Genomic DNA, 57,671 nt, shown 5'->3' on the forward strand with positions numbered 1-57,671 from the left:
GTTCATGACCGCAAAGCAGCCGGTGCCGTAGGTTGATTTCAGCATGCCCGGCTGGAAACAGGCCTGTCCGAGCGTTGCCGCATGCTGGTCGCCGGCCATGCCGAGGATCGGGACGCCGACCCCGAGCAGCGAGGGCTCGGTGACGCCAAAATCGGCGGCGCAGTCCTTCACTTCCGGCAGTAGCGAGCGGGGAATGCCGAGCAGCGCCAGCAGCTCCTCGCTCCACTCGTTGCGGGCGATGTCGAACAGCAGCGTGCGGCTGGCATTGGTCGCGTCGGTCGCGTGCACCCGCCCGCCGGTCAGGCGCCAGAGGAGAAAACTGTCGACGGTGCCGAAAGCGAGCTTGCCCGCCTCCGCATCGGCCCGCGCGCCCTCGACGTTGTCGAGTAGCCAGCGCAGCTTGGTGCCGGAAAAATAGGGATCGGCGATGAGGCCGGTCTTCTCGGTCAGCATCGGTTCGGCGCCGTCGGCGACCAGCTGGCGGCAGAACTCGGCGGTTCGGCGATCCTGCCAGACGATGGCGTTGTAGATCGGCTTGCCGGTCGCGCGGTCCCAGACGATCGTCGTCTCACGCTGGTTGGTGATGCCGATGCCGGCAATGTCGGAGGCCGACAGCGAGGCGTCGCCGAGCGCCGCCCGGACGGTGGCGAGGACGGACGACCAGATCGCCTCCGGATCGTGCTCGACCCAGCCGGAGCGCGGAAAGATCTGCGGAAATTCCTGCTGGCCGATGCCGACGATGCGGTAGGCATCGTCGAACACGATGGCGCGGGTCGAGGTCGTGCCCTGATCGATGGCGAGAACGTAACCGGACATGGCAAGCTCCTGGATGATAGCGGACGCGGCGATAGCGAGGTGCTGATCCCCCCTTGAGGGGGAGATGCCAGCAGGCAGAGGGGGGTGCGCGGTACGGCGCCTGTTTCTTGGGGTAGTCTTTGGCGAAGTCAGCGCTTCACGGCGCCCCCCTCTGGCCTGCCGGCCATCTCCCCCTCGGGTGGGGAGATCGGCGCGTCGCCGTTGCATCGCAGGTAGGCCGCATCGCAACTAAAAAGGCCGGGAATGCCCCGGCCTCTCTTTCTTCAGGACGATAGCCTTACTGCTTGGCGTCGGCCCAGCTCTTGACCAGTTCGTCGTAGTTGACGGTCTGGGGCTTTTCCTTCTCGTTCTCGATCTTCGGCTGCGGCGCGAGCGTGCCGTTCTTCTTGGCCTCGGCGACCCAGTAATCGAGGTCGTGCTCCTCGTTCATCTTCGGGCCCTTCTCGCCCTGGATGCCGGCGCGCTCGAGGCGCTCCATGACCTTCTCCTGCTCGGCGCAGAGCGAGTCCATGGCTTCCTGCGGGGTCTTGTCGCCCGAGGACGCATCACCGATCGCCTGCCACCAGAGCTGGGCGAGCTTCGGATAATCCGGGACGTTGGTGCCGGTCGGCGACCACTGAACGCGGGCCGGCGAGCGGTAGAACTCGATGAGACCGCCAAGGTCCTTGGCGCGCTCGGTAAAGCTCTTGTCGCGGATCGTCGATTCACGCACGAAGGTCAGGCCGACATGGGCCTTCTTCACGTCGACGGTCTTGGAGGTGATGAACTGGGCATAGAGCCAGGCAGCCTGGGCGCGGTCGACCGGGGTCGACTGCATCAGGGTCCAGGCGCCGACGTCCTGGTAGCCGAGCTTCATGCCTTCCTTCCAGTAGACGCCGTGCGGCGAGGGGGCCATGCGCCATTTCGGCGTGCCGTCCTCGTTGACGACCGGCAGGCCCTTCTTCACGGCGTCCGCGGTGAAGGCGGTGTACCAGAAGATCTGCTGGGCAATTTCGCCCTGGGCCGGCACCGGGCCGGATTCCGAGAAGTTCATGCCCTGGGCGGTCGGCGGCGCATAGGCCTTCATCCAGTCGAGATACTTCTGGATGGAGTAAACGGCCGCGGGACCATTGGTGTCGCCGCCACGCGCGACGCAGGAGCCGACCGGCTGGCTCTGTTCGTTGACGCGGATGCCCCATTCGTCGACCGGAACGCCGTTCGGCAGGCCCTTGTCGCCATTGCCGGCCATCGACAGCCAGGCATCGGTGAAGCGCCAGCCGAGCGAGGGGTCCTTCTTGCCGTAGTCCATGTGGCCATAGACCTTCTTCCCATCGATCTCGCGACCGGTGAAGAATTCGGCGATGTCCTCATAGGCGGACCAGTTGACGGGGACGCCGAGGTCGTAGCCGTACTTCGCCTTGAAGTCGGCCTTGTTCTTCTCGTCGTTGAACCAGTCGTAGCGGAACCAGTAGAGGTTCGCGAACTGCTGGTCGGGCAGCTGGTAGAGCTTCTTGTCCGGCGCGGTGGTGAAGGAGGTGCCGATATAGTCGGCGATGTCGAGCGTCGGCGAGGTCACGTCCTTGCCTTCGCCAGCCATCCAGTCGGTGAGGTTGCGGACCTGATTGTAGCGCCAGTGGGTGCCGATGAGGTCGGAATCGTTGACGTAGGCGTCGTAGATGTTCTCGCCGGACTGCATCTGCGTCTGCAGCTTCTCGACGACGTCACCTTCGCCGATGAGGTCATGCGTGACCTTGATGCCGGTGATCGCGGTGAAGGCCGGGGCCAGCACCTTGGATTCATATTCATGCGTGGTCAGCGTCTCGGAGACGACTTTGATCTCCATGCCGGAGAACGGCTTGGCGGCATCGATGTACCACTGCATTTCCTTTTCCTGGTCGGCGCGCGGCAGCGTCGAGAGATCCTTGATCTCGGCATCCAGGAACTTCGTCGCCGCGGCCATGTCGGCGAAGGCGGGGCCGGTGGCAATCGTCATCGCGATCGCGGCGGCCGAAACCATCCAATGTTTCTTCACGTGTTCTCCTCCCAGAGGTGTACGGCCGGTCGGTGAGGGGCGCTTGTCGCGTCGACCGGCAAGGATCGCGCGCGCCGTATCCCGCCCCGTTCCCCCGGGGCGAAACTGTTCGCTTCAGACGAAGCGGAAAACCAGAACCGCGTAGGCGGCGCAGACGATCAGCGCGTACCAGAGCGGCGCCTCGGTGAAGCCGAGCCAGCCGAGGCAAATGAAGGCGGAGCCCAGCAGCGACAGGAACAGCCGGTCGCCGCGCGTCGTCTCGAAGCGCAGGATGCCAAAGCGCGGATTGCCGCCGGGCGAAGCGTATTCCCAGACGCCCATCAGCGCGATCAGAGAGAGGATCGCCAGGAAGAAGATCGCCGTCGGCCAGGTCCAGGCCATCCAGGAGAGGTTGATCATCGCCGTCCTCCGTTGTCTCTACTGAGGAACCAGGCGAGGGGATCCTCGCGGCTCAATAGTCCGTCTGACGCGCCGGCCGTGGCTGGCACCCTTCGTCTTGCCCAGAAACTGACGATGGCCATCACACCCTCCCGAGGGCAAAGCCCTTGGCGATGTAGTTGCGCACGAACCAGATGACGATGGCGCCGGGGATGATCGTCAGGACACCGGCGGCGGCGAGCACGCCCCAGTCCATGCCGGACGCCGAGACGGTGCGGGTCATGATCGCGGCGATCGGCTTGGCGTCGGTCACGGTCAGCGTGCGGGCGATCAGGAGCTCGACCCAGGAGAACATGAAGCAGAAGAAGGCGGCGACGCCGATGCCGGAGGCGATCAGCGGCGTGAAGATCTTGAAGAAGAACTTCGGGAAGGAATAGCCGTCGATGTAGGCGGTCTCGTCGATCTCCTTCGGCACGCCCGACATGAAGCCCTCGAGAATCCACACCGCCAGCGGCACGTTGAACAGGCAGTGCGCGAGCGCCACGGCGATGTGCGTGTCGATGAGGCCGAAAGCCGAATAGAGCTGGAAGAAGGGCAGCGCGAACACCGCGGGCGGCGCCATGCGGTTGGTCAGCAGCCAGAAGAACAGGTGCTTGTCGCCGAGGAAGCGGTAGCGCGAGAAGGCGTAGGCCGCCGGCAGCGCGACCGCCACCGAGATCACCATGTTCATGACGACGTAGATGATCGAGTTGATGTAGCCGTTGTACCAGGACGGATCGGTGAAAATCACGCGGTAGTTGGCGAGCGTCGGCTCGGCCGGAAACAGCGTGAACTGGTTCAGGATCTCGTTGTTCGTTTTGAAGCTCATGTTGACCAGCCAGTAGATCGGCAGCAACAGGAACAAGATGTAGAGGATCGGGATCAGCGCCTTCGGCTTGAAGCTCCCAGACTTGCGGCGGGCGCGCTCCTTGAGGGCGGTTTCCGAATGGGCCGCGGACGGGATGCCGCCGGCCGGCACCCGGGCGTTGAACGTTGCTTCGGTGCTCATTCCACCGGCTCCTTCACGTCGCGGTCGCGGCCCGCATTCTCCATGACCGTGTAGAAAATCCAGGACATCAAAAGGATGATCAGGAAGTAGATCAGGCTCATCGCTGCTGCCGGACCGAGGTCGAACTGCCCGACCGCCATCTTGACGAGGTCGATCGACAGGAAAGTGGTCGAGTTGCCGGGGCCGCCGCCGGTGACGACGAAGGGCTCGGTGTAGATCATGAACGAGTCCATGAAACGCAGCAGCACGGCGATCAAGAGGACGCGGCCCATCTTCGGCAGCTGGATGTAGCGGAAGACGGCCCAGCGCGAGGCGCCGTCGATCTTGGCCGCCTGGTAATAGGCGTCGGGGATCGAGACGAGTCCGGCATAGCAGAGCAGCACAACGAGGCTCGTCCAGTGCCAGACATCCATGACGATGAGCGTTGCCCAGGCGTCGAAGGCGTTCTGCACGTAGTTGTAGTTGACGCCGAGGCCCGACAGGAACCGGCCGAGGAGGCCGATGTCGGTGCGGCCGAACACCTGCCAGATCGTCCCGACGACGTTCCACGGGATCAGCAGCGGCAGCGCCATCAGCACCAGGCAGACCGGCACCCAGATGCCCTTCTTCGGCATGGCGAGCGCGACGAGGATGCCGAGCGGGATCTCGATGGCGAGAATGATGGCGGAGAAGGCGAGGTTTCGCAGGAGCGCGGCGTGGAAGCGCGGCGACTGCAGCGTGTCGACGAACCAGCTCGTGCCGTTCCAGAAGAACTGGTTGTTGCCGAACGTGTCCTGGACGGAATAGTTGACCACCGTCATCAGCGGGATCACCGCCGAGAAGGCGACGAGCACCAGCACCGGCAGGACGAAGAACCAGGCCTTGTTGTCGAAGGTCTTGTTCATGCCGCTCTCCCCTGGATCGGCGTGCCGGCCGAGCGGTCGACCAGCCATGAATCGGCGTAGAGGTTAAGGGCCGACGGGTCGAAGACGACGTCGACATCCGTCGCCAGAGCCTCGCCCTCGGCAATCACCGAGACGAGCTTCTGGCCCTGGAAGTCGGCCCGCACGATGCGCTCGGACCCGATGTCCTCGACGCGGGTGACGGCGATCGGCATGCCCTGGCCGCGCGGGACGATCTTCACGAATTCCGGCCGGATGCCGAGCTCGGTCTTCGCCGCGCCGCCGGTCGGACGGACGCCGCCGGGCAAGGCGATGCGCGTGCCCGAGATCACGGCATCGGTGCCGTCGACCTCGCAGGCGAGAACGTTCATGCCGGGCGAGCCGATGAAGTAGCCGACGAAGGTGTGCTGCGGGCGCTCGAACAGTTCCTCGGGCGTGCCGATTTGCACGACCTCGCCGTCGTACATCACCACCACCTTGTCGGCGAAGGTCAGGGCCTCCGTCTGGTCGTGGGTGACGTAGACCATGGTCATGGCGAACTGCCGGTGCAGTTCCTTCAGTTGGCTGCGCAGCTGCCACTTCATGTGCGGATCGATCACCGTCAGCGGCTCGTCGAACAGGATGGCGTTGACGTCGGGGCGCACGAGGCCGCGGCCGAGCGAGATCTTCTGCTTCTCGTCGGCCGTCAGCCCTTGTGCCTTACGGTCGGCCTTGGTCTCGAGACCGAGGCGGACCAGCATGTCGTCGACCCGGCGGGTAATCTCGTCTCTCGGCACCTTGCGGTTCTTCAGCGGGAAAGCGAGGTTTTCGCGCACCGTCATGGTGTCGTAGATCACCGGGAACTGGAAGACCTGGGCGATGTTGCGCGCTTCCGGCGTCAGCATCGTCATGTCCTTGTCGCCGAACAGGACGCGGCCTTCGGACGGCGTCAGGAGGCCGGAGATGATGTTGAGGAGCGTGGTCTTGCCGCAGCCGGAAGGCCCCAGCAACGCATAGGCGCCGCCGTCGTCGAAGCTGTGGTCGACCTCGCGCAGGGCGTAATTGCCGGCACGGGCGAGATCGGGGGTGTAGGCGTGGCGGATGTGGTCGAGGCGGATACGGGCCATGCTCTCTCCTCAGGCTGCGAGCGCAGTCGGCGGCGCGACGGCGCGGCCGGAGGCATCGAAGATCTGCATGTCGGTGGGGTCGAAGCCGAGCTCGACGGCATCGCCGGGCTCGACGCGGTGGATGCCGGACAGGAGCGCCACGATGCGCGACGCGTCCCAGTCGACGTGCAGGAAGGTTTCCGACCCCGTCACCTCGGAGATCACGACCTTGCCGCGCAGCCGCGTCGCGCCGGCACCGCCGAGCGACAGATGGTGCGGGCGAAGACCGACCTGGTACGGGCCATCCGCGAGGTAGCCGAAGCGGCCGGGCACGGGCACCCGCAGGCCGGAGGCGGAGGTGAGGAGGTCGCCTTGCTTGGTGAGCGAGAGGACGTTGAGCGGCGGGTCCGAGAAGGTGCGGGCGGTGACGAGGTCGGCAGGGCGGCGGTAGACGTCGGGCGTCGCGCCGAACTGCGTGACGCGGCCCTCCGACAACGTCGCCGTGTTGCCGCCGAGGAGCAGCGCCTCGGTCGGCTCGGTCGTGGCATAGACGAAGACGGCGCCGGCCTCGGCGAAGAGACGTGGCAATTCCTCGCGCAGTTCCTCGCGCAGCTTGTAGTCGAGATTGGCGAGTGGCTCGTCGAGCAGCACCAGTTCGGCGTTCTTGACGAGGGCGCGGGCGAGCGCCGTGCGCTGCTGCTGGCCGCCGGAGAGCGTCAGCGGCGTGCGCTGGAGGTAGGGGCCGAGCTTCATCAGCGCCGCCGCCTTCTGCACGGCCGCATCGATCTCGGCGCCGGACTTGCCGGCGACTCGCAGCGGCGAGGCGATGTTCTCGTAGACGGTCATGGCGGGATAATTGATGAACTGCTGGTAGACCATGGCGACGTTGCGCCGGCGCACCGGCATGCCGGTGACGTCCTTGCCGTCCATCAGGATGCGGCCGGATGTCGGCCGGTCGAGCCCGGCCATCAGGCGCATCAGGCTGGTCTTGCCGGCGAGCGTCGGGCCGAGCAGCACGTTCAGCGATCCCCGGGCCAGCCGAAGCGAGACGTCGGCGATGTGCCGATCGGCTCCTACGCTTCTGCTGACATCGATAAGTTCGAGCACGAAACTAACCCTCCCAGGTCGCAACCTTGTCGTTCATTCTCAGCAGAACCCTCGGCGTCTGCGGACGCCGCCGGGTGTGTCAGGCCGCGGCGATCCGCTGCGGCACTGCCTCCGCCATGTAATCCTTCAGGCGCTCTTCCCCTCCCTGGGAAAAACGCAGGCCGAGCTTGGTCCGCCGCCAGAGGATATCCTCGGCAGTATGAGCCCATTCCCGGGCGATGAGCCAGTCGACCTCGGCCTGAAAAAGCCCGTGGCCGAAATCTTCGCCGAGCGGTCCGGCGCGGTATGTCTTGCCGCCGAGAATCGACAGCGTGTCGAGCCCGTAGCTACGCACCAGCCGGCGCACGGTGCAGGCGTCGAGCTTAGGCGCGGCCGCCTGCACCCTGGCTTCCAGCGCGGGCACGCCGTCGATCGCAAAGGCGCCGCCCGGCAGCGGCTCGGTGCCGGTCCAGGATTTTCCGCGCGCGCCGATGCGCTCGCCGATCTTCTCCAGCACTTCCTCCGACAGCTTGCGGTAGGTGGTGATCTTGCCACCGAAGGCGTTCAGCACTGCCGGCTGACCGGCCTCGCCCTCGACCTTCAGCACGTAGTCGCGCGTCGCCTCCTGCGCCTTCGAGGCGCCGTCGTCGTAGAGCGGGCGCACGCCCGAATAGGTCCAGACGATCTGGTCGGCCGTGACCGGCGTCTCGAAGTATTCGCTGGCGGCCTTCAGGAGGTAGTCGGTCTCGGCCGGCGTGATCTTTGCCGCCCCCGGCTCGCCCTCGAAATCCTGGTCGGTGGTGCCGATCAGGGTGAAGTCGTCCTCATAGGGGATGGCAAAGATGATGCGGTTGTCGGCGTTCTGGAAGATGTAGGCGCGGTCGTGGTCGTAGAGCTTGCGCGTGACGATGTGCGAGCCCTGGACGAGGCGGATGTGGCGCGCCTCGTTGCGGCCCATCGCCTGCTGGATGATCCGGTCGACCCAAGGGCCGCCGACATTCACCAGGAAGCGCGCGGTCACCGTGCGGGTCACGCCGCTGTCCTTCTCGCGCAAGGTAATCCGCCACATGCCGTTTTCGCGTCTCGCCTCGGTGACCATGGTGCGCACCATGATCTCGGCGCCGCGGGCGAGCGCGTCGCGGGCGTTCAGCACCACCAGCCGGGCGTCGTCGACTCGCGCGTCGGAATATTCGAAGCCCTTGGCATAGCCCTTCTTCAGCGGCGCCCCGAGCGGGCCGGACTCCAGATCGACCGTCTCGGTCGCCTTCAGATCCTTGCGGCCGCCAAGGTGGTCGTAGAGGAACAGGCCGAGCCGCAGCAGCCAGGCCGGGCGCAGGCCCTTGTGGTGCGGCAGGACGAAGCGCAGTGGGCGGATGATGTGCGGCGCGATGCGCCAGAGCACCTCGCGCTCCATCAGCGACTCGCGCACCAGGCGGAACTCGTAGTGCTCAAGATAGCGCAGGCCGCCGTGCACCAGCTTGGTCGACCAGGACGAGGTGCCGGAGGCGAGATCGTTCATCTCGGCAAGGCCCACCGCATAGCCGCGCCCGGCTGCGTCGCGGGCGATGCCGCAGCCGTTGATGCCGCCGCCGATGATAAAGATGTCGAAGGTATCCATACCGTCCCTTTTCGCATTGCAGCATAAAACTTGCGCTTGCGAAACTTAGGCGATGTTCTGCGAAGGTAAAACGAAAGTCAATCGCAATTCATGCGCGGTCTTCTCCGCCTGTGGAAGACAAGGATGCGGGAGCGGCCTCGACCAGGCGGATCTGTGCCTCGGTGCAGATCCGGCGGATCTGCGGCACCGGGCAGTGGTCGGTGACGAAACTGTCGATCTGGCTGAGATGGCCGACGCGCACCGGCGCGCTGCGCTCGAACTTGGTCGCGTCGGCGGCGAGAATCACGTGCCGGGCGTTGGATATGATCGCCTGCGCGACGCGGACTTCGCGGTAGTCGTAGTCAAGAAGCGAGCCATCGGCATCGATGGCCGAGACGCCGATGACGGCGAAGTCGACGCGAAACTGCTTGATGAAGTCGACGGCGGCTTCGCCGACAATGCCCCCGTCCGAGCGCCGGACGACGCCGCCGGCGATCACCACCTCGATCTCCGGATACGGCCGCAGAATGGTGGCGACGTTGATGTTGTTGGTGATCACCATCAGCCCCGCATGACGCAGCAAGGCCTGCGCCACCGCCTCGGTCGTGGTGCCGATGTTGACGAAGAGCGAAGCGCGGTCGGGGATAAGGTCGGCGACGGCCCGACCGATCGCCGCCTTCTCGGTGGCCGCGATCGTCCGGCGGGCATCGTAGCCGACATTCTCGACCCCAGAGGACAGCACCGCGCCCCCGTGCACCCGGGCCAGCAGCCGCTGGTCGCAGAGCTCGTTCAGATCCTTGCGGATGGTCTGCACCGAGACCTCGAAACGCTGCGACAGCTCCTCGACCTGCACACGGCCCTGACGCTTGGCGATTTCTAGGATCAGCAGCTGGCGATCAGAAAGCATGGAGGGCCCTGGCAACGAAAGGTTGTCTTGCTTAAAGCGAAAGCGGTTCGATGAAAAGCGAAAGCGCACTGCAGCAAACGAGCGTTTCGTCCTGCCAAAGCTCCACACAGCGGTAACTTGGACCCGAACGTGGCTACTGAGGCGCTCTCCTCGCGTCCTTTGCCGTTGGAAGCAGGGCACCAACAATTTGAGGGAGCGCGCCGCTCCCGGCTGAGAGGTTGAGGAAGAGCATCGCCTTGAGCGCGACAGCCGTTAGGCAGGTAACTTTATTTAGATATGTCCCTGACTATAAGGACGAAAACGAGAGCGGGACCGCCATGGGGCAGAACATTTTGGAGATGGACAGGAGCCGCGCGGATATTCTCGCGAGGCTTCAACTTCTCGACTCGCCGCCGGAGCATGACTTCGACCTTCTGACGGCGATGGCCATGCGAACCCTTGGCGCCAAGATATCCCTTTTGAGCCTCGTCGATGCCGACCGCCTTTGGTTCAAGGCAAAATGCGGTCTGGACCTTTTGTCGATCCCGCGTCAAAACTCCCTCTGCTCCGTGGCGCTCGACACGGACGAGGCACTGGTGGTGTCCGACGCGCGCCTGGACCCGATGTTTGCCAACAGTCCCGCCGTCATTGGGCCCCCGAACATCCGCTTCTATGCCGGCATTCCCGTCCGGGCGGTCTCGGCCGAGGGGGAGCGGGTCTCGATCGGCACCATCTGCGTGATCGACGACAAGCCACGGTCGATGACGGCGGGCGAACTCGACACCTTGCGGGATTTTGCCCGGCTTGCCGAAGTTCTCATCGAGGCGCGGGCGTCGGCGTTGAAGGCCAGCGACTTTGCGCAGGAGAGCCATGGTATTGCGGTGGTGCTCGGGCGAGAGCAGCAGCAGTTCAAGCAGGCCGAGCGCATGGCGCAGATGGGATCCTGGCGACTGTCGCTGCCGGAGAACGTGCTGACCTGGTCGGAAGGCGTCTTCGCGATCCACGAACTGTCGATGAACGCGCCCGTGCCGGTCGAGACGGCTTTCGAGTTCTATCCAAAACCGGACCGGGACATCGTGGCGGCGGCTCTCGCGGAAACGATCGCGACGGGACATCGCTTCGAACTCGAGACTGACTTCATCACCGCGCAAGGCAATCCCCGGCGCGTGCGGCTGATGGGCGAGCTGGAGTGGGACGGGGAAAGGCTGGCCGGCGTGATCGGCGTCTTCCAGGATATCACCGAGACGCATCTCCTCGGCCAGGAACTGCTCCGCCTGTCGCGCACCGACGAGTTGACGCAGATGGCAAACCGTGCGGAGTTCAACCGTGTGCTGGACGGCGCGATCGTCGAGGCACACGCGAAGGATCGTCGTCTGGCTGTGCTGCTGATCGACCTCGACGGCTTCAAATCCGTGAATGATCGCTTCGGGCATGCCGTCGGCGACGAGCTCCTGCGGCGAATCGCGGAGGTCTTCAAGGCGCCCTATCTCGCGAATTGCCTGGCGGCGCGTCTGGGCGGCGATGAGTTCGCGATCATTTTTTCGAACCCCTCCGACCTCGATGCCATCGACCGGATCGTCCAGCAACTCCTCTGCGGCTTGCGCATGATGGTTGAGCACGAGCACAGCGTGCTTCCCGTCTCCGGAACGGTCGGCATTGCCTGGCTCGGCAGCGAGCCGATCGGCCGAAGCGAATTGCTACGGCAGGCCGACGTCGCCCTGTACTCGGCCAAGCGCCGGCAAAGGGGTACCGCCGAGACCTATCAGGCGGGACACCGCCTACTTTCCGCTTAAGCCCGAGAGGAAACGCAGCGGACTGGCGTCAGCGGCTCAATCCAGCGGCCGCAGAGAGCCCGGCCGCATGGCTCAGATCGACGTCCTGCGGCTTTCGGCGATGTAGATCTCGCGCAGCCGTTTCGTGGCCGGTCCCGGCGTGCCGTTCCCGATCGGCGTCCCGTCGATCTCGACCACCGGGGTGACGAAGGCCGAGGCGGAGGTGATGAAGGCTTCCGCCGCCGCCTTGACCTCGTCGACGGTGAAGCCGCGCTCCTCGACCGTCATGCCGTTCTCGGCCGCCAGCCGCAGGAGCGCGACGCGGGTGATGCCGTGCAGGATTTCGTGCGACAGCGGGCGGGTGACGATGACGCCGTCCCCCGTGATGATGTAGGCGTTGTTCGACGAGCCCTCGGTGACCAGCCCGTCCGGCGCGACCATCCAGGCATCGTCGGCGCCTTGCGCCTTCGCCTGCATCTTGGCCATCGAGGGATAGAGCAGCTGCACCGTCTTGATGTCGCGGCGCGCCCAGCGCAGGTCCGGCACAGACGCGACCTTCAGCCCCTGGCGCACGCTCTCGCGCTCCAGCACCGGCACCGCCTGCGTGAACAGCACCAGCGACGGCGGCGTCCCCTCCTTGGGATAGGCGAAGTCGCGGTCGGCGACGCCGCGCGTCACTTGAAGGTAGATCATCCCCTCGACCAGCTTGTTGCGCACGATCAGCGAACGGTGGATCGCCAGGAGCGCCTCGGCATCGGCGGGCGCCGCCATCGCGAGGGCACCGAGCGAGCGGGTGAGGCGGGCCATGTGTCCGGCAAAGTCGATCAGCTTGCCGTCGACGACGGTGGTTACCTCGTAGACGCCGTCGGCCATCAGGAAGCCGCGGTCGAACACCGAGACCTTGGCCTCGGCCTCGGGCAGGAAGGCGCCATTGACGTAGACGATGCGGCTCATGGGATCCTCACGGCGGGCAGGGCGGGTGGCGCTAGCTATCGGAAAATGCGCCGTTGCGCCAGCGCGGGAAGCCTTCGTGCCCGCCACCGTCTGTCCGTTCCTGTCCGCCTGCCGCGGCGGTCCGGTTGCGACTTTCGCCCGACAAACTCTAGGCGGACATCCCCCAACCCGTTATCACCGGGCCGAGATCATGGCCCGATGCAATGGGGCAGGTCGGCCGCCCGACGGCCGACGACGTTAGACAGGGAGCCAGCATGGCCAACTACCTCGGTTTCGACCTCGGCACCTCCTCGCTGAAGGTGCTCGTCATCGGCGAGGGCCAGGCCCCGATCGCCACCGTCAGCGTGCCGCTGAGCGTCGAGCGGCCGGCCTTCGGCTGGTCCGAGCAGCACCCGACGAGCTGGCTGAACGCCTGTTCCGAGGCGATGCGCCAGCTGAAGGCATCGCACCCGGCAGCGCTCGCGGCCGTCGCCGGCATCGGCCTGTCCGGCCACATGCACGGCGCGACGCTGGTCGGCGCCGACCATGGCGCGCTGCGTCCCTGCATTTTCTGGAACGACACCCGCTCGCATGCGGAGGCTGCCGAGCTCGACGATGCCGAATCGCGCGGTATCACCGGCAACATCGTCTTCCCCGGCTTTACCGCGCCCAAGCTCCTGTGGGTGCAGCGGCACGAGCCGGAGATTTTCGACCAGATCCGCCTCGTCCTTCTGCCGAAGGACTATTTGCGTCTCTGGCTGACCGGTGAGGCCGTCTCGGAAATGTCGGATGCGGCGGGAACGTCCTGGCTGGATACCGGACGGCGCACCTGGTCGGAGCGGATGCTGGCCCGCACCGGCCTGTCGATGGCGCAGATGCCGCGCCTCGTCGAGGGCACCGAGGCCAGCGGCACGCTGCGGGCCGAGCTCGCGGCGGATTGGGGCTTGCCGTCCGGCGTGGTCATCGCCGGCGGCGGCGGGGACAATGCCGCGTCCGCCTGCGGCGTCGGCGTCGTCCGGCCGGGCTCGGGCTTCCTGTCGCTCGGCACGTCCGGCGTCCTCTTCACCGCGGCCGAGAAATACGATCCGCGCCCCGAAACCGCCGTCCACACCTTCTGCCACGCCTTGCCGGAAACCTGGCACCAGATGGGCGTCACGCTCTCGGCGGCGGGCTCGCTGGAGTGGCTGAGCACGCTCTTGCGCGAGAAGCCGGGCGAGCTCACCCGGGGGCTTGGCAGCGAGGTGCAGGCGCCCGGCCGTCTCACCTTCCTGCCGTACCTCTCGGGCGAGCGCACGCCGCACAACGATGCGGCGATGCGCGGCGTTCTGGTGGGTCTCGAGGCCGGGACCGACCGGACCGACATGACCCGGGCGGTGCTGGAGGGCGTCGCCTTTTCGATGCGCGATTGCCTGGAGGCCGGCGGCGGTAAGGTCGACCGGCTAATCGCCGTCGGCGCCGGCTCGCGCTCGACCTACTGGCTCGACCTGATGGCGACCGTCCTCAACTGCGAGGTCGCGCTGCCCGCGGACGGCGACTTCGGTGCCGCGCTCGGCGCGGCGCGCCTCGGCCTCTGCGCCGCGACGGGGGCGGATCCCCTGACGGTGATGCTGGAGCCGCCGATCGAGCGGCGCTTCGAGCCGCAGGCGGCGCTGTTCGGCGCGGTCGAGGAAGCCTATGGGCGCTACCGCCGCCTTTATCCGGCAGTGCGGCACGCGTAAGTTTACGCAAGGGGCGTTTGTATCTTATTTACCTAGCTGGCCACCTTGTTGCTAAGGGCCTCGTCGCAATAGTGCCGGACTGCAAATGCACTATCGCCCGCATCAAGATGTCGTCTATAGAGAGCGACTGTAGGGCCGGCGCCAGCGCCGGCCCTTTTCCGCCTCAGCGCTGATTGTTGCTGCCCTACAGTCGGGTAGCGGATTTGCATGGAATGAAGATGTCCGACCGTCGGCTCAACCGTATCGTCTTTGGCGCGCTGGCCCTCGGTTTCTTTGCGCTGATCATCGCCGTGTCCGCGACCGCTTGGGGCATCTTGCGCAACAGCGAGCTTGGGCAGTGGGTTGCTCATACCTACCAGGTCGAACTGGCGGTTAGCGAGGTTCGCAGCCTGACGGAGCGTGCCGAATCCGCCCGCCGCGGGTTTATTCTCAATCCGGATCCGCGTTTCGTCGAAACCTTCGCGCGCACGTCGTCGGGGCTGACCGAAAGCCTCGACCGGCTCGAGCAGCTGACGCAGGACAATCCGCGCCAGGTCGAACTCCTCAAAACGCTGCGCGAGACCAGCGGACGCCAAGTCGCTGAGGTGAAGCGCAGCTTCACCCTCCGGCAGGAGTCGGGCGCAGCGGTCGCCGCGCAGCAGTTCCTCACCGACGGCATCGATCTGGTGCTGAGCCTTCGCCAGATCCTCTCGGCGATGACGACCGAGGAGCAGTCGCTGCTCGTCGAGCGGCGGGCGTTCGAGCAGCGCAGCCTCGTCTTCTCCTACATTGTCCTCGGCATTTCAGCCTTGCTCGTGATCGTCCTCGGTGGCGTCACCGTCTGGGCCATCCGGCGCAATCTGAACGACGTCAAGCTCTCCCGCGATACGCTGCGGGACCTCAACGAGAACCTCGAGGGCGCCGTGCAGGCGCGGACCGCCGACCTGCAGCGCGCCAACGACGAGATCCAGCGCTTCGCCTACATCGTCTCGCACGACCTCCGCTCGCCACTGGTGAACGTGATGGGCTTCACCGCCGAGCTCGACGCCTCGGTGAAGCCGTTGTCGGAGATGCTGTCGCGGGCCGAGGAGGAAGCGCCCGGCATCGTCACCGAGGAGGCGCGCCTTGCCGTCCGCGAGGACCTGCCCGAGGCGATCGGCTTCATCCGCTCGTCGACGCAGAAGATGGACCGGCTGATCAACGCCATCCTGCGGCTGTCGCGCGAGGGCCGCCGCGTCATCTCGCCCGAGCCGCTCGACGTTGCCGAGATGCTCGGCGGCATTGTCGGCAGCCTGCAGCACCGGCTGACCGAGATCGGCGCCGAGGTCGCGCTGGAGACGCCGATGCCGCGGATCGTCAGCGACCGTGTCGCGATCGAGCAGATCCTCTCCAACCTCGTCGAGAATTCGGTGAAGTACCTCAAGCCCGGCCGCCCCGGACGCATCGTCGTCCGCGGACGCCATGCCGAGGGCCGCGTCGTCTTCGAAGTCGAGGACAATGGCCGCGGCATCGACCCGAAGGACCATGAGCGGATCTTCGACCTGTTCCGTCGCTCGGGCAGCCAGGACCAGCCTGGCGAGGGCATCGGCCTCGCGCATGTCCGGGCCCTGGCCTATCGTCTGGGTGGTATCATCACCTGCGCGTCGACACTCGGGGAAGGCGCGACCTTCAGCCTGTCGCTGCCGCCGCGCTACAGCATCAACAAGGAGATGACCCCATGACCGGATCGCACCCCGTCAACATCATCATGATCGAAGACGACGACGGCCATGCGCGGCTGATCGAGAAGAACATCCGCCGCGCCGGTGTCACCAACGCCATCAAGCACTTCACCGATGGCACCTCGGCGGTCGAGTACATGTTCAACGCGCCCGACGGCCCGGCGATGAACGGCCCGGCCTTGGTGCTGCTCGACCTCAATCTGCCCGACATGAGCGGTACCGACATCCTGACGCGGATGAAGAGCCCGGACAGCCCGCTGCGCCGCACCCCGGTGGTCGTCCTGACGACGACCGACGACAAGGTGGAGATCCAGCGCTGCTATGATCTTGGCGCCAACGTCTACATCACCAAGCCGGTGAACTATGAGTCCTTCGCGCAGGCGATCCGGCAGCTCGGCCTGTTCCTCAGCGTCATCCAGGTGCCCGAGCCGGAAATCGACGGCTGATGGCCTTGCGCGTCCTCTATATCGACGACGACGATGGCTTGCGGCGCATCACCGCCCGCGCCCTCGGCCGGCGTGGCTATGAGGTCGTGACGGCCGAATCGGGCGCCGCCGGCATGGCGCTGGCGAGCGAGGGCGTGTTCGACGTCGTCGCGGTGGACCACTACATGCCTGGCCAGGACGGGCTGGAGACGCTCGCCATGCTGATCGAGCTGCCCTACCGGCCGCCGATCGTCTACGTCACCGGCTCGGAGGAAAGCCGCATCGCCGTCGCCGCGATGAAGGCGGGCGCCACCGACTACGTCGTGAAGACCATCGGCGACGACTTCTTCGACCTTCTGTCGACGACCTTCCTGCAGGCGATCGAGCGCCGCCAGCTGCGGCTGGACAAGGAGGAGGCCGAGCAGTCGCTGCAGGCTTCCAATGCCCGGCTCGAGGCGCTGCTGAAGGAAGTGAACCACCGCGTCGCCAACAGCCTGCAGATCGTATCGAGCTTCGTGCAGATGCAGGCGAGCGGCCTGTCGGAGCCGACGGCGAAGGCCGCGCTCCTCGACACCCAGCGCCGGATCCTGGCGATCGCCCAGGTTCACCGCCGGCTCTACACCTCGGACGAGGTCAACAATGTCGACATGGTCGACTACCTCACCGCACTGCTCGAGGAACTCGAGGAGACGTGGACCAGCCCGAGCGCGCCGCGCCTGCTGAAGCTCGAAGTCGACCCGATGCGGCTGAAGACCGACATGGCGGTCTCGGTCGGCGTCATCGTCAACGAGCTCGTCAGCAACGCCTGCAAATACGCCTACGACCCGGCCACCGCAGGCGAGGTGCGTGTGTTCCTCACCAAGGTCGGCGCCGACGGCTTCGAGCTGCGGGTCGAGGATGACGGCCACGGCTTCGTCGCCGACGGCACCGCCCGCGGCACCGGCCTCGGCCGCCGCCTGATGGGCGCGATGGCCCACAGCCTGAAGTCGGAAGTGATCTACGAGCCGGTGCCGACCGGGGTGAGGGCGGTGCTGAGGGCGCCGCTGTAGACACTGCCGACAGGGAAGCTGCCGATCTCCCCCCTTGAGGGGGAGATGGCCGGCAGGCCAGAGGGGGGCGCCGAAGGGCGCTACATTCGATCGCGCCGAGGTTGCGCGACGCTTGCCGGCGCCGCGGTCTTTTTAACCCTCGCACCTTGCGGCGGCTCGCCCCCCTCTGCCCTGCCGGGCATCTCCCCTCAAGGGGGGAGATCAGCTGATCTGTAGGGGTTGCGTCCGCTTGGGACGCGGCTGGTATTACCCTTGCGCCACTGCCTCCGCCGCTCGTCTCAACCCCCATTCCAGCACCACCGCCGCCCGTTCCGCGCTGGCCGCCTCGACGTAGCACCGCAGCTCCGGCGCATTGCCGGAGGCGCGGTAATGAACCACCGTGTGGTCGGCGAGGCGCATGTGCACGCCGTCGAGGCGGTCCACCGCCACCACCGCGCCGAGCTCCTGCATGAAGGACTCTCGATAGCCGGCGTCGTCCGATAGCCTTTCGAGGAACGCGCCGCTTTTGGCCGCCGGGACGTCCTGCAGGCGGTAGGCCGCGGTGTGTCCGGCGTCGAGCCCGGCGACGATGGTGCTGAGCTTTTCGCGCCGCTCGGCGATGGTCGCGAGCACGCTGACGATCGGCAGCATAGCGTCGCGCGTCGGCAGCGCGGGCAAGCGGCGTCCGTCGCGGATGATGTCTGTGCCGAGGAGAACGCCGCCATTCGCCTCGAAGCCGATGATGCCGCCGGCGGGGTCCGCCGCCGCCATGCCGGCGATGACGAAAGGCGAGCCGACGCGGGTGCGGATGACCGTCCGGGCGATGCCGGTGCGCTCGATCGCCGAACTCGACGTCACGGGCGTCACGATGGTCTGGAGGCCGAGATGGGCGGCGGTCAGCAGGCCGATGATGTCGCCGCGCAGGATGGTGCCGGCGGCGTCGGCCACCAGCGGCCGGTCGGCATCGCCGTCGGCCGAGACCAGCGCGTCGAAGCCGCCTCCCTTCGCCCAGTCGGCGAGCAGCGCCTTGTCCTCATCGCGGTGCGCCTCGGTGTCGACCGGGATGAAGGCGTCGGAGCGGCCGAGCGATACCGTCTCCGCACCGAGCTGCTGCAGGATCTCGGTCAGGACGTCGCGGGCGACGGTGCTCTGTTCGTAGACGCCGATGGTGAGGCCGGCGAGGGTGTCCGGCTGGAAGAAGCCGAGGCTGCGGGCGATGTAGGGGGCGAGGGCATCATACGCCTCGGCAGGGGTTTCGCTGGCGACGGGGGGAGCCGAGAAAGTGGGCAGGGATGCGAAAGCCGAGAGGATGCCGGCCTCGTCGTCCTTGGTGATCTCGCCGTCCGCGCGGTAGAATTTCAGCCCGTTGCGGTCATCCGGAATATGGCTGCCGGTGACCATGATGGCGGGGCAGCCGAGGGTGAGGGCGGCCAGCGCCAGTGCCGGTGTCGGGACCGCGCCGCAATCGAGCAGAGCCCAGCCGGCATCGGACGCCGCCGCGGTGCAGAGGCCAGTGATCGCCGGGCTGCTGGCGCGCAGATCGCGGCCGATGAGAACACGGCGGGCGCCGGCGCGGCCGGTTGCATCGAGGTGGTCGAGAAACGCTCTGGTATAAGCGTAGCTCGGCGTTCCCAAGAGGTCGACGACGAGGCCGCGCAGGCCGCTGGTGCCGAATTTCAGGCTGGACATCGCGCTCTCCCCGCACCGGACAGAACGCCGGCTTTGCCTTCCCTAGGCGAGAGGCGGGCCGCCCTGCAAGGGCTTCGACAGCATCCCTCGATCGGGTGATCTCATCCGGACCAAAGCTGCCCGATCGGAAAAGATGTTGCGTCCCCGTTGGGCACGGCTGAGCACTCGATGCCTGGAACGACAAAGGGCCCGGCGCATCGCTGCACCGGGCCCCTTGGTCTCAATCGCTGCTTACTTGGCGGCGAGGTAGTCGTACTTGCCGGCCTTCCACTCGTAGACAACGTAGCCCGGCAAGGTGACGTCGCCCTTGTCGTCGAACTTGATGTCGCCGAGCACGGTCTTGAAGGTGCCCTCGTTCAGCGCCTTGGTCACGTCCTCGAACTTGGTGCCCTTGGCGGTCTTGGCGGCTTCCGCCCAGGCCTGAATCGCGGCGTAGGTGTAGAGCACGTAGCCCTCGGCGGTCTGGCCCTTCTTGTCGAGCGCAGCGACGACTGGGGCCGCCACTTCGTTCTTGCGCGGGTCCGGCGAGAAGGTCATCAGCGTGCCTTCGCCGGCGTCGCCGGTGATCGCCCAGTATTCGTCGGTGACGATGGCGTCGCCCGACATGATCTTGGCGGTGACGCCCTGGTCCTTCATCTGGCGGGCGATGAGGCCGGCCTCGGTGTGGTAGCCGCCGATGTAGACGAGCGTGACGCCCGCCTGCTTCAGCTTGGTGACGAGGGAGGAGTAGTCCTTTTCACCGGCGGTGTAGGACTCGACCACGGCCGGCTTGCCACCGGCGGCCTCGTAGAACTTCTGGGTCTCGTCGGCGAGGCCCTTACCGTAGGCCGACTTGTCGTTCAGGATGGCGACGACGCCGTCCTTGTAGGTGTCGAAGATGAACTTGCCGGCGACTTCGCCCTGCTGGTCGTCACGGCCGCAGACGCGGAAGATGCCGGTGCCCGGACGATCGTCGGTGTACTTCGGGTTGGTCGAGGCAGGCGAGATCTCGACGATGCCTTCCTCGGCATAAACCTGGCTGGCAGGGATCGACGAGCCCGAGCAGAAATGGCCGGCGACGAAGGAGACACCCTGGCCGGCGAAGGAGTTCGCCACAGCCACGGCCTGCTTCGGATCGCAGGCGTCGTCGCCGATCGACAGCACCAGCTTTTCGCCGTTGACGCCGCCGGCGGCGTTGATGTCCGCGACAGCCTGTTCCGCGCCGATCTTCAGCTGCTGGCCGAAGGTCGCGTACTGGCCGGTCATCGGGCCTGCGACGCCGATGGTGATGTCGGCGAAGGCCATTCCGGCAAAAACCAGATTGAGGGCGGCGCCGGCCAAAAGAGCTTTTTTCATGACAACTTTCCTAGGGATATGAGGGTGGTAAGCGTCGGTGCACGAGGACCAGGTTCGGGCATCAGCCCCCTGCCTGGGCAGGATTAAAGACCAGGAACGGCCGCGACGGAATAGCGCGGCTGCACATATTTAGCTGTGTGCCAAAACAAATTGCAGTTTAAGAGCGCAACGCTTTTGTCCTGGTGAGAAAGCCGTACTGGCGAGCCCGCTGGCGGCCGCGGACGAACTGCCGTCCGGCTGCAGCGATCGCCATCAGGATGACGAAGTCGACCAGCGCATAATGGAGTGCCGTGCCGAGGGTCGAGGCCGGCAGGAAGAAGCTGCCGCCGAACAGGCTGAAATGGATGAAGCGGGCGGCGACCGTCAGCAGCAGCACGTAGAACACCAGCAAGCCCCAGCCGCTCCAGCCGATGGCGGTCGAGCGGCCGATCATCCAGGCGCCGCCGCCCCCCAAGGCGATGGTGACGACCAGGAACTCGATCCAGCTGACTTCCCAGAGAAGGCTCATTTCCGGCGGCATCAGTGTGCTCCTCCTTCGAGGTAGGCCTGGCGGACTTCGGGCCGCGCCAGAAGCTCGCGGCCGGTGCCGGTCATGGTGATGGCGCCGTTGACCATGACGTAGCCGCGGTGGGCAAGGCGCAAGGCGTGGAAGGCGTTCTGCTCGACCAGGAAGACGGTCAGGCCCTCGTTGCGGTTGAGCTCCTGGATGACCTCGAAGATCTGCTTGACGATCAGCGGCGCAAGGCCGAGCGAGGGCTCGTCGAGCAGCAGAAGTTTCGGCCGGCCCATCAGCGCCCGGCCGATCGCCAGCATTTGCTGCTCGCCTCCCGAAAGCGTGCCACCGCGCTGGGTCGCACGCTCCTTGAGGCGCGGGAACAGCGTGAAGACGCGCTTGAGGTCGTCGTCGAAGTGCTTCTCGTCCTGCAAGGTGGCGCCCATCTGCAGGTTCTCGGTCACCGTCATGCGACCGAAGATGCGCCGTCCCTCGGGGGACTGGGCGATATCCTTGGTCATGATCTCGTGCGTCGGCAGCTGGGTGATGTCCTCGCCGCGGTAGACGATGCTGCCCTCCCGCGCCCGCGGGCTGCCGCAGATCGTCATCATCAGCGTCGACTTGCCGGCGCCGTTCGCGCCGATGATGGTGACGATTTCGCCGGCATTGACGTCGAGGTCGACGCCGCGCAGCGCCTGGATCTTGCCGTAGAAGGTCTGCAGGCCGCGGATCGTCAGCATAGGCGTGCCCATCGGGGCTTCGGCGAGCGCGCTCATGCGGGTCTCCCTTCGGCGCTCGGGGTGTCGGAGACGCTGGCTTCTGCAATGGCCGCGTCGATGTCGCCGACCTCCAGCTTCTGCTCCACCGCCTCGACCTCCTCGTCGTCGACGCCAAGATAGGCGGCGATGACCTTCGGGTCGGTGCGCACGCTCTCGGCCGTGCCGTCGGCGATCTTCTTGCCGTAGTCGAGGACGATGATGTGGTCGGAAATCTCCATGACCACGCCCATGTCGTGCTCAATCAGAAGCAGCGAAACGTCGTGCTCGTCGCGGATCAGGCGGAGCAGCTTGTTGAGCTCGCCCGATTCGCGCGGGTTGAGGCCGGCGGCGGGTTCGTCGAGGCAGAGCAGCGCCGGGTTGGTGCACATGGCGCGGGCGATCTCCAGCCGGCGCTGGGCGCCATAGGAGAGGTCGGCCGCCGGATCGTCGGCGCGGTCGAGAAGATCGGCATAGCCGAGCCAGGCAATCGCCTTGTCCATCGCTTCCTGCCGGGCACGCCGGTATCCGGGCAGGCCGATCAGGCCGCCGATGGTGAAGCCCGACGCCGTCATCAGCCGGTTGTGCTGGGCGACGAGGAGGTTCTCCAGGCAGGTCATGCCGCCGAACAGGCGGATGTTCTGGAAGGTGCGGGCGACACCCGCCCGCTCGGTGATCCGGAAGTCCGCCATCCGCTCGAGCAGGTAGACCGAGCCGCTGGCATCCTCGAGGTGCTGTGCGCCGCTGGCCGTTAGCCTGTCGACGACGCTGTCGTCGATGTTGCGGCCGCGCTTCAGCGCGATGCGCCCTTCTGTCGGCTTGTAGAAGCCGGTGACGCAGTTGAAGACTGTTGTCTTGCCGGCGCCGTTCGGGCCGATCAGCGCGGTGATGTCGCCGCGGCCGACCTGGAAGGAGAGCGCGTCGATGGCGGTGAGGCCGCCGAAGCGCATGGTGAGGTTCTCGACCTTCAGGATCGGGTCGTTCAGCCAGCGTTCGGCCGAAGGGGCGGCGGTCATCGGGGAAGCGGTTGCGGCGGACATCAGTGACCCTCTCCCTGGGCGACCATGTCGGCACCAATGCGCTTGCGTTCCTTGTAGATGGCCGACGGGATGCGCGACGAGATCAGCCCGCGCGGTTTCCAGACCATGATGGCGATCATCGCGAGGCCGAAGATCAACATGCGGTACTGCGTCGGATCGAAACCCTCGCCGAAGACGAGCTTTAGCACGGTGAGGTTTCGCAGGAGCTCTATGCCGCCGATCATCACCACCGAGGCGATGACGACGCCGAGCTGCGAGCCGAGGCCGCCCAGCACCACGATGGCGAGGATGATCGCCGACTCGATGAAGGTGAAGCTCTCCGGCGAGATGAAGCCCTGGCGCGTGGCAAAGAACGAGCCGGCGAAGCCGCCGAACATCGCACCCGTCGCGAAGGCGGTGAGCTTGACGTTGGTGGTGTTGATGCCGAGCGAGCGGCAAGCGATCTCGTCCTCGCGCAGCGCTTCCCAAGCCCGGCCTATCGGCATCTTGCGCATGCGCGCCGTGACGAAGTTGGTGAGGAGGGCGAGGGCGAGGATGATGTAGTAGAGGAAGATGAAGCGGTGGATCGAGGAGAATTCGAGGCCGAAATAGGCGGCGAAACCATCCGGACCGCGCACGAAGTCGAGGCCGAAGAGGGTCGGCTTCGGAATGCCGAGAAGGCCGTTCGGTCCGCCGGTGACCTCAGCCCAATTCAGGAGGACCACGCGGATGATCTCGCCGAAGGCCAGCGTCACGATGGCGAGGTAGTCGCCCCGCAGGCGCAGGACAGGGAAGCCCAGCATGATGCCCCAGAGCGCGGCGAAGAGGCCGGACATCGGCAAGCAGACCCAGAAGCCGAGGTCGAAGTTGATGGCGAGGAGCGCGAAGGAATAGGCGCCGACCGCGTAGAAGGCGACGTAGCCGAGGTCGAGGAGACCCGCGAGACCGACGACGATGTTGAGGCCCCAGCCGAGCATGACGTAGGTGACGATCAGGATGGCGAGGTCGAGGAGGTAGCGGTTCTGGCTCGGCAGCAGCGTGTCGATGATGAAGGGGAGGCCCAGCGCCACCAGCAGCATCAGAAGGCCGAAGACCTTGCCGAATATCCGGCTGTTGCGGGCCGCCGCGGCGGAAGCGGGCTTGGCCGCCGCCACCGGCTTCGACAGATCGGGCTCGGCGCGGAAGAGGAAGTAGGAGAGGGCGAGCCGGCCGAAGAAGACGATGCCGATCGCGATCGCCCAGAGTTCCGGACGGATCGACAGCACGAGGCCGCCGATACCGGTATCGGTGCGCAGCAGGAAGAAGAAGAACGTCAGTGCGCCCGCAATAGCAGCGGCAATGCAGGCGTCCTTCACCGAGCGCACGAGACGGCTGTCCTTCGGCGCGGGCGCCTTACCCGTCAGATCAAGCGTCGACATCAGACCTTCTCCACTTCCGGACGGCCGAGCAGCCCGGAGGGCATGAAGATGAGGACGATGGCCAGGATCGAGAAGGCCGCGACGTCCTTGTACTCGGCGGCGAAGTAGCCGGCGAAGAAGGTCTCAATCAGGCCGATCAGGAGGCCGCCGAGCATGGCGCCGGGCAGCGAGCCGATTCCGCCGAGCACGGCCGCGGTGAAGGCTTTCACGCCGGCGAGGAAGCCGATGTAGAAGTCGATCACGCCGTAATAGAGAAGGTACATGATGCCGGCGACGGCGGCGAGGCTCGCGCCCATGACGAAGGTCAGCGAGATCGTCCGGTCGACGTTGACGCCGAGCAGCGAGGCCATCTTGGCATCCTGTTCGCAGGCGCGCTGCTGGCGGCCGAGCGAGGTCTTGGCGATGACCAGCGAGAAGACCGTCATCAGCACGATGGTCGTCACGATGATGAGGATCTGCATGTAGGAGATCTGGACGTTGATGTTGCCGCTGCCCTGCCAGAGCTGGATATTGCCCGACAGCTGCGGCGCCAGCGGCTTGGCGCGGGCGCCTTGGGTCACCTGGACGAAGTTCTGGATGAAGATCGACATGCCGATGGCGGTGATCAGCGGCGCCAGGCGGAAGGAACCGCGCAAGGGACGGTAGGCGATCCGCTCGATCGTCCAGCCCCAGAGCGCGGTGACCGCCATCGCCACGACCAGCATGATGATGAGCACGATCGGAAAGAACGTGACGCCGATCATCGCCAGCGCGAGCAAAGTCGTAAGGGCTACGAATGATCCAACCATGAACACTTCGCCATGCGCGAAGTTGATCATGCCGACGATGCCGTAGACCATCGTATAGCCGATCGCGATCAGCCCGTAGATCGAGCCGAGCGTCAGCCCGTTGATCAGCTGTTGAAGAAAGTATTCCATGAACCGCCTTTGTCCGCCGATCCGGCGCAAGCATGACCTTTCGCGGGACACGTTTCCGCGTCATTCCCGCTGATCTCCAAGGCACGATCAGTTTCATAGCAGTCAGGCCAATGCAACCCGGCATTCAGGCTGGAAATGCCTGATATCAACAAAAGCGATGTGGATAACCTGCGTGTGCCCCATCCGTGTCACGCCACTGTCGCGGACGCGATGCGAAGGGTCGATTTTCGTTCATGCATCCGGTAGCGGGAAGGCTATGTAGAGCGGCGGGCCGCAGGCCCCGAGATGCATCCCCAGCCGGAGTGACGTGATGTCCGAAACCGCCGCCGACAATTCCTTCGTGCTGACGCTGACCTGCATCGACCGTCCGGGCATCGTCGCCGCCGTCACCACGGAGCTCGCCGCGATCGGCGCGAACATCGCCGAGTCCAGCCAGTTCTGGGACCGCGGCACCGGTCGCTTCTTCATGCGCATCGCCTTCACCGCTTCGGGCGGCGTGGGGCGCGAAGCGGTGGAGAAGGCGATCGAGCCGGTGATCTCGCGGTTCGACATCAAGACGCGGGTCGTCGACGCCGCCGTGAAGCCGAAGATCGTCATCATGGTCTCGAAGTTCGACCATGCGCTGCGGCACCTCCTCTACCAGATCGGCGTCGGCTGGATGGATGCCGAGGTGGTCGCCGTCGTCTCCAACCACGAGGACGCCCGCCGGATCACCGAGCTCGAGGGCATCCCCTTCCACCACTTGCCGGTCGGCAAGACCGACAAGGCCGAGCAGGAGGAGAAGCTACTCTCGATCGTCCGCGAGAGCGGCGCCGATCTCGTGGTGCTCGCCCGCTACATGCAGGTGCTCTCCGACAATTTGTCGAAGCGGTTGTTCGGCAAGGTGATCAACATCCACCACTCCTTCCTGCCGAGCTTCAAGGGCGCAAAACCCTACCACCAGGCGCACGAGCGCGGCGTCAAGCTGATCGGCGCGACGGCGCACTACGTGACGCCCGATCTCGACGAGGGGCCGATCATCGAGCAGGAGACCGAGCGCGTGACGCACGCGATGACCGCCGATGATCTCGTCGCCGTCGGCCGCGACGTCGAGAGCCGGGTGCTGGCGCGCGCGGTCAAGCTGCACCTCGAAAGCCGGGTGATGCTGAACGCGCACAAGACGGTGGTCTTCGCCTAGACCGAGCCTCGGCACGGCGCGCAGAAAAGCAACGGGCGGACGCCCGCAAAACGGGTTGACCGGTCGCCAAGCCAACGGGCGGCGACCGGCACCGCACTCGACGGAGAGAGCATCACGACAGGGCGCGGACGGTTTTCGCAGCCGCGTTTTCCGCCCCCCGGTCGCGCGGCCGTATTATGGCGACTTCACAGGAGGTCGATCATGCCAACCGCCAATCTTCAGCTTCCCTTCCTCGCCGCCTCGCAGGCCCAAAAGCACGTCACCCACAATGCCGCGATCGGCATGCTCGATGCGCTGGTTCAGACGGCCGTGGTCACGCGCGGTCTCGCCGCTCCGCCCGAAGCGGCCGAGGGGCAGGCCTTCCTCGTCGCCGCAGCGGCCACCGGAGCGTGGGCCGGCCATGCCGGCGCGCTGGCCGCTTTCCAGGACGGCGCCTGGACCTTTCTGACGCCGCGCTTGGGCTGGCGCCTGTGGATCGCCGACGAGGCGCTGTTCTGCGTCTTCGACGGCAGCCAGTGGAAAAGCCTGCCGGGGGAGCGGTTTGCGCGGCTCGGCATCAATGCGGCGGCCGACAGCGTCAGCCGGCTCACCGTCTCGGCCGATGCCAGCCTGTTCAACCATGCCGGACATGGGCACCAGCTGAAACTGAACAAATCTGCCGCGGGCGATACCGCGTCGCTGCTGTTCCAGACCGGCTATGGCGGGCGGGCAGAGATCGGCCTTGCCGGCAATGACGATCTCGCGGTGAAGGTCAGCGCCGATGGCGGGACATGGCGAACGGCTTTGACCGTCAATGCAGCCAGCGGCGCCGTCGGGCTTCCAAATGGCCTCGCCGCGCCGTTGGGCATTGCGCAAGGCGGCACAGGCGCCGTGTCCGCGCTGGGCGCCCAGGCGGGCCTCGGCCTGCGCTATCCGCTGGGGACCATCGCCGTCAACGGCATGGCCGAGCTGAACCTCGGCGCGGCGGTCGGCGGCGCCTTGCTGTTTCTTGTCCCCGATGCCGCCGGCGCGCCGGCCGGCAGCCTGTTCGCGCGGCTGGCGCCGAGCCCGCAGCTCGTGCCGATCGCGATCGCCGGCGGAACGCTCGGGACCTACACCACCGCTCTTGCCGGCAGCACCGGCACAAACGGCCGCGTCAACGTGGCGGCGCTGGATGGCGGCCGGGTGCAGGTGGAGAACCGGCTGACCGCGGCGATCGGCTATACGCTCTATCTCTTCCGGTAGGAGGAGTGCAGCAGACGTGCGGCCGGAGAGGGCGGGGCGTTCTTGCGCCCTGCCGTCGGGGGCGGCGGCCCCTGTCGAAAAGGGGTGTCGCCGGCGGGCAGGAGTGCGCCGCCGGCGGCCTGTCTCAGATGGTCTCGTCGGCCACGCGCTGGAGATACTGGCCGTAGCTGCTCTTGCCGAGTTCCCGCGCGAGGACGCGAAGCTGGACCGCATCGATGAAGCCCTGGTTGAAGGCGATTTCCTCGGGGCAGGCGATCTTAAAGCCTTGCCGGCGTTCGAGGATGCGCACGAACTCGGCGGCCTCCAGCAGCGAATCCGGCGTGCCGGTGTCGAGCCAGGCAAAGCCGCGCCCCATGGTCTCGACCGCCAGTCTGCCTTCCTCGAGATAGACGCGGTTGAGGTCGGTGATCTCGAGCTCGCCGCGCGGCGAAGGCTTCAGCGAGCGCGCGATCTCCGAGGCGCGTCCGTCGTAGAAGTAGAGGCCGGTGACCGCCCAGTTCGAGGCGGGATGGGCGGGCTTCTCCTCGATCGAAGTGGCGCGCGCCTCGGCATCGAAGGAGACGACGCCGTACCGCTCGGGATCGGAGACGTGGTAGGCGAAGACGCTCGCCATGTTCTCGCGGGCCATGGCGCGCTGCATGGTCTCCGGCAGGCCATGGCCGTAGAAGAGGTTGTCGCCAAGGATGAGCGCCGACTTCTCGCCGGCGACGAAGTCCTCGCCGATGAGATAGGCCTGGGCGAGGCCATCGGGCTTCGGCTGCTCGGCATAGTCGAGCCGCATGCCCCACTTCTCGCCATTGCCGAGCAGCGCGCGGAAGCGCGGCAGGTCGTGCGGGGTCGAGATGATCAGCACATCCTGGATGCCCGCCAGCATCAGCGTCGACAGCGGATAGTAGATCATCGGCTTGTCGTAGACCGGCAGCAATTGCTTCGAGGCGGTCAGCGTCATCGGGTGCAGCCGCGTGCCGCTGCCGCCGGCGAGAATGATACCCTTCATGGACATAAAGCCTTTCAACGCGAAGCCTGAACGATCGCCAAGCTGTCTAGACATCTCGGCGGCCAACATCCAGCGAAACAAATGGCAGCCGCACGGAAACGTTTCTTCCCCAAGGTGAGCATTTCGTTGCGGACCTGCCCTTCCGTTCGTCATGTCGTCGCGGTAGCCAAGGGGCAGGCGCCGCCAAGACGGGTCGGGTAGGTGGCGGCGCGCCGCGGGTTGGCAAGCCGCAGCGGCGCCGACAGCATGAAGGCTAGAGAACCTCCTTATGGGCGAGCAGCACCTCCATCACTTGGCCCGCCTCGAGTCCGAGAGCGTCCACATCATGCGCGAGGTCGCGGCGCAGTTCGAGAACCCGGTGATGCTGTACTCCATCGGCAAGGACAGCAGCGTCATGCTGCATTTGGCGATGAAGGCGTTCGCGCCGTCGAAGCCGCCGTTTTCGATGCTGCATGTCGATACGACCTGGAAATTCCGTGAGATGATCGAGTTTCGCGATCGGCGGATGGCCGAGCTCGGCCTCGACCTCACCGTCCACATCAATGAGGACGGCGTCCGGCAAGGCGTCGGCCCCGTCACGCACGGCTCGGCTGTTCATACCGACGTGATGAAGACGCAAGGCCTGAAGCAGGCGCTCGACCGATACGGCTTCGACGCGGCCTTTGGCGGCGCCCGGCGCGACGAGGAGCGTTCGCGTGCCAAGGAGCGGATCTTCTCCTTCCGCACCGCCGCCCACCGCTGGGACCCGAAGGACCAGCGGCCGGAACTCTGGTCGCTATACAACGGCCGGATCCACAAGGGCGAGAGCATTCGCGTCTTTCCGCTGTCGAACTGGACCGAGCTCGATATTTGGCTCTACATCCTCCAGGAGAGGATCCCGGTCGTGCCGCTCTATTTCGCCAAGCCCCGGCCGGTGGTCGAGCGCGATGGCGCGCTGATCCTCGTCGACGACGAGCGCCTCCCGCTGCTGCCGGGCGAGCGGCCGGAGATGAAATGGGTCCGCTTCCGGACGCTCGGCTGTTACCCGCTGACCGGGGCGGTGGAGAGCCGCGCCGAGACGCTGCCGGAGATTATCGACGAGATGCTGCTCGCCAGGACCAGCGAGCGTCACGGCCGGGTCATCGACAAGGACAATGCGGCGTCGATGGAGTTGAAGAAGCAGGAGGGGTATTTCTGATGGGAGCGGGCGGTATCGACGACTTCCTGCCGGCGGCGGCGAACCGGGATCTCCTGCGCTTCATCACCTGCGGCTCTGTCGATGACGGCAAGTCGACCTTGATCGGGCGGCTGCTCTACGACAGAGCCGGCATGCTCGAGGACCAGCTGTCCGGGCTGGAAGCCGATTCCCGCCGCTTCGGCACCACCGGCGAGGGCGAACTGGATCTGGCGCTGCTGGTCGACGGGCTGATCGCCGAGCGCGAGCAAGGCATCACCATCGATGTCGCCTACCGCTATTTCACCACCGCCCGGCGCAAGTTCATCGTGGCGGACACACCCGGCCACCTGCAGTACACCCGCAACATGGCGACGGGCGCCTCGACCGCGGACCTTGCCGTGCTGCTGGTCGACGCGCGCAAAGGCGTCGTAACCCAGACGCGCCGGCACGCCTACATCGTCTCGCTTCTCGGCATCCGAGAGCTCGTCGTCGCCGTCAACAAGATGGACCTCGTGGGCGGCGATGAGGCGGTCTACCAGGAGATCGTCGGCGACTGCCGCGCCTTCGCCGAGAAACTCGGCATCGGCGCCATCACCTGCATTCCTGTCGTCTCGCTGACCGGCGAGAACATTTCCCGGCCGTCGACGACGATGCCCTGGTACACCGGCACGACGCTCCTCGACCATCTCGAGACCGTCGACATTGCCGGCGAGGCTCCGGGTGCGCCGTTCCGCATGCCCGTGCAGTGGGTGAACCGGCCGAACCTCGACTATCGCGGCTTTGCCGGCAGCGTGGTCCGGGGCCGGCTGGAGGTCGGCGAGCGTATCACCGTGCTCCCCTCCGGGCAGACCGCCGGCGTCGCTGCGATCGAGACGATGCAAGGGGCCAGCCAGAGTTGCACCGCTGGCCAGGCGGTGACGCTGCTGCTCGACGAAGCGGTCGACGTCAGCCGCGGCGACGTCATCGTGTCGGCCTCTGCATCTTGCGAGGTCGCCGACCAGTTCGCCGCGCATCTCGTCTGGATGGGCGACCAGCCGATGCTGCCCGGTCGGCGCTACCTCCTGCGCTCGGGCACCTCCGCGATCGCTGCCCAGGTCACCGAGATCAAGTACCGGGTCGACGTCGACACACTCGAGCATGCCGCTGCCAAGCATCTCGATCTCAACGATATCGGCTATTGCAACCTCTCGCTCGACCGGCCGCTGCCGTTCGACCGCTATCGCGATAGTCGCGCGATGGGGAGCTTCATCCTGATCGACCGGCTGACCAATGCCACGGTCGGCGCCGGCATGATCGACTTCGCGCTGCGGCGCTCGGCCAATATCCGCTGGCAGAAGATGAAGATCGACAAGCGCGCCCGCGCCGCCAATACCGGCCAGACGCCGTGCATTCTCTGGTTCACCGGCCTGTCCGGCGCCGGCAAGTCCACGATCGCCGATCTCGTCGAGCAGCGGCTGCACGCGCTCGGCCGGCAGACCATGTCGCTCGACGGCGACAATGTGCGGCACGGCCTCAACCGCGATCTCGGCTTCACCGACGAGGACCGGGTCGAGAACATCCGGCGCGTCGCCGAGGTCGGCAAGCTGATGGTCGAGGCCGGCCTCATTACGCTCGTCAGCTTCATCTCGCCGTTCCGCAGCGAGCGGCAGCTGGCGCGGGACCTCCTGGAGGAGGGCGAGTTCCTTGAGATCTTCGTCGATACGCCGCTGACCGTCTGCGAAGGCCGCGACCCGAAGGGGCTCTACCGAAAGGCAAGGGCCGGCACTCTGCCGAACTTCACCGGCGTCAGCAGTCCCTACGAGCCACCGGAGGACCCGGACCTGCGGCTTCTGTCCGCTGAGCGCAGCGCCGATGACCTCGCCGACGAAGTTATTGCCCTGCTGTCGCAGCGGGGCATTCTGTAGCGTTCGCTGGGCAGGGCGGACACCCATCTTCGTGGCGGGACAGCTGCCCGCAGGTGGAGGGTGGCGGCCATCAACATCGGGGCATCGGAACAGACGCTACGACGGACCGAGCGACGGTGAAACGAGAGACGGATCAGAGAATCATGACGTGCATGAAAGCCGAGCAGCTGGTGTCGAACCTGCCGGAGATGCTCGCCATCGCCGTTGCCGCCGGTGCGGAGATCATGACGGTCTTCGCCAGCCCGCTCGACGTCGCGTCCAAGGGCGATGGCAGCCCGGTGACGCTCGCCGACGCGCGGGCCGAAAAGCTGATCTGCGAGCGCCTGTCGCGGCTTTGCCCCGGCATTCCCATTGTCGCGGAGGAGCAGGCCGCGTCCGGCATCCTGCCGCCGGTGCTCGGCGACCTCTTCATTCTCGTGGATCCGCTCGACGGCACACGGGAGTTCATCGAAGGGCGTCCGGACTTCACCGTCAACATTGCGGTGATCTCCGGCGACCAGCCGGTGCTCGGCGTCGTCTACGCGCCAGCCCAACGGCGGATCTTCTGGGGAACGGCCGAGGGCGCTTTTTGCGGTCAGGCGATGCCCGAGGCCGGGAGCGCGGTGGCGGACGTCTCCCGCCTTGCCGTCCGACCCCGCCCGTTGCGCGCCGTGGTGGTGGCCAGCCGCTCGCACGGCAATGAGGCGACGCGCCGCTACATCGAGGGGCTCGGCCCGGTCGATCTCCTCGCCGCCGGCTCGTCGCTGAAGTTCTGCCGCGTCGCCACCGGAGAGGCCGACCTCTACCCGCGTTTCGGCCGGACGATGGAGTGGGACACCGCGGCCGGGCAGGCCGTGCTGGTGGCGGCCGGCGGCGCCGTGCTCGCCCTCGACGGACGCCCGTTGCGCTACGGCAAGCGCGACCAGTCCGGCGACGGCGACTTCGCCAACCCGCATTTCATCGCCTCGGGCGGGCAGGCGGCCGAGCCAGCGACCGCCCTCTAGCCATCAGTCTCGCCCGGTCCTGTTTGGGCCGGCAGCAAAGTCTCCGCGCATCCCCGCGCTCCGCCGCGCCATCGCCGTCCGGCCTTGCGCCGGACAACGTCCCACCCCGGCGATGCCGGCACGATATTCCGCTCCCGTGTCGCTTGCCTGTTGCAATGCCGCCCCTCATTGGGTATTCCCCGCCTCGGAGAGGTGGCCGAGTGGTCGAAGGCGCGCCCCTGCTAAGGGCGTAAACGGGGAACCGTTTCGAGGGTTCGAATCCCTTCTTCTCCGCCATCAAATCAATCTTCGACAGTCTCCCGCTAGCCTCGGATGATCCAGCGCTTAACGGAAGTGCGGCGCGCATTGCGACGTGCAATCCTTGAGATTTTCCTGGGATGCCTGCAGTCCGCCCGCGCGCGCCGATCTTCCATTGCCGCCGGTCTTCCCGCCCTGCAGTTCCAAAGTGTGGTGCCGCTTGAAGCGAGCCCCACGGGTGCCTCCGCTGCATCGACGTCGGCGAAAGTACAGAAACCCCTCCGCGCGGCGAATACCAATCTAAATCTTAGCTCGCCTTTAAAAGGTAATCGGCTAATAATCCGACCCGAACCGTTCCAAGGTATTAAACAGGAGAACGCCGTGTCCAGATTTTTCGCTTCCCCGTCTGAATTGCTAATGGCTGCGATCGATAAATCAATGGCAGCCATAGAGTTTGACATGGAGGGTCGAATTCTCCGGGCAAATGCCAACTTCTGCAACTTGATGGAGTATTCGGAAAAGGAGTTGATCGGGCAGCACCACCGCATGTTTCTCGATAAGGCCTATGCGGCATCGCCTGACTATGCGGCGTTCTGGCGCAAACTGCGAGACGGCCAGTTCGTGAGCAGCGAGTTTCAGCGTTTTGGCAAGAATGAGAAGCGGGTCTTCATCAGTGCAAACTATAACCCGATCTCCCGAGCGGGCCGCAAGCCGCATAAGGTTGTGAAGTTCGCCAACGACATCACCGCGTCGAAGCTCGACGAGATCGAAAAATCCGCCAAGATGGATGCGGTCAGCCGCGCGCAGGCGGTGATCGAGTTCACGCCCTCGGGCGACATCATCGTCGCCAACCCGAACTTTCTCGCTGCGCTCGGCTACCAGCCCGAGGAGATTGTCGGGCGGCATCACCGGATTTTTGTCGACCCGGCTTATGGTCGCTCGCCGGACTATGCCCGCTTCTGGGAACGCCTGCGCAACGGCGAATTCATCGCCGACGAGTTCACCCGGATCGGCAAGAACGGGCAGCCGGTGTACATCCAGGCTTCCTACAATCCGATCTTCGGCCTCAGCGGCGAGGTGGTGAAGGTGGCGAAGTTTGCGACCGACGTCTCCGAACGCGTGCGCGTCGTCCATCGGCTGGGCGATGCGCTGGTAAAGCTGGCGAATGGCGACCTCGTTCAGCGGCTGGACGTGCCGTTCATTCCCTCGCTCGAAACACTGCGGGTGAGCTTCAACTCATCGATCGAACGGATGTGCGATACCCTCCGCTCGGTCGGCATCAACGCCTCCGAAATCCAGAACGGTGCCGAGCAGATCCGCATCGCGGCCGACGATCTTGCCCAGCGCACCGAGCAGCAGGCAGCCGCGCTGGAGGAAACCTCGGCAGCCCTTGCGCAGATCACCACGGCGGTGAACACTTCCAGCAAGCGCGCGGACGAGGCGGGCGATCTCGTGACTCGCACCAAGGGCGAGGCCGAGCAATCGGGGCAGGTCGTGGCGAAGGCGACCGCAGCCATGGCCGAGATCGCTCATTCCTCCGACGAGATCAGCAAAATCATCGGCGTGATCGACGAGATCGCCTTCCAGACGAATTTGTTGGCGCTGAATGCCGGCGTCGAAGCGGCTCGGGCCGGCGAGGCGGGCCGGGGCTTTGCTGTGGTGGCGCAGGAAGTGCGCGGCCTCGCCCAGCGTTCGGCGGAGGCCGCCAAGGAGATCAAGAGCCTGATTTCGACGTCGGGTCGCCAGGTTGGCGCCGGCGTCGACCTGGTGTCACGGACCGGGGAAGCCCTGCAGGCGATCGTCGGCGAGATCACTGGCATTCATGCCCATGTCATCGCCATCGTCGCGTCGGCACGCCAACAAGCGGTTGGCCTACAAGAAATCAACATCGCGCTCGGCACGCTGAACCACGGCACGCAGCAGAATGCGGCGATGGTCGAGGAGTCGACGGCTGCGAGCAACAGCCTCGCCTCGGAAGTCCACAAGTTGAACCAGCAATTGGCGCAGTTCCAAACAGATGATGGCAGCGTGCAAAGCAGGGCGCATGCGAGAGGCGGGGCATCCCGCACTGCCAGGCTGCAGCTGCTCGCGTCCTAGCGCTGCTCAAGCGGCAATAGGGCATAGACAAGGGACGGTGACACCCCCCTGTCTATGCCGGTGGCCAGCGCAAGGCTTTCCGAGCCTTTTCCGACCGGCTTCCGTCCCGCTAGGCCGCCTTGGCCAGGACCCTCTGGCCGGCGGTGTAGGACGCCTGGGCAGCAGCGACACCCGAGCCGAGCTGGATCTTGGCGCCGCAGTCGACCAGCGCCATCTCGGCGACCGAGATCGCGCCGAGGAGCATCAACTCGCTCGTCGCGCCGATGTGGCCGATGCGGAAAACCTTGCCGTTAAGACGCGCGAGGCCCGACCCGAACGACACGCCGTAGCGCTCGAAAGCCCGGCGCAGCACCGCGACCGCATCGACCCCGGGCGGAACCGCGATCGCCGAGACCGTGTCGGAGTACCATTTCGGCTCCTTCGCCACGAGGTCGAAGCCCCAGGCCGAGACCGCCGCGCGCACGCCGGAAGCGATGTGATGGTGGCGGGCGAAGACGTTCTCCAACCCTTCCTCGAACAAGAGATCGAGCGAGGCGCGCAGGCCCCGCAGCAGCGTAGTGGCAGGCGTATAGGGAAAGTAGCCGTCCTTGTTGGTGCGCAGCATGTCCTCGAAAGAGAAGAAGCAGCGGGGGTAGCGCGACGAACGGTGTGCCGCCATCGCCTTCTCGCTGACGCAGATGATGGCAAGGCCCGTCGGCAGCATGAAGCCCTTCTGGCTGCCGGTCACGATGCCGTCGACCCCCCATTCGTCCATGCGGAAATCGATCGAGGCGACCGAGGATACGCCGTCGATGTAGAGGAGCGCCGGGTGGTTCGAGGCGTCCAGCGCCTTACGCATGCCGGCGACATCGGAAGTCACGCCGGTCGCGGTCTCGTTGTGTGTGCCGAGCACGGCCTTGATCCGGTGCTCGCGGTCGGCGGCGAGGATATCGGCAAACTTCTCCAGCGGCACGCCTTCGCCCCAGTCGGCCTCGACCACCTCGGTCTCGAAGCCGAGGCGCTGGCACATGTCCGCCCAGAGCGAGGAGAACTGGCCGAAGGTCGACACCAGCACCTTGTCGCCGGGGTTCAGGGTGTTGGTGAGGACCGCTTCCCACCCACCGGTCCCGGAAGCGGGATAGATGAAGGGCTGCCCGGTCTGCGTCTTGAACACCTTCTTCAGGTCGGCGAACAGCGGCAGCGTAAGCTTCGGGAAGTCCGGCGAGCGCATGTCCTCCTGCGGCAGGTTCATGGCGCGCCGAACGACGTCCGGCACATTGGTCGGGCCTGGAATGAACAGTCCGGAATGATAGTGCATCGTGATCCTCAAGCCGTCACGGCGATCGAAGCGTCGCCCTTGGTGGTTCTTGAAGTCATCGCGACCCGCCGGATTGCCGACCCTTTGAAGGGTCCGCCCTGCGTCGGTGCCCAGCGTCACGAAGTTCTCCCGCCCAAAACACTGCCGAAGCAAGCAGGCCTTGAACAGTGAGTTTTTTCAGGGCGACGCCACAGTAATTCTTAGGGGTGATGGTTTAGCCGAGAGCACGGTCAGACAGTGATCCCAAATTGGAGCGACCGGCATGAGTTGGCGCCGGATGCCCTTCAGCCATTTCTACGGTGGTAGCCGAGGTACCAGGTGACGAAGCGGTCGATGCCCTCCTGGACCGAGGTGCGCGGCCAGGTGCCGATGGCGGCCTCCAGCGCCGAGACGTCGGCGAAGGTGTCGGGGACGTCGCCCGGCTGGAGCGGCAGGAGGTTGCGCCGGGCGGTGCGGCCGAGGGCTTTTTCCAGCGCTTCGATGTAGGCGCCAAGCTCCACCGGGGCGGAGTTGCCGATGTTGAGGACGCGAAAGGGCGCGCTGCTGGTCGAGGGATCGGGGCGGGCTGGATCGAAGCTGGGATCGGGCGCGGCCGGCTGGTCGCTGACCCGCAGCACGCCCTCGACGATGTCGTCGACATAGGTGAAGTCGCGGATGTGGCGGCCGTGGTTGAACACGTCGATCCGCTGGTCGGCGAGGATCGCCTTGGTGAACTTGAACAGCGCCATGTCCGGCCTGCCCCAGGGCCCGTAGACCGTGAAGAAGCGCAGGCCCGTCGTCGGCAGCCGGAAGAGGTGGCTGTAGCTGTGCGCCATCAGCTCGTTCGCGCGCTTGGTGGCGGCGTAGAACTGGATCGGATGGTCGGCGGCCTCGCTCTCGCGGAACGGCATGGCGGTGTTGGCTCCGTACACGCTGGAACTGCTGGCATAGGTGAAATGCCCGACCTCGTTCCAGCGGCAGGCTTCCAGCAGCGCCGTAAAGGCGAGGAGATTGCTCTCGACATAGGAGTAGGGATCGATCAGCGAATGGCGCACGCCCGCCTGCGCGGCGAGGTGGATGACGCGCTCGAATCGCTCGCCGGCGAAGAGGTCCTCGACCAGCTTTCGGTCGGCGAGATTGCCGCGCATGAAACGGTAGGGCGTGCCGGTTGCCGCCGCGGTTTCCTCGAGGAGGGTCAGCCGCGCCTCCTTCAGGCCCGGGTCGTAATAGGCATTCACCAGGTCGACGCCGACCACTTCGTCGCCGCGTTCGAGAAGGCGCTTGGCGGTGTGGAAGCCGATAAAGCCGGCATTGCCAGTGACGAGGGTCTTCATGCCGCGGATTCCCGGTGCGTCTCGATCATAGCCTGCCGTCGGCCTCGCCTTGCGGCAGGATCGCCTTGACGTCGAAGAGGACGCCCTCCGGCCCCTTCAGCAGCTGCCGCAGGCCCGCGCCGCCGAGGGCGCGGAACGCGTCGTGCGCGACGGCGACGATCACCGCGTCATAGCCGCCGTCGGCCGGCAAAGCGGGGAGAGCGGCGATGCCGTAACGGTGCAGCGCCTCCTCGGCCTCGATCAGCGGGTCGTGCACGTCGACGGTGCAGCGGAAGGCCTCGAGCGCCGCGACGATGTCGACGACGCGGGAATTGCGGATGTCGCGGGTGTTCTCCTTGAAGGCGAGGCCCAGCACCAGCACGCGGGCGCCCTGCAGGTCGCTGCCTTTCCGGAGCATCAGCTTGACTACGCGCTCGGCGATTTCGCCGCCGACGCCGTCGTTGATCCGTCGGCCGGCGAGGATCACCTCGGGGTAGTAGCCGACCTGCTGCGCCTTATGGGTGAGGTAATAGGGGTCGACGCCGATGCAGTGGCCGCCGACGAGGCCCGGGCGGAAGGGCAGGAAGTTCCACTTGGTGCCGGCGGCCTCCAGCACCTCGATGGTGTCGATGCCGAGCCGCTCGAAAATCAGCGACAGCTCGTTCATCAGCGCGATGTTGACGTCGCGCTGGGTGTTCTCGATCACTTTGGCGGCCTCGGCGACCTTGATGCTCGATGCCCTGTGCGTGCCGGCAGTGACGACGCTGGCATAAAGGTGGTCGATGGCGTCGGCAGAGTCCGGGGTCGAGCCGCTCGTCACCTTCACGATGTCGGCAAGCCCGTGCAGCTTGTCGCCGGGGTTGATCCGCTCGGGACTGTAGCCGCAGAAGAATCCCTCGTTGAAGACGAGGCCGGAGGCCGCCTCCAGCAAGGGCACGCAGACTTCCTCGGTGCAGCCGGGGAAAACGGTACTCTCGAACACCACCACCGCCCCCGGCTTCATGGCGGCCCCGACGAGAGCGCAGGCGGCGTTGAGCGGTCGTAGATCCGGGCGGCGGGCATCGTCGACCGGCGTCGGCACCGAGACGATGTAGACGTCGTAGCCCGTGAGGTCGGCGGGATCGGCGGAGAAGGCGAGGCTGCCGGCGGCGGCAATGGCGGCCGGCGTCATCTCGCCGGATATGTCGTGCCCCCGGCGCAAGGCCTCGATCCGCCTGACGTCGAGGTCGTAGCCGGTGACGGCATGGCCTCGGGCGGCGAAGGCGACGGCGAGCGGCAAGCCGACATAGCCGAGGCCGATGACGGCGATGCGGGAGGTGGAGAGATCCAAGTCGGTCGGTCCAGTGCGCAGGAAAAGGCCGCCATGGGGGGAGGCGGGGTCGGGCAATCCCTCGGCAGAACCGGGCGCCTTGTCAATGCAGCGGGGCTGGGAGAGGCTTACACGAAGGCTTGCAATGGACGCGTGGCGGGCCTGCACGAACGCATGGAGTCGGGAGGTCTTGCCGGTCTGCGACAGCAATGCGTGGCCGCTGGCGCCCCCGACGGAGAGCCGTCCGGTCCATCGGCCCGCTCACGCCCCGCGACCGCCGCGCCACAATATGTGACGGGTTGGCCACTGCTGACAGGCTTGCTAAACCGGCCAAACAGTTTAGCCCGTCCGCATCCGGACGGTCACGCGCGGCGCAAGCCGGCGCTCCGCCTGCCGGTCGCAGCATGCCTTTTCGGGGATGGTGCCGACCTCCGCCGCTGCGGTCGAAACCGCCGGCGCTCTCATCGGAACAGGGTTCGCAGCATGGACAAACCGATCGCCTTCATCGACCTCGGCGCGCAGCGCGACCGCCTTCGCGACAAGATCGACCGCGCCATCGCGACGGTGCTCGACCACGGCGCCTTCATCATGGGACCGGAGATCGCGGCGCTGGAAAGCCAGCTGTCGGCCTTCACCGGCGCGAAGCACACGCTCTCCTGCGCCTCCGGCACCGATGCCCTGGCTCTGCCGCTGATGGCCTGGGGCATCCGGCCGGGCGACGCGGTGTTCTGCCCGAGCTTCACCTTTGCCGCGACGGCTGAGGTCGTCGCATGGCTTGGCGCGACGCCGGTGTTCGTCGACGTCGATCCCGCGACCTTCAACATGGACCCGGCGAACCTGCGCGCGGCCATCGAGGAGACGCTGAAGGCCGGCAAGCTGACGCCGAAAGTGGTGATTACCGTCGACCTCTTCGGCCAGCCGGCCGACTACCCCGCGATCAAGGCGATCACCGACGAGTTCGGCCTCAAGATGATCTCCGACGCCGCGCAAGGGTTCGGCGGCACCTGGGGCGAGCGCTACAGCAATGTCTGGGCGGACGTCGTGGCGACGAGCTTCTTCCCGGCCAAGCCACTTGGCTGCTACGGTGACGGCGGCGCGATCCAGACCGATGATGCCGAGCTGCACGCCGTGATGGATTCGCTGCGGATCCACGGCAAGGGCGAGGACCGCTATGACAACGTGCGCATCGGCATGAACGCCCGCATGGACACGATGCAGGCGGCGATCCTGATCGAGAAGCTCGCGATCTTCCCCGGCGAGATCGAGGACCGCAATCGCATTGCCGCGCGCTACGTCGAAGGGCTTGCCGGCGTTGCGACCCCGCAGGCGGTGGCGGAGGGCGCCCTGTCGACCTGGGCGCAGTACACCATCCGCGTCCCGGCCGCGCAGCGCGACGCCTTGGCTGCGGCCCTCAAGGCGGCCGGCGTTCCGACGGCGATCTACTATCCCAAGCCGCTGCACCGGCAGACCGCCTACAAGCACTTCCCGGTCGCCGGCAACGGCCTGCCGGTCTCCGACGCGCTGGCGGCCGAGGTGATCAGCCTGCCGATGCACCCCTATCTCGACGAGCCGACGCAGGACCGGATCATCGCGGCGGTTAAGACGGCGCTCGGCGGTCTCTGAGGCGGTTGCAGCTGCGAGCCCGGTGCCGCTGTCGGTGCCGGGCGTTCGAGGTTTCAGACAGGAAGGATTCGCCGTGACATCCACCATCAGGATCGGCGTCGTCGGTTGCGGCTCGATGGGCGCCAACCATGCGCGGATCGCCGCCGACCTGCCCGGCGCGACCCTTGTCGGCGTCGTCGACACCGACGCTGCGCGCCGGGAGACGATCGCCGCCGGCACCCGGTCGGCCGCCTTCGCGACGGTCGCCGAGCTTCTGTCCGCCGGCATCGATGCCGCGGTCGTCGCGACGCCGACGGTCTACCACCATTCTGTGGCGACCGAACTGCTCGAGGCCGGCATTCACCTCCTGGTCGAGAAGCCGATCGCTGCGACGGTCGAGGAGTCGCGGGAGCTGATCGCGCTCGCCGACCGGATGGACCGCCGCCTGACGGTCGGCTTCGTCGAGCGCTTCAACCCGGCGCTTCTGGCATTGCGGGCCGCGGTGAAGCCCGAGGACGTCCGCTCCATCGCCATCACCCGCGCCGGCCCGTTTCCGGCGCGCATCGGCGATGTCGGCATCGTGCTGGATCTCGGCGTGCACGACATCGACCTGATCCGCTGGATCGCCGGCTCGGAGATCACAACGCAGCGCGCGCTGACCTCGTCGACCCATGGCGCGCACGAGGACACGGCGTTCTTGCAGTTCGAGACCGAGACCGGCGTTGTCGCCAGCCTCAACAGCAACTGGCTGACGCCGTATCGCTATCGGCGGATGGAGGTCGCAGCCCGCGACCGGTTCCTCGTCTGTGACATGCTGCTGCGCACGGTCACCGAATATTCCGACTACGGCAAGGACGGCAGCAGCCGCCAGCGCAACCTCTTCGTCGGCATGACCGAGCCGCTGAAGGCCGAGCACCTCGCCTTTCTGGCGGCGATCCGCGGCGAGGCGCCGGTGGCGGTTTCGGGCACCGACGGGCTGCGCGCCCTCGAGATCGCCCTGGCTTGCCTCGCGGGCGTTTAAGACGGCAAGTTTCAAGCTGAGCCGGCAACGTTACAGCGCCGTGCCATCAGCGTCCGAGGGTCGTCATCCCCGCGCGGCGCGCGGGGATGACGACGGTAAGGTTTGCGCGTTGCCTTACCGACCGACGCCGACATAGGTGAAGCCGCGCGCGATCATGTCCTCGCGCGGATAGACATTGCGAAGGTCGACGATGATCGGCGCCGTCAGGCACTGCTTCACGCGGTCCATGTCGAGGGCGCGAAAAATGTCCCATTCCGTGACCAGCACCATGGCGTCGGCGCCATCGAGACAGGCATAGGCATCCTCGGCATAGTCGACGTCGTCGATCACGGCGCGGGCGTTCGCCATGCCCTCGGGGTCGTAGACCCGGACTTTGGCGCCGCCGTCCTGCAGGCTGCGGATGATCGAGATCGACGGGGCGTCGCGCATGTCGTCGGTGTTCGGCTTGAAGGTGAGGCCAAGGACGGCGATCCTTTTGCCGCGCACGCTGCCATCGCAGGCCTCGACCACCTTGCGGGCCATCGCCCGCTTGCGCGTGTCGTTGACGGCGGCGACCGTCTCGACGATCCGCATGGGCGAGCCGAAGTCCTGGGCGGTCTTGACCAGCGCCAGCGTGTCCTTCGGGAAGCACGAGCCGCCATAGCCGGGCCCGGCATGCAAGAACTTGCCGCCGATGCGCCGGTCGAGGCCGATGCCGCGGGCGACATCCTGGACGTTGGCGCCGGCCTTTTCGCAGAGATCCGCCATCTCATTGATGAAGGTGATCTTGGTAGCGAGGAAGGCGTTGGCGGCGTATTTCGTCAGCTCCGAGGTCCGCCGGTCGGTGAACATCACCGGCGCCTGGTTCAGCGACAGCGGCCGGTAGAGTTTCGCCATCACGCTCTGGGCCTTGGGGTCCGTGGTGCCGACGACGATCCGGTCGGGACGTTTGAAGTCCTCGATCGCCGCGCCCTCGCGCAGGAATTCCGGGTTGGAGACGACGGCGAAGAGGTCGGCCGGCACCGTCTCGCCGATGATCCGCGCCACCTCGTCGCCGGTGCCGACCGGCACCGTCGACTTGATGACGATCACCTTATAGCTGTCGATCTCGGCGGCGATCTCGGCGGCGGCGGCATAGACGTAGGCAAGGTCCGCATGGCCGTCGCCGCGCCGCGACGGGGTGCCGACGGCGACGAAGACGATGTCGGCCTCGCGCACGGCGCTCGCGATCTCCACCGAGAAGGCGAGGCGGCCGGCGCTGGCATTGCGGGCGACGAGGTCGGCGAGGCCCGGCTCAAAGATCGGGATGCGCCCTTCCTTAAGGGCGTCGATCTTGCCGGCATCCTTGTCGACGCAAATGACGCTGAATCCGAAATCGGAGAAGCAGGCCCCGGTCACCAGGCCGACATAGCCGGCCCCGATCATCACGATCTTCATCTTATGCCATTCGTCTGGGTCCCCGCTGGCTGCCGGGACGTGTGGGTGAGGGGGACTTGTAGGCAAGCGGCAAGGCGCCCGCAACCGCCAGCCCGGCTGTCGCGCCGCGGGCGCCATGGGGCAGTGCCTCCGCCTGAGAGCGGACGCCGCCCTGGCCATCCCGCAGGGATAAGCCAAAGAAACAACCGCAGGCTTAACCAGTTTGGCTGATCTCTTGATGCGCTGCTTGTGACGCCTGCATCAGTTCGTTAAATGTTCCTGAAGACAGCCCGCTTTCAACGCTATTTCTCGGTGGCTGCCGGTGGTACTTACATGACCCGCAAAGTTCTTGGTGTCGGCTTATTCTGTGTCCTTCTGCTGGCAGCGATCATTGCCGGCTATTGGGACATGCTCAACACCGAGAAACTGACACTGGTTCGTGACAGGGTCACGAACGCCGTCGGCGAGATCGGGGATGTTGTCCGCAGCGACCCAGACCCATCGGAGAAGCCCGCGTTGACGCCTGACGTCCCGTCCTCGGACACGGCGTCCGCGGCGAAGGCGCCGAGGGTGGATGGCGATGCGGCCTCCGATGCGTCGACGCCCGCCGCGGCTCCCGCCGCAGACACTGCAGCGGCCTCGCCGTCCGAGGTGGCCCAGCAGGCTGCGCCCGGCGGCGACACACCCAGCTTCGACGTCCTCCGCGTCGAGCCCGATGGCTCGACCGTCCTTGCCGGCAAGGCGCCCGCCGGCGCGGTCATTTCGCTGCGCGACGGCGCGACCGTCATCGGCACGGAGGTCGCGGACGCGGCCGGCACCTTCGTCGTCATTCTGGAAAAGCCGCTTGGCGTTGGTGACCATCAGATCCAGATCGAGGCGAAGACCGCCGACGGCCGGGTGGTGACCTCGGCTGAAACGGCGATCGTCAGCATTCCCGAAAAGGGCCGCGAGAGCGAACTTCTCGCGATGGTCGAGGCCCCCGACAAGCCGTCGCGGCTGATCAGCCTGCCGTCCGCACCGGGCGCGGCAGCGCCGGCCGGCACTCCCTCCGCTCCGGCCGAAACGCCTGCCCAGGCAGCGGCGCCAGCCACCGCACCGAACGCGGCGGCGGGTACCGCGCCGGCTGCCGTGCCGGACGCTTCGGTGCAGGCTGCTGGCGCTGCGACGGCGCCGTCGCTGGCCGTGGACGCCATCGAGATCGAGGGCGACGCCGTCTTCGTAGCCGGCCGGTCCGTCGGCAGCGCCTCGGTCCGAGTCTATGTCGATAACGGTTTCCTGTCGCAGGCCGACAGGCTGGCGGATGACCGCTTTCTGATGACGGCGAAGGCGAAGCTTGCCACCGGAGATCATACGGTGCGAGCCGATGCGCTCGACCGGTCCGGGACCGTGATCGCCCGCGTCGAGGTGCCGTTCTTCAAGCCGGAAGGCCGGACGATGTCGGCCGTTTCGCCGACGGCGGAGACGGCAGGGACTGCCGCGCCGGCGCCCGCCTCGGCGACGCCAGGCTCTGCGACCCCATCCTCCTCGATGACGGCATCGGACAGCGACAAGGTGGGGCGTCTCGGCAGCGCACCGTCCGCCGAGGCCAACAGCATTGCGCCAGCCGGCACGTCGACCTCCCCGTCGTCCACGCAGCCGTCAGCCATTGCGCCGACGGCGACGACGTCCGGTCAGACGGGCATGGCGTCCGCGCTACCGGAAGCCGTTGTTCCCGCCGCCTCGCTCGACGCGGGCCAGTCCGCGGTGGCCGTGACACGTCAGCCGGCGCTGGAGGGCGTCAATTCCCGGGTCATCATCCGCCGCGGCGACTCGCTCTGGCGCATCTCGCGCGACACCTACGGCCGCGGCGCGCGCTATACCGTGATCTATCTCGCCAATGGCGACCAGATCCGCGATCCCGACAGGATCTATCCTGGTCAGGTGTTCCGGATGCCGAAGGATGAGACCACGGCGCAATAGCGGTTCTGTCGCAGGTTCTTCGCTTTCCCGATCCGCTATTACCGATTAGAACGCCTCCAATCGCCTGCGCCTTTCGGCGTGGCCGCCGAATGGATCGAGCTTTTCTTGGCAGACGCACCCAACAGGACGGTCGACAGTTCCGCGACCTTCTCGACGCTCCGTAACCTCTGGCCCTACATGTGGCCGGAGGGGCGGCCCGACCTGCGCGCACGGGTCGTCTGGGCCAGCTTCTACCTCATCATCGCCAAGCTGATGACGGTCGGGGTGCCGTACTTCTACAAATGGGCGACCGATGCGCTGAACGGCACCGACAGCGCCAAGGAATGGCTGCCGCTGATCCTGACCGGCGCCGTCACGCTGGTCGTCGCCTACAACGTCGCGCGCATCCTCGTCGTCGCGCTGAACCAGTTGCGCGACGCGCTGTTTGCCCGCGTCGGCCAGCACGCCGTGCGCCAGCTCGCCTTCCGCACCTTCACCCATATGCACCGGCTGTCGCTGCGCTTCCACCTAGAGCGGCGTACGGGCGGCCTGTCGCGCATCATCGAGCGCGGCACCAAGGGCATCGAGACGATCGTCCGCTTCACGATCCTCAACACCGTGCCGACGATCTTCGAGTTCGCGCTGACCGCGGCGATCTTCGGCTTTTCCTACGGCGTCTCCTACCTCATCGTCATCGCGGTGACAGTCTGGCTCTATTCCTGGTTCACCATCAAGGCGAGCGACTGGCGGATCACCATCCGCAAGGAGATGAACGACAGCGACAACGAGGCGAACACCAAGGCGATCGACTCGCTTCTGAACTTCGAAACGGTGAAATACTTCGGCAACGAGGGCATGGAGGCCGAGCGCTTCGACCGCTCGATGGCGCGCTACGAGAAGGCGGCGACGGAGACCTGGACCTCGCTTGGCTGGCTGAACTTCGGCCAGGGCGTGATTTTCGCGGTCGGCATGGGCATCGCCATGGTCATGTCGGCGATGGAGGTGCAGGCGGGCACGCAGACGATTGGCGACTTTGTCTTCATCAACGCGCTCCTCATGCAGCTGTCGATCCCGCTGAACTTCATCGGCTTCGTCTACCGCGAAATCCGCCAGGGCCTCACCGACATCGAGCAGATGTTCGGCCTGTTGGACGTCGAGGCCGAAGTGCTCGACGCGCCCGACGCCGTCGCCTTGCAGGTGCCGAAAGGCGCGATCCGCTTCGACGACGTGCACTTCCACTACGAGCCGGCGCGGGCGATCCTCAAAGGCGTCTCCTTCGAGGTGCCGCCCGGCAGGTCGGTGGCGATCGTCGGACCGTCCGGTGCCGGAAAGTCGACGATCTCGCGCCTCTTGTTCCGCTTCTACGACGTCGCATCGGGCACGATCAGCATCGACGGACAGGACATCTCGAAGGTGACGCAGGCGAGCCTGCGCGCGGCGATCGGCATCGTTCCGCAGGACACCGTGCTGTTCAACGACACCATCGCCTACAACATCCGCTACGGCCGGATCGAGGCGAGCGATGCGGAGCTGAAGCAGGCGGCCGACCGGGCGCAGATCTCTCACTTCATCGAGATCCTGCCGGAAGGTTTCGAGACGATGGTCGGCGAGCGCGGGCTGAAGCTCTCGGGCGGCGAGAAGCAGCGTGTGGCGATCGCGAGGACGCTCCTGAAGGCGCCGCCGATCCTCATCCTCGACGAGGCGACCTCGGCGCTCGATACCCATACCGAGCAGGAGATCCAGTCCGCGCTCGACCTCGTCTCCGCCGAGCGGACGACGCTGACCATCGCCCACCGCCTCTCGACCATCGTCAATGCCGACGAGATCATCGTGCTGCGGGCCGGCGAGATCGTCGAGCGGGGCACGCACCGCGTGCTGCTCGACGCCGACGGGCTCTATGCCGAGATGTGGCGGATGCAGCGCGAGGCGACCGAGGCGGAGGAAGCGCTGCGCCGGGCGCGGGCCGCCGACGCGCTGGGCATCATCGACCGCAAGCCACCGATCCGGCCGGCGTGACGCGTACCGGGAGCCTTGCGGCTTCCGGCAGCGTTGCAGAGACGACCGCAGGCCGGTTTGACCTTGCCCGAACCGCGGGCTAGGCATGGCCCGCTCTTCAAACCAGGTGCCCGACTTCATGGACATGATCGCCTCGATCAGAAACGCTTTCGTCCCGATCCACAAGGCGGGATACCCGTTCATCGCGGCCTTCTTCGTGGCGTCGGTGATCCTCGGCTTCCTCTGGATGCCGCTGTTCTGGATCGGCCTCGTGCTGACGCTCTGGTGCGCCTACTTCTTCCGCGATCCGGAGCGCGTGACCCCGCTCGCAGATCACATTGCCGTCAGCCCTGCGGACGGACGGGTCTCGCTGGTCGGCCACATCGTGCCGCCGCCGGAACTCGAGCTCGGCACCGAGCCGATGCTGCGGATCTCGGTGTTCATGAACGTCTTCGACTGCCACGTGAACCGGGCGCCGATGCGCGGTCGCATCGCCCGCATCGCCTATCGCGAGGGCGAATTCCGCAATGCCGAACTCGACAAGGCGAGCGACGTCAACGAGCGCAACTCGCTGGTGATCGAGGGGCCGCAAGGCGAATACGGCGTCGTTCAGATCGCCGGCCTCGTGGCCCGGCGGATCATCTGCTGGAGCGGCACCGGTGACAGGCTGGAGGCTGGCGAGCGTTTTGGCCTGATCCGCTTCGGCTCGCGTCTCGACATCTACCTGCCGGACGGCGCGCGGGCCCGTGTGTCCGAAGGCCAGACTGCGATCGCCGGCGAGACCGTGATCGCCGAGTTCGGCGTCGGTCTCGAGACGTATTCGGCGAGGCGCGACTGATGGCGGACACCCCGATCGAGCCCTTCGACCCGGAGACGGGGGAGCCCGACGGGGGCGATGCCCCCGTTGCGCGGCGTGGCATTCCTTTCCGGCATATCGTGCCGAACCTCATCACCATCCTCGCGATCTGCGCGGGGATGACTGGCATGCGCCTTGCGTTCGAGGGCCGCTTCGAGTTCGCCGTTGGGCTGGTGATCGGCGCGGCACTGCTCGATGGCATCGACGGCCGCATCGCCCGGCTGCTGAAGGGCCAGAGCCGCTTCGGCGCCGAGATGGACTCGCTCGCCGACATCGTCAATTTCGGCGTCGTGCCGGGCATGGTGCTTTACGCTTATACGCTGCGCGATGCCGGCTCCGCCGGCTGGATTGCAGCCTTGCTATTCTCCGCGACCTGCGCGCTGCGCCTTGCCCGCTTCAACACGATGCTCGACGGGCCAAAGCGGCCGGAATGGCAGTCGGCCTTCTTCACCGGCGTTCCGGCGCCCGCCGGCGCCGGCCTTGCGTTGTTTCCGATGTATCTCAGCTTCATGGGCGTCGACTTCGGCAGGCCGGTGCTGACGGCGGGTCTCTCGGCGGCCTATCTGCTACTGGTCGGCTTCCTGATGGCCAGCCGTATTCCGACCTGGTCGGGCAAGACCATCGGCGTGTCGCTTCGGCGCGAGATGGTGATCCCGGTCATGCTCGGCCTCGTGCTCTATGTCGTGCTGCTCACCAGCTTCCTTTGGCACACGCTGACCGCGACGGTGATCGCCTATTTCATCGCGATGATCTTCTCCGTGCGCCAGTACCGCCGCCTCGCGCGGCAGGACGCCGAAGCAGGTATCGCCGGCGTCTGACGAACCCAAGGACTGCACCATGACCGCCAAGGAATTTAGCGTCGGCTCAATCCGGTTCAGCAATGCGCTGCCCTTCGTGCTGATCTGCGGCCCCTGCCAGATCGAGAGCCGCGAGCACGCTTTCTTCATGGCCGAGAGCCTGTCGAAGATCGCTGGGGATGCCGGTGTGCCCTTCGTCTTCAAGGCGTCCTACGACAAGGCCAACCGCACCTCGCTGAAGGGGACGCGCGGCGTCGGGATCGACGCCGGCCTGCGCATCCTCGCCGACATCCGCGACGCCTTCGGCTGCCCAGTGCTGACCGACATCCACGATATCCCGCAGGCGATTGCCGCGGGCGAGGTCGTCGACATCCTGCAGATCCCGGCCTTCCTGTCGCGCCAGACCGACCTCCTGATCGCCGCCGCCCACACCGGCAAGGCAATCAACATCAAGAAGGGGCAGTTCCTTGCGCCCTGGGACATGAAGAACGTTGCCGCCAAGGTGTCGGAGTCCGGCAATGAGCGGATCATGCTCTGCGAGCGTGGCGCCTCCTTCGGCTACAACACGCTGGTGACGGATTTCCGAGCGCTGCCGATCATGGCCGAGACCGGCTATCCCGTGGTGTTCGACGCCACCCATTCGGTGCAGCAGCCAGGTGGACAGGGCGGCTCCTCCGGCGGCGATCGGCGCTATGCGCCCGTGCTCGCTAGGGCTGCGGCGGCGGTCGGCATCGCGTCGGTCTTCGTCGAGGCCCACGATAACCCGGACGCTGCGCCGAGCGATGGTCCGAACATGCTGCCGCTGACCTGGATGCCGGGCTTCCTCGAGACGATGAAGCGCATCGACGAGATCACCAAGGACGCGGTGCCGGCGCCAGCCTATCCATAAGACGTGAAGCGGTTCGGCTGGTGTATTAGGCGGCCACGGCCAGCCGGTCGGCGATCATCCGTGCGATCGGAATGGCAGAGGTGGCGGCGGGCGACGGGGCGTTGCAGACATGCAGCGACCGCGGGCTCTGCAGCATCAGGAAGTCGTGGATGAGCTCGCCGTTGCGGTGTACGGCTTGCGCGCGGATGCCGGCGGGGTAGGGCTCGAGATCGTCCAGCCGCAGGCTCGGGCAGTATTTCTGGCATTGCGCGAGATACCGGCTGTGCCAGAGCGAATTGCTCACCTCGGCGATCCCGCTCTGCAGATTCTTCCCCAGGAGCTTCCAGAAGCCCGGAAACCGCGCCATGGCCGTGATGTCCGAGACGTCGACGGTACCCTTTGTGTAGCCCTCTCGCGAGAGCCCGAGCACGGCATTCGGTCCGACGGTTACCCGACCGTCGATCATCCGCGTCAGGTGGATGCCAAGGAAGGGCAGCGCCGGGTCTGGAACGGGATAGATCAGGTGGCTGATGATCGCCGACTTTTCCGGCGGCAGCACGAAGTATTCGCCGCGGAACGGTATAATGGCAAAGTCGATGGCAAAGCCCGCCATCGTCGCCAGTCGGTCCGATTGCAGACCACCACAGGCGACGAGTCTGTCGGCGAGGATGGCGCTCTCCGGCGTTTCGACCTCGACGCCGGTCCCGGTCTCGCGGATACCGGCGACGGGCGTCGACAGGCGGATCTCGCCGCCGCGCTCGTGAACGAGTTCGGCCATCCGACGGCAGATGGCGGAATAATCGGTGATGCCGGTGGTCGCAACCTTCAGGGCGCCGAGACCGGCGATGTTGGGCTCGGCGGCGCGAAGCTCGTCGGCCGAGAGGCGGGTGACCGCAATGCCGTTCTCCGCTGCCCGCGTCTCCAGCGCGGCCATGCGCTTCACCTCGCCCGGTGTCGTCGCCACCAGCAGCTTGCCGCATTGCTCGAAGCGGATCTCATGTTCCCGGCAGAAGGCTTCGGTGGCGCTCGCGCCGGCCCGGCACAGCTCGGCCTTCAGGCTGCCCGGCGTGTAGTAGATGCCGGCATGGATGACGCCGCTGTTATGCCCCGTCTGATGACGAGCGACAGCCGCTTCCTTCTCGACCAGCACCAGTGACGCGCCGGGCCGGCGGGAAAGCAGTTCCAGCGCCGTTGCCAAGCCAACAATGCCGCCGCCGATCACGCAGTAATCATATCGCATTAAGCATCCAAGCAGCGAGTGAGCATGTGGTTCGCGACGTTGCTGGGTCTTCGGCTTTCTGCGGCACGCAATCCACCTGAGACGGTTCGAATGACTCATGTCTACTGAGCATAAGTAAAAATAGTATTCTATTTTATTGTATGCTTGGACGAAAGGTGCCCTTTATGCTGTACTGTGGTCAAATGAGAATGGTTTTTACTCATTGAACTCACAGGCGATGGTCGATGACCTTCCTCGCGCCCCTTGCGTCCGTCCCTGCCGGGGCGACCGAAGTGAAAGCGGATTGACCTCATGAGCAGCATTCGAAATGCCATCGGCGACACGCTCTTCTACAGCGGCGCGACCAAGAACCATCTGTCGGCGACGAATGCCGGTCCCACGATGCAGGGAACGGCCGTCAACGACACGTTCTGGGGCGACAGTTCGGTTCGCACTCAAATGTTGGGCGGGGCAGGCGACGACATCTATCACCTCTATTCTTCGCTCAACACGGTCTCCGAGGCGGCGGGCGGCGGGGTCGACAGTATCGAGACCTGGATGAGCTACACCTTGCCGGCCAATGTCGAGAACCTGACCGTCACCGGCGACGGCCGGTATGCCTTCGGCAATGCGCTCGACAACATCATCCAGGGTGGCGCCGGTAGCCAGACGCTCGACGGCGGCCTCGGCAACGACGTGCTGTCGGGCGGTGCCGGCAGCGACATCTTCCTCATCAACAAAGGGTTCGGCACCGACCTGATCCTCGACTTCTCGTCGGATGATGTGGTGCGGCTGGCCGGCCTCGGCTTCACCTCCTTCGACGCGGTGAAGGCGGCGATGACGGATACCGGCAGCGATCTTCACCTCGCCTTCGGCGACGGTCAGGGCTTGGTTCTGGCCAATACCGACCTTGCCGACCTCAGCGCCAGCCAGTTCGAGCTGGGGATCGACATGTCGAAACTCAGCCTCAGCTTTTCCGACGATTTCAACCAGCTCTCACTGTGGGACGGGGCGGGCGGGACATGGGAGTCGAACTACTGGTGGGGGGGCGCAAGCGGTAATTCGCTGGAGGGGAACGGCGAGCAGCAATGGTACATCGATACCGATTACGGCCCGACGAAGGGGGTGAACCCGTTCAGCGTCGCCAACGGCGTGCTGACCATTACGGCGGCTCCCGCTTCCGAAGCGACCCAGGCGGCGATCGGGGGATATGAGTTCACGTCCGGAATGCTGACCAGCTATGAAAGCTTCTCGCAGACCTATGGCTACTTCGAAATACGCGCCGACATGCCGGAGGATAAGGGCATGTGGCCGGCGTTCTGGCTCCTCCCGCAGGACGGTTCCTGGCCCCCCGAGCTCGATGTCATCGAGATGTACGGCAAGGACCCGAACTCGCTCTACATGACCGCGCATTCCAATGCCTCGGGCAAGCAGACCAGCGACCTGACCGTCGGCCATGTGATGGATACGTCGGGCTTCCACACCTATGGCGTGCTGTGGGAGGAAGACGAGATCACCTGGTATTTCGACGGCATGGCGATCGCCAATACCGAGACCCCCGCCGACATGCACGAGCCGATGTACATGCTAGTCAACCTTGCGGTCGGCGGTCTCGCCGGCGACCCGGCGGCTGACTTCGACGGCGACACCATCAAGATCGACTACATCAAGGCCTATGCCCTCGAGGACGACGGTCTGACGCTGGCGTAACGCGCAGAGAGCAAGCCGGCGCCGCCTGGGCGCGGGCCAGCGCTCAGACGATGCCGAGCGACAGCATTTCCTGCAAGGTCACGAGGCCGGCGATGTCGCCGTCCTCCCCGATGACGAAGAGCGCGGAAATCTTGTGCGCCTCGCAGGTCGCCACCGCGTCGACGGCGAGCCGGTCCGAGCCGATCTGCCGCGGGTTGGCGGTCATGATCTCGGTAGCGGTCTTGTCGAAGACGCTGCGGTCGCTCATCGCCCGGCGCAGGTCACCATCGGTGACGACGCCGACAAGGCGGCCGGCCGCGTCGCAGACGGCCGTCGCGCCGCGCCTGCCCTTGCTGATCGCCGCGATGACCTCGGGCACGACGCTGTCGAGCCCGACGCGGGGAACCGTCCTCAGCTCCGGTCGCCGGTCCAGCACTTCGTAGAGCCGCAACAGCTGGGCGCCGAGCTTGCCAGCCGGATGATACTTGGCAAAATCGTCCCGCTGAAAATTGCGGGCGCGGATCAAGGCGGCGGCAAGGGCATCGCCGATGACGAGGCTCATCGTGGTCGAGGTCATGGGCGCGAGCGCGAGCGGACAGGCCTCGCGGGCATCGGGCAGCTGCAGGATGCCGTCGGCGAACCGGCCGAGGGCCGATTGCGGCCGCGACGTCATCGCCACCAGCGTCACCCGGAAGCGGCGGCAGTACTCGACGATGACCTGCAGCTCGATGCTCTCGCCGGAATTGGAGATGGCGATGACGAGATCATCGGCGCCGACCATGCCGAGATCGCCGTGCGCAGCCTCGGCGGCGTGGACGAAGAAGGCCGGCGTGCCGGTTGAGGCGAGCGTGGCGGCGATCTTCTGCCCGACATGGCCGGACTTGCCGATGCCGGTGATGATCACCCGTCCGCGGCAGGCCTGCACCAGGTCGACGACAACCGCGAACTTCTGGTCGATCGAGTCCGACAGCGCCGAAAGCCCCGCCATCTCCGTCGCGATCGTCTCGCGGGCGATCTTGACGAAGTCGCGGTCGCCGGGAAGCGCGGGCTCGGCCGGGGAGGCCGCTGCAAGCGAGCGGTCGCTCGGCATCGCGATCATGCCGGCGCCGTATAGGCGAGGAAGCGGTTCTGGCGGACGTCGAAGAGCTGGCCGGTCTGCGTCACCTCGGGCATTGCCAGCGGCAGGATGCGGGCGGCGACGTCGGCGGCCTTGGGCAGCGTGTCGGGATCCTCGCCGGGCATCGCCAGCGCCCGCATGGCGGTGCGGGTCGCGCCGGGATTGACCGAGTTGATGCGGAGCGGAAGGTTCTCGGTCTCGTTCGCCCAGGAACGCACCATCGCCTCGGTCGCGGCCTTGGAGGCGGCGTAGAGGCCCCAGAATGCCTTGCACGAGTGCGCGGCGCCCGACGACATGACGATGGCCCGCCCGGCCTCGGCCTTGCGCAGCAGCGGGTCGATGGAGCGGATGAGGCGCCAGGTCGAGGTGACGTTGAGGGTCATCGTCTTGTCGAAAACCTTCGCCTCGATGTGGCCGATGGGCGCGAGCACGCCGAGCACCCCGGCATTGGCGACGAGCACGTCGAGCTTGCCCCAGCGCTGGTGGATCGCGGCGCCCAGCCGGTCGATTCCACCCATGTCGGTGAGGTCGAGCGGGACGAGGGTTGCGGACCCGCCGTTCCGCCGGATGACATCGTCGAGTTCCTCCAGCCCGCCGACCGTCCGCGCGACCGCCACGACATGCGCCCCCTCGGCGGCCAGCTGCTTGGCGAGATGGTAGCCGATGCCGCGTGAGGCGCCGGTGACGAGCGCCACCTTGTCCTTGAGCTTTCCGGTCATGGAAATCCTCCCGATACCCGTGGGTCAAACATCGCGGCGGCGAGGGACGTGGCACACACCCCGTTATGCGAAGGCTGGCGCCGCCGGAAACGGATTAATCTTCGCCGGCTCTCGCCCCGCCTATGTCTCTCCAATGGGCGAGGCGGGAAGGCCGGTCAAGCCTGCCTCCCTGTGCGTCCGAACCAGACACAGCGTCTGCGCATGACCGCCTAGCAAGGGCGTTCATCCGGGAAGGGCTGCCTCAGCCGTTGCCGCCGAGCAGCGAGAGCTGACGGACGTTGTCGATGCCGTCGTGATCGGTCAGCGCCGTTGGGTAGTCGCCGGTGAAGCAGGCGTCGCAGAACTGCGGCGCGCGGGCGTTGCGGGCGGGCTCGTCCACCGCGCGGTAAAGTCCGTCAATCGACAGGAAGGCGAGCGAATCGACCTTGATGAAATCGGCCATCTCCTCGACCGACATGCGCGAGGCCAAGAGCTTCGACTTCTCCGGCGTGTCGACACCGTAATAGCAGCTGGAGCGCGTCGGCGGGCTGGCGATGCGCATGTGCACCTCACTGGCACCGGCATCGCGCACCATCTGCACGATCTTCTGCGAGGTCGTGCCGCGGACGATGGAATCGTCGACGAGGATGACGCGCTTGCCCTCGATCATCGCCCGGTTGGCATTGTGCTTCAGCTTGACGCCCATGTGGCGGATGGCGTCCGTCGGCTGGATGAAGGTCCGGCCGACATAGTGGTTGCGGATGATCCCGAGCTCGAAGGGGATCCCGGTTTCCTGCGCATAGCCGATCGCCGCCGGCACGCCCGAATCCGGCACCGGCACGATCAGGTCGACCTCGGCATGGCTTTCGCGGGCGAGCTCTGCGCCGATGCGCTTGCGGATGTCGTAAACGTTGCGGCCCTCGATGTTGGAATCGGGGCGGGCGAAATAGACGTATTCGAAAATGCAGAAGCGCGGACGGCGGGCCTGGAAGGGGAAGATGCTCTCGATCCCGTCCTCGGTGATGATTACCATCTCGCCCGGCGCGATGTCGCGCACGAAGGTGGCGCCGATGATGTCGAGCGCGCAGGTCTCGGAGGCGAGGATCGGCGAGCCTTCGAGGTCGCCGAGCACCAGCGGTCGAATGCCGAGCGCATCGCGAACGCCGATCATCTTCTTCGGCGACAGGCCGACCAGCGAGAAGGCACCCTCTAGGCGCGACAGCGCATCGATCAGCTTGTCGGTGAACATCCGGGCCGCGCTGGTGGCGACGAGGTGGAGGATGGTCTCGGTGTCGGAGGTCGAGGAGAAGATCGAACCGCGGCGCTGCAGTTCGCGCTGCACGGTGACGGCATTGGTGATGTTGCCGTTGTGAGCGACGGCGAAGCCGCCGGCGGACAATTCGGCAAAGAACGGCTGGACGTTGCGCAGACCACCGCCGCCCGACGTCGAATAGCGGGTATGGCCAATGGCGCTCTTGCCGGGCAGGCGCTCCATCACCGACTGCTTGGTGAAGGTATCGCCGATGAGACCGGCATGGCGCTCGATGTGGAAGGTCGTCCCGTCATGCGAGACGATGCCCGCCGCTTCCTGTCCACGGTGCTGCAGGGCATGCAAGCCGAGCGTGACGAAGGGCGCCGCGTCCGGGCGGTTGAAGATGCCGAAGACGCCGCACTCTTCGTGCAGGCTGTCGTCGTCCGGATCGCCGAAAGGGGTCTCGTCCATCAGAATTCACCCTTGAAACCGGATCACGCCGGCCTGCCGCTGTCGCGACAGCCCTCTCGGAACCGTCGCGGTCTTCCAAGAATAAACAGAGCCGCGACCGCGAAACTCTGCCACGTCCGGCGCCAGGACACTGTCCCATGAACGCCATATAGGATGCACGCCGTGCTTTCGCGATGCAAAAACACCATTCACTGCAGAAATGCCAGAAGCCCGGGCTCGAAACGTCGAGCCCGGGCTTCTGTGTTTTCACCCGCTTAGTTGGCCGGCGCGGTGTCTGTCTGGCCCGAAGGCTCGGCGCCTTCGATCGCGCCCTCGATGCTGCTCGGCTCGGCAGGTGCCGCCTCGCCGGGCGTCGCATCGCCCGACGGCGCGACCGGCGGCTCCAGCTTGTCGCGCAGTTCCTGAGGCAGAAGCTCGGCCGGTTTCTCGGGAACGGCGGCGATGAGGCGGGCGCCGAGATCGTCGAGATAGGGCTTTGACTTGGCGTTGGTGATCCAGGTCGGCTGGGTGTCGGCCGGGCTCAACCAGTTGAAAAAGAGCATCGCGACGACAACGAGCAGCAGGCCGCGGGCCGCTCCGAAGATAAAGCCAAGCGCCCGATCGAGCGCGCCTATGCGGCTGTCGATGATAAAGTCGGCAATGCGCAAGGTGATGAAGGAAACGATGATCAGCGTGATCACGAAGATGCCAAGGGCCGCGGCAACCATCGCGATCTTTTCCGAGGTCACGTATTCCTGCACGTAGGGCGTCAGCGGCTGGTAGAAGAAGAAGGCTGCAGCCGCGGCCGCGAGCCACGAGACGACCGACAGCACCTCGCGCGAAAATCCCCGCACCATGGCGAGCAGCGCCGAGATGAGCATGATCCCGACCAGGATCGCGTCGAGCATCGTGATAGTCATGGCGATTTAACCCTGTCGTCCCTTCCGGAGGTGTTTCCAGACTTCCATCCTTCGACGGAGAATCTGTGGCGCCTTCCGGGTCAATTCGCTGCTATCGCGCATCGCATCCGATTCGGCAAACGCCGCCCCGGTCATCCTTCATCGCTCTCCGCCAGCGCGCCCCCGGCAACCCGGGCGACGAGATGCGGCAGGGACTCGATGTCGTGTGTCGCCACATCCCGGCCTTTCGGCAGATCGGCGCTAAGAGAGGGCAGGACCGCCTGGCTGAAACCAAGCTTTTCCGCCTCCTTCAGCCGTTGCGCGGAGTGTGCGACCGGCCGCACAGCTCCCGACAGGCTGATCTCGCCGAAATAGACGCAATCGGCGGGCAGGGCAAGTCCGGACAGGGAGGAGACGAGGGCCGCCGCGACCGCAAGATCGGCCGCCGGCTCACTGATTCGAAAGCCGCCGGCGACGTTGAGGTAGACGTCGTGCTGGCCGAGACGGACGCCGCAATGCGCCTCGAGCACCGCCAGCACCATCGCGAGCCGCGGCTGGTCCCAGCCGACCACGGCCCGGCGCGGCGTGCCGAGGGCGGAGGGGGCGACCAGCGCCTGGATCTCGACCAGCACCGGACGCGTACCTTCGATGCCGGCAAAGACCGCGGCACCCGGCGCCTTGGCGTTTCGTTCGCCGAGAAACAGCTCGGACGGGTTCTGCACCTCGCGCAGGCCGATGTCCGACATCTCGAAGACGCCGATCTCGTCGGTCGGTCCGAAGCGGTTCTTGACCGTGCGCAGGATGCGGAAGTGGTGTCCGCCTTCGCCCTCGAAGTAGAGCACGGCGTCGACCATGTGCTCGACGACGCGCGGCCCGGCGATCTGGCCGTCCTTGGTGACGTGGCCGACGAGGATCACCGCCGCGCCGCTTGATTTCGCGTATTTCACCAGCGCCTGCACGCCGGTGCGGACCTGCGTCACCGTGCCGGGCGCTGATTCCGCCATGTCGGACCAGAGCGTCTGGATGGAATCGATGATCACGAGGTCCGGCCGCTTGTCGTCGGCGAGCGTCGCGAGGATGTCTTCGACATTGGTCTCGGCCATCAGCAGCACGTCGGTGTCGGCCGCCTTGAGGCGCTGGGCCCGCAGGCGGACTTGCGCGACGGCCTCCTCGCCGGAGACGTAGACGACGCGGTGTCCACCGCGGGCAAGG

General features: G+C 66.2%; 47 protein-coding genes and 1 tRNA gene (2 of these 48 cut by a window edge). 20 read left to right on the top strand and 28 right to left on the bottom strand.

Annotated elements, in window-relative coordinates:
- The 9 genes from glpK to ACZLZY_RS01120 form a co-directional block, all read right to left on the bottom strand.
- Positions 1–816: the 5' portion of a glycerol kinase GlpK gene (gene glpK, locus ACZLZY_RS01080; RefSeq protein WP_472931557.1), read on the bottom strand. 675 nt of this gene lie to the left of the window's left edge; 816 of the gene's 1,491 nt are visible here — the first part of the coding sequence; it begins with the start codon at positions 814–816; the stop codon falls past the left edge of the window.
- A gap of 277 nt (positions 817–1,093) precedes the next feature.
- Positions 1,094–2,812 (bottom strand): ABC transporter substrate-binding protein, encoded by a 1,719-nt coding sequence (locus ACZLZY_RS01085; protein ID WP_472931938.1) that lies wholly within the window; start codon positions 2,810–2,812, stop codon positions 1,094–1,096.
- A 129-nt stretch (positions 2,813–2,941) separates the two neighbouring features.
- Positions 2,942–3,226 (bottom strand): DUF2160 domain-containing protein, encoded by a 285-nt coding sequence (locus tag ACZLZY_RS01090; protein ID WP_472931558.1) that lies wholly within the window; start codon positions 3,224–3,226, stop codon positions 2,942–2,944.
- 121 nt (positions 3,227–3,347) lie between these two features.
- Positions 3,348–4,253 carry a carbohydrate ABC transporter permease gene (locus ACZLZY_RS01095; protein ID WP_472931559.1) on the bottom strand — a complete coding sequence of 302 codons (906 nt, stop codon included), beginning with the start codon at positions 4,251–4,253 and terminating at the stop codon, positions 3,348–3,350.
- A complete protein-coding gene (locus ACZLZY_RS01100) occupies positions 4,250–5,137 on the bottom strand; it encodes a carbohydrate ABC transporter permease (protein WP_472931560.1) in 888 nt (295 codons plus the stop codon). The genes ACZLZY_RS01095 and ACZLZY_RS01100 overlap by 4 nt, the downstream gene beginning before the upstream one ends.
- The gene (locus tag ACZLZY_RS01105) at positions 5,134–6,240 is read right to left on the bottom strand and encodes an ABC transporter ATP-binding protein (RefSeq protein ID WP_472931561.1); all 1,107 of its coding nucleotides are present in this window, start codon (positions 6,238–6,240) and stop codon (positions 5,134–5,136) included. The genes ACZLZY_RS01100 and ACZLZY_RS01105 overlap by 4 nt, the downstream gene beginning before the upstream one ends.
- Before the next feature lie 9 nt (positions 6,241–6,249).
- Positions 6,250–7,326 carry an ABC transporter ATP-binding protein gene (locus tag ACZLZY_RS01110; RefSeq protein ID WP_472931562.1) on the bottom strand — a complete coding sequence of 359 codons (1,077 nt, stop codon included), beginning with the start codon at positions 7,324–7,326 and terminating at the stop codon, positions 6,250–6,252.
- A 79-nt stretch (positions 7,327–7,405) separates the two neighbouring features.
- Positions 7,406–8,923 carry a glycerol-3-phosphate dehydrogenase gene (gene glpD, locus ACZLZY_RS01115; RefSeq protein WP_472931563.1) on the bottom strand — a complete coding sequence of 506 codons (1,518 nt, stop codon included), beginning with the start codon at positions 8,921–8,923 and terminating at the stop codon, positions 7,406–7,408.
- Between the two features lie 88 nt (positions 8,924–9,011).
- Positions 9,012–9,809 (bottom strand): DeoR/GlpR family DNA-binding transcription regulator, encoded by a 798-nt coding sequence (locus ACZLZY_RS01120; RefSeq protein WP_472931564.1) that lies wholly within the window; start codon positions 9,807–9,809, stop codon positions 9,012–9,014.
- Positions 9,810–10,126: 317 nt separating this feature from the next.
- On the opposite strand from ACZLZY_RS01120, the gene ACZLZY_RS01125 reads away from it, so the two are divergent.
- Positions 10,127–11,581, top strand: coding sequence for a diguanylate cyclase domain-containing protein (locus ACZLZY_RS01125; RefSeq protein ID WP_472931565.1), 1,455 nt, complete (start codon positions 10,127–10,129; stop codon positions 11,579–11,581).
- A 72-nt stretch (positions 11,582–11,653) separates the two neighbouring features.
- Here ACZLZY_RS01125 and ACZLZY_RS01130 read toward each other — a convergent pair whose 3' ends face one another.
- Positions 11,654–12,514 carry a D-amino-acid transaminase gene (locus ACZLZY_RS01130; RefSeq protein WP_472931566.1) on the bottom strand — a complete coding sequence of 287 codons (861 nt, stop codon included), beginning with the start codon at positions 12,512–12,514 and terminating at the stop codon, positions 11,654–11,656.
- Between the two features lie 254 nt (positions 12,515–12,768).
- On the opposite strand from ACZLZY_RS01130, the gene xylB reads away from it, so the two are divergent.
- The 4 genes from xylB (at position 12,769) to ACZLZY_RS01150 (ending at position 17,385) form a co-directional block, all read left to right on the top strand.
- Entirely contained in the window at positions 12,769–14,211 is a 1,443-nt protein-coding gene (gene xylB, locus ACZLZY_RS01135) for a xylulokinase (protein ID WP_472931567.1), read from the top strand.
- A 218-nt stretch (positions 14,212–14,429) separates the two neighbouring features.
- Complete coding sequence (locus ACZLZY_RS01140; protein ID WP_472931568.1) at positions 14,430–15,911, top strand: sensor histidine kinase; 1,482 nt, start codon at positions 14,430–14,432, stop codon at positions 15,909–15,911.
- Positions 15,908–16,357 carry a response regulator gene (locus ACZLZY_RS01145; RefSeq protein ID WP_472931569.1) on the top strand — a complete coding sequence of 150 codons (450 nt, stop codon included), beginning with the start codon at positions 15,908–15,910 and terminating at the stop codon, positions 16,355–16,357. The genes ACZLZY_RS01140 and ACZLZY_RS01145 overlap by 4 nt, the downstream gene beginning before the upstream one ends.
- A complete protein-coding gene (locus tag ACZLZY_RS01150; protein ID WP_472931570.1) occupies positions 16,357–17,385 on the top strand; it encodes a sensor histidine kinase in 1,029 nt (342 codons plus the stop codon). The genes ACZLZY_RS01145 and ACZLZY_RS01150 overlap by 1 nt, the downstream gene beginning before the upstream one ends.
- A 246-nt stretch (positions 17,386–17,631) precedes the next feature.
- Here the strand turns inward: ACZLZY_RS01150 and ACZLZY_RS01155 are convergent, their stop codons facing one another.
- From ACZLZY_RS01155 to ACZLZY_RS01185, 7 genes are all read right to left on the bottom strand, one after another.
- Complete coding sequence (locus ACZLZY_RS01155) at positions 17,632–19,053, bottom strand: phosphomannomutase (RefSeq protein WP_472931571.1); 1,422 nt, start codon at positions 19,051–19,053, stop codon at positions 17,632–17,634.
- 231 nt (positions 19,054–19,284) lie between these two features.
- Positions 19,285–20,388, bottom strand: a complete 1,104-nt coding sequence (locus tag ACZLZY_RS01160) for a branched-chain amino acid ABC transporter substrate-binding protein (protein WP_472931572.1) — start codon at positions 20,386–20,388, stop codon at positions 19,285–19,287.
- A gap of 157 nt (positions 20,389–20,545) precedes the next feature.
- Positions 20,546–20,908, bottom strand: a complete 363-nt coding sequence (locus tag ACZLZY_RS01165; RefSeq protein ID WP_472931573.1) for a DUF6867 family protein — start codon at positions 20,906–20,908, stop codon at positions 20,546–20,548.
- On the bottom strand, positions 20,908–21,657 hold the full coding sequence (locus tag ACZLZY_RS01170) for an ABC transporter ATP-binding protein (RefSeq protein ID WP_472931574.1): 750 nt from the start codon (positions 21,655–21,657) through the stop codon (positions 20,908–20,910). Before ACZLZY_RS01170 ends, ACZLZY_RS01165 begins: the two co-directional genes overlap by 1 nt.
- Positions 21,654–22,676, bottom strand: a complete 1,023-nt coding sequence (locus ACZLZY_RS01175; protein ID WP_472931576.1) for an ABC transporter ATP-binding protein — start codon at positions 22,674–22,676, stop codon at positions 21,654–21,656. Before ACZLZY_RS01175 ends, ACZLZY_RS01170 begins: the two co-directional genes overlap by 4 nt.
- Positions 22,676–24,073 (bottom strand): high-affinity branched-chain amino acid ABC transporter permease LivM, encoded by a 1,398-nt coding sequence (livM, locus tag ACZLZY_RS01180; RefSeq protein ID WP_472931577.1) that lies wholly within the window; start codon positions 24,071–24,073, stop codon positions 22,676–22,678. The genes ACZLZY_RS01175 and livM overlap by 1 nt, the downstream gene beginning before the upstream one ends.
- Complete coding sequence (locus ACZLZY_RS01185; RefSeq protein WP_472931578.1) at positions 24,073–24,990, bottom strand: ABC transporter permease subunit; 918 nt, start codon at positions 24,988–24,990, stop codon at positions 24,073–24,075. Before ACZLZY_RS01185 ends, livM begins: the two co-directional genes overlap by 1 nt.
- A 310-nt stretch (positions 24,991–25,300) precedes the next feature.
- Here ACZLZY_RS01185 and purU point away from each other — a divergent pair, with 310 nt between their 5' ends.
- Positions 25,301–26,167, top strand: a complete 867-nt coding sequence (purU, locus tag ACZLZY_RS01190) for a formyltetrahydrofolate deformylase (RefSeq protein WP_472931580.1) — start codon at positions 25,301–25,303, stop codon at positions 26,165–26,167.
- Between the two features lie 201 nt (positions 26,168–26,368).
- On the top strand, positions 26,369–27,391 hold the full coding sequence (locus ACZLZY_RS01195; RefSeq protein WP_472931582.1) for a DUF2793 domain-containing protein: 1,023 nt from the start codon (positions 26,369–26,371) through the stop codon (positions 27,389–27,391).
- 124 nt (positions 27,392–27,515) lie between these two features.
- Here ACZLZY_RS01195 and rfbA read toward each other — a convergent pair whose 3' ends face one another.
- Positions 27,516–28,388 carry a glucose-1-phosphate thymidylyltransferase RfbA gene (gene rfbA / locus ACZLZY_RS01200; protein ID WP_472931583.1) on the bottom strand — a complete coding sequence of 291 codons (873 nt, stop codon included), beginning with the start codon at positions 28,386–28,388 and terminating at the stop codon, positions 27,516–27,518.
- Between the two features lie 268 nt (positions 28,389–28,656).
- On the opposite strand from rfbA, the gene cysD reads away from it, so the two are divergent.
- The 5 genes from cysD (at position 28,657) to ACZLZY_RS01225 (ending at position 34,765) form a co-directional block, all read left to right on the top strand.
- A complete protein-coding gene (gene cysD, locus ACZLZY_RS01205; RefSeq protein WP_472931584.1) occupies positions 28,657–29,565 on the top strand; it encodes a sulfate adenylyltransferase subunit CysD in 909 nt (302 codons plus the stop codon).
- Positions 29,565–31,448, top strand: coding sequence for a sulfate adenylyltransferase subunit CysN (gene cysN / locus ACZLZY_RS01210; RefSeq protein ID WP_472931585.1), 1,884 nt, complete (start codon positions 29,565–29,567; stop codon positions 31,446–31,448). The genes cysD and cysN overlap by 1 nt, the downstream gene beginning before the upstream one ends.
- A gap of 143 nt (positions 31,449–31,591) precedes the next feature.
- Positions 31,592–32,431 (top strand): 3'(2'),5'-bisphosphate nucleotidase CysQ, encoded by an 840-nt coding sequence (gene cysQ / locus ACZLZY_RS01215; RefSeq protein WP_472931586.1) that lies wholly within the window; start codon positions 31,592–31,594, stop codon positions 32,429–32,431.
- Positions 32,432–32,617: 186 nt separating this feature from the next.
- Positions 32,618–32,707, top strand: a tRNA-Ser gene (locus ACZLZY_RS01220).
- Between the two features lie 378 nt (positions 32,708–33,085).
- Positions 33,086–34,765, top strand: a complete 1,680-nt coding sequence (locus tag ACZLZY_RS01225) for a methyl-accepting chemotaxis protein (protein WP_472931939.1) — start codon at positions 33,086–33,088, stop codon at positions 34,763–34,765.
- 109 nt (positions 34,766–34,874) lie between these two features.
- Here ACZLZY_RS01225 and ACZLZY_RS01230 read toward each other — a convergent pair whose 3' ends face one another.
- The 3 genes from ACZLZY_RS01230 to ACZLZY_RS01240 form a co-directional block, all read right to left on the bottom strand.
- Positions 34,875–36,062 carry an aminotransferase class V-fold PLP-dependent enzyme gene (locus ACZLZY_RS01230; RefSeq protein ID WP_472931940.1) on the bottom strand — a complete coding sequence of 396 codons (1,188 nt, stop codon included), beginning with the start codon at positions 36,060–36,062 and terminating at the stop codon, positions 34,875–34,877.
- A gap of 284 nt (positions 36,063–36,346) precedes the next feature.
- The gene (locus ACZLZY_RS01235; protein ID WP_472931587.1) at positions 36,347–37,375 is read right to left on the bottom strand and encodes an NAD-dependent epimerase; all 1,029 of its coding nucleotides are present in this window, start codon (positions 37,373–37,375) and stop codon (positions 36,347–36,349) included.
- A gap of 25 nt (positions 37,376–37,400) precedes the next feature.
- Complete coding sequence (locus tag ACZLZY_RS01240) at positions 37,401–38,684, bottom strand: nucleotide sugar dehydrogenase (protein ID WP_472931588.1); 1,284 nt, start codon at positions 38,682–38,684, stop codon at positions 37,401–37,403.
- A gap of 462 nt (positions 38,685–39,146) precedes the next feature.
- On the opposite strand from ACZLZY_RS01240, the gene ACZLZY_RS01245 reads away from it, so the two are divergent.
- Positions 39,147–40,286 (top strand): DegT/DnrJ/EryC1/StrS family aminotransferase, encoded by a 1,140-nt coding sequence (locus tag ACZLZY_RS01245; protein WP_472931589.1) that lies wholly within the window; start codon positions 39,147–39,149, stop codon positions 40,284–40,286.
- 73 nt (positions 40,287–40,359) lie between these two features.
- Positions 40,360–41,286, top strand: a complete 927-nt coding sequence (locus ACZLZY_RS01250) for a Gfo/Idh/MocA family protein (RefSeq protein WP_472931591.1) — start codon at positions 40,360–40,362, stop codon at positions 41,284–41,286.
- Positions 41,287–41,400: 114 nt separating this feature from the next.
- On the opposite strand, the gene ACZLZY_RS01255 is transcribed toward ACZLZY_RS01250, so the two are convergent.
- On the bottom strand, positions 41,401–42,702 hold the full coding sequence (locus tag ACZLZY_RS01255) for a UDP-glucose dehydrogenase family protein (RefSeq protein ID WP_472931592.1): 1,302 nt from the start codon (positions 42,700–42,702) through the stop codon (positions 41,401–41,403).
- Between the two features lie 312 nt (positions 42,703–43,014).
- On the opposite strand from ACZLZY_RS01255, the gene ACZLZY_RS01260 reads away from it, so the two are divergent.
- From ACZLZY_RS01260 to kdsA, 5 genes are all read left to right on the top strand, one after another.
- Positions 43,015–44,640 (top strand): LysM peptidoglycan-binding domain-containing protein, encoded by a 1,626-nt coding sequence (locus ACZLZY_RS01260; RefSeq protein ID WP_472931593.1) that lies wholly within the window; start codon positions 43,015–43,017, stop codon positions 44,638–44,640.
- A gap of 105 nt (positions 44,641–44,745) precedes the next feature.
- Positions 44,746–46,635 (top strand): ABCB family ABC transporter ATP-binding protein/permease, encoded by a 1,890-nt coding sequence (locus tag ACZLZY_RS01265; RefSeq protein ID WP_472931594.1) that lies wholly within the window; start codon positions 44,746–44,748, stop codon positions 46,633–46,635.
- 118 nt (positions 46,636–46,753) lie between these two features.
- On the top strand, positions 46,754–47,452 hold the full coding sequence (locus tag ACZLZY_RS01270) for a phosphatidylserine decarboxylase (protein WP_472931941.1): 699 nt from the start codon (positions 46,754–46,756) through the stop codon (positions 47,450–47,452).
- On the top strand, positions 47,452–48,288 hold the full coding sequence (locus ACZLZY_RS01275) for a CDP-alcohol phosphatidyltransferase family protein (RefSeq protein WP_472931595.1): 837 nt from the start codon (positions 47,452–47,454) through the stop codon (positions 48,286–48,288). The genes ACZLZY_RS01270 and ACZLZY_RS01275 overlap by 1 nt, the downstream gene beginning before the upstream one ends.
- A 19-nt stretch (positions 48,289–48,307) precedes the next feature.
- On the top strand, positions 48,308–49,156 hold the full coding sequence (gene kdsA / locus ACZLZY_RS01280) for a 3-deoxy-8-phosphooctulonate synthase (RefSeq protein WP_472931596.1): 849 nt from the start codon (positions 48,308–48,310) through the stop codon (positions 49,154–49,156).
- Positions 49,157–49,181: 25 nt separating this feature from the next.
- Here the strand turns inward: kdsA and lhgD are convergent, their stop codons facing one another.
- Positions 49,182–50,375: an L-2-hydroxyglutarate dehydrogenase gene (lhgD, locus tag ACZLZY_RS01285; protein ID WP_472931597.1), complete on the bottom strand. Its 1,194-nt coding sequence runs from the start codon at positions 50,373–50,375 to the stop codon at positions 49,182–49,184.
- Positions 50,376–50,666: 291 nt separating this feature from the next.
- Here lhgD and eglC point away from each other — a divergent pair, with 291 nt between their 5' ends.
- Entirely contained in the window at positions 50,667–52,064 is a 1,398-nt protein-coding gene (gene eglC / locus ACZLZY_RS01290) for an endo-1,3-1,4-beta-glycanase EglC (protein WP_472931598.1), read from the top strand.
- 43 nt (positions 52,065–52,107) lie between these two features.
- On the opposite strand, the gene ACZLZY_RS01295 is transcribed toward eglC, so the two are convergent.
- The 5 genes from ACZLZY_RS01295 to radA all read right to left on the bottom strand — a co-directional run.
- Positions 52,108–53,142 carry a KpsF/GutQ family sugar-phosphate isomerase gene (locus tag ACZLZY_RS01295; protein ID WP_472931599.1) on the bottom strand — a complete coding sequence of 345 codons (1,035 nt, stop codon included), beginning with the start codon at positions 53,140–53,142 and terminating at the stop codon, positions 52,108–52,110.
- Entirely contained in the window at positions 53,139–53,879 is a 741-nt protein-coding gene (locus ACZLZY_RS01300; protein ID WP_472931600.1) for an SDR family NAD(P)-dependent oxidoreductase, read from the bottom strand. The genes ACZLZY_RS01295 and ACZLZY_RS01300 overlap by 4 nt, the downstream gene beginning before the upstream one ends.
- Positions 53,880–54,120: 241 nt before the next feature.
- Positions 54,121–55,581: an amidophosphoribosyltransferase gene (gene purF, locus ACZLZY_RS01305; RefSeq protein WP_472931601.1), complete on the bottom strand. Its 1,461-nt coding sequence runs from the start codon at positions 55,579–55,581 to the stop codon at positions 54,121–54,123.
- A 254-nt stretch (positions 55,582–55,835) separates the two neighbouring features.
- Positions 55,836–56,480: a CvpA family protein gene (locus ACZLZY_RS01310; RefSeq protein ID WP_472931602.1), complete on the bottom strand. Its 645-nt coding sequence runs from the start codon at positions 56,478–56,480 to the stop codon at positions 55,836–55,838.
- A gap of 131 nt (positions 56,481–56,611) precedes the next feature.
- Positions 56,612–57,671: the 3' portion of a DNA repair protein RadA gene (gene radA / locus ACZLZY_RS01315; RefSeq protein WP_472931603.1), read on the bottom strand. It continues 338 nt past the right edge of the window; 1,060 of the gene's 1,398 nt are visible here — the last part of the coding sequence; the start codon falls outside the window, past its right edge — the gene reads right to left on this strand; it ends in the stop codon at positions 56,612–56,614.

The organism is Mesocryomonas lacus, assembly GCF_055730135.2.

Coding starts and splice junctions, on each gene's coding strand:
- ACZLZY_RS01085 (WP_472931938.1), bottom strand. CDS start 2,812: ATGGTTTCGGCCGCCGCGATCGCGATGACGATTGCCACCGGCCCCGCC.
- ACZLZY_RS01090 (WP_472931558.1), bottom strand. CDS start 3,226: ATGATCAACCTCTCCTGGATGGCCTGGACCTGGCCGACGGCGATCTTC.
- ACZLZY_RS01095 (WP_472931559.1), bottom strand. CDS start 4,253: ATGAGCACCGAAGCAACGTTCAACGCCCGGGTGCCGGCCGGCGGCATC.
- ACZLZY_RS01100 (WP_472931560.1), bottom strand. CDS start 5,137: ATGAACAAGACCTTCGACAACAAGGCCTGGTTCTTCGTCCTGCCGGTG.
- ACZLZY_RS01105 (WP_472931561.1), bottom strand. CDS start 6,240: ATGGCCCGTATCCGCCTCGACCACATCCGCCACGCCTACACCCCCGAT.
- glpD (WP_472931563.1), bottom strand. CDS start 8,923: ATGGATACCTTCGACATCTTTATCATCGGCGGCGGCATCAACGGCTGC.
- ACZLZY_RS01120 (WP_472931564.1), bottom strand. CDS start 9,809: ATGCTTTCTGATCGCCAGCTGCTGATCCTAGAAATCGCCAAGCGTCAG.
- ACZLZY_RS01125 (WP_472931565.1), top strand. CDS start 10,127: ATGGGGCAGAACATTTTGGAGATGGACAGGAGCCGCGCGGATATTCTC.
- ACZLZY_RS01130 (WP_472931566.1), bottom strand. CDS start 12,514: ATGAGCCGCATCGTCTACGTCAATGGCGCCTTCCTGCCCGAGGCCGAG.
- xylB (WP_472931567.1), top strand. CDS start 12,769: ATGGCCAACTACCTCGGTTTCGACCTCGGCACCTCCTCGCTGAAGGTG.
- ACZLZY_RS01140 (WP_472931568.1), top strand. CDS start 14,430: ATGTCCGACCGTCGGCTCAACCGTATCGTCTTTGGCGCGCTGGCCCTC.
- ACZLZY_RS01145 (WP_472931569.1), top strand. CDS start 15,908: ATGACCGGATCGCACCCCGTCAACATCATCATGATCGAAGACGACGAC.
- ACZLZY_RS01150 (WP_472931570.1), top strand. CDS start 16,357: ATGGCCTTGCGCGTCCTCTATATCGACGACGACGATGGCTTGCGGCGC.
- ACZLZY_RS01155 (WP_472931571.1), bottom strand. CDS start 19,053: ATGTCCAGCCTGAAATTCGGCACCAGCGGCCTGCGCGGCCTCGTCGTC.
- ACZLZY_RS01160 (WP_472931572.1), bottom strand. CDS start 20,388: ATGAAAAAAGCTCTTTTGGCCGGCGCCGCCCTCAATCTGGTTTTTGCC.
- ACZLZY_RS01165 (WP_472931573.1), bottom strand. CDS start 20,908: ATGCCGCCGGAAATGAGCCTTCTCTGGGAAGTCAGCTGGATCGAGTTC.
- ACZLZY_RS01170 (WP_472931574.1), bottom strand. CDS start 21,657: ATGAGCGCGCTCGCCGAAGCCCCGATGGGCACGCCTATGCTGACGATC.
- ACZLZY_RS01175 (WP_472931576.1), bottom strand. CDS start 22,676: ATGTCCGCCGCAACCGCTTCCCCGATGACCGCCGCCCCTTCGGCCGAA.
- livM (WP_472931577.1), bottom strand. CDS start 24,073: ATGTCGACGCTTGATCTGACGGGTAAGGCGCCCGCGCCGAAGGACAGC.
- ACZLZY_RS01185 (WP_472931578.1), bottom strand. CDS start 24,990: ATGGAATACTTTCTTCAACAGCTGATCAACGGGCTGACGCTCGGCTCG.
- purU (WP_472931580.1), top strand. CDS start 25,301: ATGTCCGAAACCGCCGCCGACAATTCCTTCGTGCTGACGCTGACCTGC.
- ACZLZY_RS01195 (WP_472931582.1), top strand. CDS start 26,369: ATGCCAACCGCCAATCTTCAGCTTCCCTTCCTCGCCGCCTCGCAGGCC.
- rfbA (WP_472931583.1), bottom strand. CDS start 28,388: ATGAAGGGTATCATTCTCGCCGGCGGCAGCGGCACGCGGCTGCACCCG.
- cysD (WP_472931584.1), top strand. CDS start 28,657: ATGGGCGAGCAGCACCTCCATCACTTGGCCCGCCTCGAGTCCGAGAGC.
- cysN (WP_472931585.1), top strand. CDS start 29,565: ATGGGAGCGGGCGGTATCGACGACTTCCTGCCGGCGGCGGCGAACCGG.
- cysQ (WP_472931586.1), top strand. CDS start 31,592: ATGACGTGCATGAAAGCCGAGCAGCTGGTGTCGAACCTGCCGGAGATG.
- ACZLZY_RS01225 (WP_472931939.1), top strand. CDS start 33,086: ATGGCTGCGATCGATAAATCAATGGCAGCCATAGAGTTTGACATGGAG.
- ACZLZY_RS01230 (WP_472931940.1), bottom strand. CDS start 36,062: ATGCACTATCATTCCGGACTGTTCATTCCAGGCCCGACCAATGTGCCG.
- ACZLZY_RS01235 (WP_472931587.1), bottom strand. CDS start 37,375: ATGAAGACCCTCGTCACTGGCAATGCCGGCTTTATCGGCTTCCACACC.
- ACZLZY_RS01245 (WP_472931589.1), top strand. CDS start 39,147: ATGGACAAACCGATCGCCTTCATCGACCTCGGCGCGCAGCGCGACCGC.
- ACZLZY_RS01255 (WP_472931592.1), bottom strand. CDS start 42,702: ATGAAGATCGTGATGATCGGGGCCGGCTATGTCGGCCTGGTGACCGGG.
- ACZLZY_RS01260 (WP_472931593.1), top strand. CDS start 43,015: ATGACCCGCAAAGTTCTTGGTGTCGGCTTATTCTGTGTCCTTCTGCTG.
- ACZLZY_RS01270 (WP_472931941.1), top strand. CDS start 46,754: ATGGACATGATCGCCTCGATCAGAAACGCTTTCGTCCCGATCCACAAG.
- ACZLZY_RS01275 (WP_472931595.1), top strand. CDS start 47,452: ATGGCGGACACCCCGATCGAGCCCTTCGACCCGGAGACGGGGGAGCCC.
- kdsA (WP_472931596.1), top strand. CDS start 48,308: ATGACCGCCAAGGAATTTAGCGTCGGCTCAATCCGGTTCAGCAATGCG.
- lhgD (WP_472931597.1), bottom strand. CDS start 50,375: ATGCGATATGATTACTGCGTGATCGGCGGCGGCATTGTTGGCTTGGCA.
- eglC (WP_472931598.1), top strand. CDS start 50,667: ATGAGCAGCATTCGAAATGCCATCGGCGACACGCTCTTCTACAGCGGC.
- ACZLZY_RS01295 (WP_472931599.1), bottom strand. CDS start 53,142: ATGATCGCGATGCCGAGCGACCGCTCGCTTGCAGCGGCCTCCCCGGCC.
- ACZLZY_RS01300 (WP_472931600.1), bottom strand. CDS start 53,879: ATGACCGGAAAGCTCAAGGACAAGGTGGCGCTCGTCACCGGCGCCTCA.
- purF (WP_472931601.1), bottom strand. CDS start 55,581: ATGGACGAGACCCCTTTCGGCGATCCGGACGACGACAGCCTGCACGAA.
- ACZLZY_RS01310 (WP_472931602.1), bottom strand. CDS start 56,480: ATGACTATCACGATGCTCGACGCGATCCTGGTCGGGATCATGCTCATC.